The sequence below is a fragment of the Mesorhizobium sp. WSM4817 genome (assembly GCF_055811135.1).
In genome coordinates this window covers 1-57,671 of sequence record NZ_JBVVQQ010000002.1, presented here as the reverse complement: position 1 = coordinate 57,671, position 57,671 = coordinate 1, and the positions used below count along the sequence as shown (strand labels likewise).

General features: G+C 61.6%; 46 protein-coding genes and 2 pseudogenes (1 of these 48 running past the window's edge). 17 read left to right on the top strand and 31 right to left on the bottom strand.

What is annotated here, in order from left to right:
- Nucleotides 1–148, top strand: partial view of a DUF6005 family protein gene (locus AC0L2K_RS02995; protein ID WP_473530579.1) — the final stretch only. Its footprint begins 1,196 nt before the window's first position; only the last 148 of its 1,344 coding nucleotides appear in the window; its start codon lies beyond the left edge, outside the window; its stop codon occupies nt 146–148.
- Nucleotides 145–990: a sugar phosphate isomerase/epimerase family protein gene (locus AC0L2K_RS02990; RefSeq protein WP_287172681.1), complete on the top strand. Its 846-nt coding sequence runs from the start codon at nt 145–147 to the stop codon at nt 988–990. The genes AC0L2K_RS02995 and AC0L2K_RS02990 overlap by 4 nt, the downstream gene beginning before the upstream one ends.
- 141 nt (nt 991–1,131) lie before the next feature.
- On the opposite strand, the gene AC0L2K_RS02985 is transcribed toward AC0L2K_RS02990, so the two are convergent.
- From AC0L2K_RS02985 to AC0L2K_RS02960, 6 genes are all read right to left on the bottom strand, one after another.
- Complete coding sequence (locus AC0L2K_RS02985; protein WP_473530578.1) at nt 1,132–3,219, bottom strand: TonB-dependent receptor domain-containing protein; 2,088 nt, start codon at nt 3,217–3,219, stop codon at nt 1,132–1,134.
- Nucleotides 3,220–3,386: 167 nt separating this feature from the next.
- The gene (locus AC0L2K_RS02980) at nt 3,387–4,145 is read right to left on the bottom strand and encodes an iron ABC transporter ATP-binding protein (RefSeq protein WP_473530577.1); all 759 of its coding nucleotides are present in this window, start codon (nt 4,143–4,145) and stop codon (nt 3,387–3,389) included.
- Nucleotides 4,142–5,116 (bottom strand): iron chelate uptake ABC transporter family permease subunit, encoded by a 975-nt coding sequence (locus tag AC0L2K_RS02975; RefSeq protein WP_287358134.1) that lies wholly within the window; start codon nt 5,114–5,116, stop codon nt 4,142–4,144. Before AC0L2K_RS02975 ends, AC0L2K_RS02980 begins: the two co-directional genes overlap by 4 nt.
- Nucleotides 5,109–6,089, bottom strand: coding sequence for an ABC transporter permease (locus tag AC0L2K_RS02970; protein ID WP_473530576.1), 981 nt, complete (start codon nt 6,087–6,089; stop codon nt 5,109–5,111). The genes AC0L2K_RS02975 and AC0L2K_RS02970 overlap by 8 nt, the downstream gene beginning before the upstream one ends.
- Nucleotides 6,086–6,988, bottom strand: coding sequence for a siderophore ABC transporter substrate-binding protein (locus AC0L2K_RS02965; protein ID WP_473530575.1), 903 nt, complete (start codon nt 6,986–6,988; stop codon nt 6,086–6,088). Before AC0L2K_RS02965 ends, AC0L2K_RS02970 begins: the two co-directional genes overlap by 4 nt.
- A gap of 28 nt (nt 6,989–7,016) precedes the next feature.
- Nucleotides 7,017–7,301 (bottom strand): DUF2218 domain-containing protein, encoded by a 285-nt coding sequence (locus AC0L2K_RS02960; RefSeq protein WP_473530574.1) that lies wholly within the window; start codon nt 7,299–7,301, stop codon nt 7,017–7,019.
- Nucleotides 7,302–7,462: 161 nt separating this feature from the next.
- Between AC0L2K_RS02960 and AC0L2K_RS02955 the strand changes: the two genes are divergently transcribed.
- Nucleotides 7,463–9,172: an ABC transporter ATP-binding protein gene (locus AC0L2K_RS02955; protein WP_473530573.1), complete on the top strand. Its 1,710-nt coding sequence runs from the start codon at nt 7,463–7,465 to the stop codon at nt 9,170–9,172.
- A gap of 196 nt (nt 9,173–9,368) precedes the next feature.
- Here the strand turns inward: AC0L2K_RS02955 and AC0L2K_RS02950 are convergent, their stop codons facing one another.
- Together AC0L2K_RS02950 and AC0L2K_RS02945 are read right to left on the bottom strand one after the other, a co-directional pair.
- On the bottom strand, nt 9,369–9,638 hold the full coding sequence (locus AC0L2K_RS02950; protein WP_023799715.1) for a hypothetical protein: 270 nt from the start codon (nt 9,636–9,638) through the stop codon (nt 9,369–9,371).
- A 712-nt stretch (nt 9,639–10,350) separates the two neighbouring features.
- The gene (locus AC0L2K_RS02945) at nt 10,351–11,733 is read right to left on the bottom strand and encodes an FAD-binding oxidoreductase (protein ID WP_473530572.1); all 1,383 of its coding nucleotides are present in this window, start codon (nt 11,731–11,733) and stop codon (nt 10,351–10,353) included.
- 342 nt (nt 11,734–12,075) lie between these two features.
- Between AC0L2K_RS02945 and AC0L2K_RS02940 the strand changes: the two genes are divergently transcribed.
- Both AC0L2K_RS02940 and AC0L2K_RS02935 read left to right on the top strand, forming a co-directional pair.
- Complete coding sequence (locus tag AC0L2K_RS02940; protein ID WP_473530571.1) at nt 12,076–15,765, top strand: PAS-domain containing protein; 3,690 nt, start codon at nt 12,076–12,078, stop codon at nt 15,763–15,765.
- A 69-nt stretch (nt 15,766–15,834) separates the two neighbouring features.
- Nucleotides 15,835–16,545, top strand: coding sequence for a response regulator (locus AC0L2K_RS02935; protein ID WP_473530570.1), 711 nt, complete (start codon nt 15,835–15,837; stop codon nt 16,543–16,545).
- Between the two features lie 112 nt (nt 16,546–16,657).
- On the opposite strand, the gene AC0L2K_RS02930 is transcribed toward AC0L2K_RS02935, so the two are convergent.
- On the bottom strand, nt 16,658–16,825 hold the full coding sequence (locus AC0L2K_RS02930) for a DUF1127 domain-containing protein (RefSeq protein ID WP_473530760.1): 168 nt from the start codon (nt 16,823–16,825) through the stop codon (nt 16,658–16,660).
- A 315-nt stretch (nt 16,826–17,140) separates the two neighbouring features.
- Between AC0L2K_RS02930 and AC0L2K_RS02925 the strand changes: the two genes are divergently transcribed.
- Nucleotides 17,141–17,590: a dihydrofolate reductase family protein gene (locus tag AC0L2K_RS02925; RefSeq protein WP_473530569.1), complete on the top strand. Its 450-nt coding sequence runs from the start codon at nt 17,141–17,143 to the stop codon at nt 17,588–17,590.
- 59 nt (nt 17,591–17,649) lie between these two features.
- On the opposite strand, the gene AC0L2K_RS02920 is transcribed toward AC0L2K_RS02925, so the two are convergent.
- Nucleotides 17,650–19,119 (bottom strand): DUF6600 domain-containing protein, encoded by a 1,470-nt coding sequence (locus AC0L2K_RS02920; RefSeq protein WP_473530568.1) that lies wholly within the window; start codon nt 19,117–19,119, stop codon nt 17,650–17,652.
- Between the two features lie 412 nt (nt 19,120–19,531).
- Here AC0L2K_RS02920 and rnk point away from each other — a divergent pair, with 412 nt between their 5' ends.
- The 4 genes from rnk to AC0L2K_RS02900 all read left to right on the top strand — a co-directional run bounded on the left by rnk (nt 19,532) and on the right by AC0L2K_RS02900 (nt 21,931).
- Nucleotides 19,532–19,993 (top strand): nucleoside diphosphate kinase regulator, encoded by a 462-nt coding sequence (gene rnk / locus AC0L2K_RS02915; RefSeq protein WP_473530567.1) that lies wholly within the window; start codon nt 19,532–19,534, stop codon nt 19,991–19,993.
- A gap of 472 nt (nt 19,994–20,465) precedes the next feature.
- Nucleotides 20,466–20,945 (top strand): VOC family protein, encoded by a 480-nt coding sequence (locus AC0L2K_RS02910; RefSeq protein WP_287306405.1) that lies wholly within the window; start codon nt 20,466–20,468, stop codon nt 20,943–20,945.
- Nucleotides 20,946–20,995: 50 nt separating this feature from the next.
- Nucleotides 20,996–21,439: an SRPBCC family protein gene (locus AC0L2K_RS02905; protein ID WP_287191723.1), complete on the top strand. Its 444-nt coding sequence runs from the start codon at nt 20,996–20,998 to the stop codon at nt 21,437–21,439.
- A 45-nt stretch (nt 21,440–21,484) separates the two neighbouring features.
- Nucleotides 21,485–21,931, top strand: a complete 447-nt coding sequence (locus AC0L2K_RS02900; protein ID WP_473530566.1) for an SRPBCC family protein — start codon at nt 21,485–21,487, stop codon at nt 21,929–21,931.
- Between the two features lie 178 nt (nt 21,932–22,109).
- Here AC0L2K_RS02900 and AC0L2K_RS02895 read toward each other — a convergent pair whose 3' ends face one another.
- The 6 genes from AC0L2K_RS02895 to AC0L2K_RS02870 form a co-directional block, all read right to left on the bottom strand.
- Entirely contained in the window at nt 22,110–23,729 is a 1,620-nt protein-coding gene (locus AC0L2K_RS02895) for an ABC transporter ATP-binding protein (RefSeq protein ID WP_473530565.1), read from the bottom strand.
- Between the two features lies 1 nt (nt 23,730).
- Nucleotides 23,731–24,852, bottom strand: coding sequence for an ABC transporter permease (locus AC0L2K_RS02890; protein ID WP_473530564.1), 1,122 nt, complete (start codon nt 24,850–24,852; stop codon nt 23,731–23,733).
- Nucleotides 24,845–25,768, bottom strand: a complete 924-nt coding sequence (locus AC0L2K_RS02885; RefSeq protein ID WP_023799733.1) for an ABC transporter permease subunit — start codon at nt 25,766–25,768, stop codon at nt 24,845–24,847. The genes AC0L2K_RS02890 and AC0L2K_RS02885 overlap by 8 nt, the downstream gene beginning before the upstream one ends.
- A gap of 161 nt (nt 25,769–25,929) precedes the next feature.
- Nucleotides 25,930–27,522: a peptide ABC transporter substrate-binding protein gene (locus AC0L2K_RS02880; RefSeq protein ID WP_023799734.1), complete on the bottom strand. Its 1,593-nt coding sequence runs from the start codon at nt 27,520–27,522 to the stop codon at nt 25,930–25,932.
- Nucleotides 27,523–27,818: 296 nt separating this feature from the next.
- Complete coding sequence (locus AC0L2K_RS02875) at nt 27,819–28,301, bottom strand: RES family NAD+ phosphorylase (protein ID WP_287061394.1); 483 nt, start codon at nt 28,299–28,301, stop codon at nt 27,819–27,821.
- Nucleotides 28,298–28,729: an antitoxin Xre-like helix-turn-helix domain-containing protein gene (locus AC0L2K_RS02870; RefSeq protein ID WP_473530563.1), complete on the bottom strand. Its 432-nt coding sequence runs from the start codon at nt 28,727–28,729 to the stop codon at nt 28,298–28,300. The genes AC0L2K_RS02875 and AC0L2K_RS02870 overlap by 4 nt, the downstream gene beginning before the upstream one ends.
- Nucleotides 28,730–29,552: 823 nt before the next feature.
- Between AC0L2K_RS02870 and AC0L2K_RS02865 the strand changes: the two are divergent.
- The 3 genes and pseudogenes from AC0L2K_RS02865 (at nt 29,553) to AC0L2K_RS02855 (ending at nt 31,714) form a co-directional block, all read left to right on the top strand.
- Nucleotides 29,553–29,931: pseudogene (locus AC0L2K_RS02865) on the top strand (TadE family protein).
- A gap of 45 nt (nt 29,932–29,976) precedes the next feature.
- Nucleotides 29,977–30,603: a pilus assembly protein TadG-related protein gene (locus AC0L2K_RS02860; protein ID WP_473530562.1), complete on the top strand. Its 627-nt coding sequence runs from the start codon at nt 29,977–29,979 to the stop codon at nt 30,601–30,603.
- Nucleotides 30,536–31,714 carry a hypothetical protein gene (locus AC0L2K_RS02855; RefSeq protein WP_473530561.1) on the top strand — a complete coding sequence of 393 codons (1,179 nt, stop codon included), beginning with the start codon at nt 30,536–30,538 and terminating at the stop codon, nt 31,712–31,714. Before AC0L2K_RS02860 ends, AC0L2K_RS02855 begins: the two co-directional genes overlap by 68 nt.
- 10 nt (nt 31,715–31,724) lie before the next feature.
- Here the strand turns inward: AC0L2K_RS02855 and bglA are convergent, their stop codons facing one another.
- The 10 genes from bglA to AC0L2K_RS02805 form a co-directional block, all read right to left on the bottom strand.
- Nucleotides 31,725–33,350, bottom strand: a complete 1,626-nt coding sequence (gene bglA / locus AC0L2K_RS02850; RefSeq protein ID WP_473530560.1) for a beta-galactosidase BglA — start codon at nt 33,348–33,350, stop codon at nt 31,725–31,727.
- Nucleotides 33,340–35,397 carry a glycogen debranching protein GlgX gene (glgX, locus tag AC0L2K_RS02845; RefSeq protein ID WP_473530559.1) on the bottom strand — a complete coding sequence of 686 codons (2,058 nt, stop codon included), beginning with the start codon at nt 35,395–35,397 and terminating at the stop codon, nt 33,340–33,342. Before glgX ends, bglA begins: the two co-directional genes overlap by 11 nt.
- A 73-nt stretch (nt 35,398–35,470) precedes the next feature.
- Entirely contained in the window at nt 35,471–37,099 is a 1,629-nt protein-coding gene (locus AC0L2K_RS02840; RefSeq protein ID WP_473530558.1) for an alpha-D-glucose phosphate-specific phosphoglucomutase, read from the bottom strand.
- Nucleotides 37,100–37,102: 3 nt separating this feature from the next.
- A complete protein-coding gene (gene glgA / locus AC0L2K_RS02835; protein WP_473530557.1) occupies nt 37,103–38,545 on the bottom strand; it encodes a glycogen synthase GlgA in 1,443 nt (480 codons plus the stop codon).
- On the bottom strand, nt 38,546–39,814 hold the full coding sequence (glgC, locus tag AC0L2K_RS02830) for a glucose-1-phosphate adenylyltransferase (protein ID WP_077381220.1): 1,269 nt from the start codon (nt 39,812–39,814) through the stop codon (nt 38,546–38,548). It lies immediately after the preceding gene.
- 36 nt (nt 39,815–39,850) lie between these two features.
- Nucleotides 39,851–42,064 carry a 1,4-alpha-glucan branching protein GlgB gene (gene glgB / locus AC0L2K_RS02825; RefSeq protein WP_128245168.1) on the bottom strand — a complete coding sequence of 738 codons (2,214 nt, stop codon included), beginning with the start codon at nt 42,062–42,064 and terminating at the stop codon, nt 39,851–39,853.
- Between the two features lie 58 nt (nt 42,065–42,122).
- Entirely contained in the window at nt 42,123–44,585 is a 2,463-nt protein-coding gene (locus AC0L2K_RS02820) for a glycogen/starch/alpha-glucan phosphorylase (protein ID WP_128245167.1), read from the bottom strand.
- Nucleotides 44,586–44,772: 187 nt separating this feature from the next.
- Nucleotides 44,773–45,555: an ATP-binding cassette domain-containing protein gene (locus tag AC0L2K_RS02815; RefSeq protein ID WP_023802796.1), complete on the bottom strand. Its 783-nt coding sequence runs from the start codon at nt 45,553–45,555 to the stop codon at nt 44,773–44,775.
- Nucleotides 45,556–45,557: 2 nt separating this feature from the next.
- A complete protein-coding gene (locus tag AC0L2K_RS02810) occupies nt 45,558–46,622 on the bottom strand; it encodes an ABC transporter permease (protein WP_128167623.1) in 1,065 nt (354 codons plus the stop codon).
- Nucleotides 46,623–46,779: 157 nt separating this feature from the next.
- Nucleotides 46,780–47,757, bottom strand: coding sequence for a sugar ABC transporter substrate-binding protein (locus AC0L2K_RS02805; RefSeq protein WP_236388945.1), 978 nt, complete (start codon nt 47,755–47,757; stop codon nt 46,780–46,782).
- A gap of 267 nt (nt 47,758–48,024) precedes the next feature.
- On the opposite strand from AC0L2K_RS02805, the gene AC0L2K_RS02800 reads away from it, so the two are divergent.
- The 4 genes from AC0L2K_RS02800 to AC0L2K_RS02785 all read left to right on the top strand — a co-directional run bounded on the left by AC0L2K_RS02800 (nt 48,025) and on the right by AC0L2K_RS02785 (nt 52,019).
- Nucleotides 48,025–49,251 carry an ROK family transcriptional regulator gene (locus tag AC0L2K_RS02800; protein ID WP_128172084.1) on the top strand — a complete coding sequence of 409 codons (1,227 nt, stop codon included), beginning with the start codon at nt 48,025–48,027 and terminating at the stop codon, nt 49,249–49,251.
- 3 nt (nt 49,252–49,254) lie between these two features.
- Complete coding sequence (locus AC0L2K_RS02795) at nt 49,255–49,701, top strand: RbsD/FucU family protein (RefSeq protein ID WP_473530556.1); 447 nt, start codon at nt 49,255–49,257, stop codon at nt 49,699–49,701.
- Nucleotides 49,698–50,621, top strand: a complete 924-nt coding sequence (locus tag AC0L2K_RS02790; RefSeq protein WP_128167626.1) for a carbohydrate kinase family protein — start codon at nt 49,698–49,700, stop codon at nt 50,619–50,621. The genes AC0L2K_RS02795 and AC0L2K_RS02790 overlap by 4 nt, the downstream gene beginning before the upstream one ends.
- A 255-nt stretch (nt 50,622–50,876) precedes the next feature.
- The gene (locus tag AC0L2K_RS02785; RefSeq protein WP_128167627.1) at nt 50,877–52,019 is read left to right on the top strand and encodes a DegT/DnrJ/EryC1/StrS family aminotransferase; all 1,143 of its coding nucleotides are present in this window, start codon (nt 50,877–50,879) and stop codon (nt 52,017–52,019) included.
- A gap of 29 nt (nt 52,020–52,048) precedes the next feature.
- Here AC0L2K_RS02785 and cysQ read toward each other — a convergent pair whose 3' ends face one another.
- The 5 genes and pseudogenes from cysQ to AC0L2K_RS02760 all read right to left on the bottom strand — a co-directional run.
- Nucleotides 52,049–52,834, bottom strand: a complete 786-nt coding sequence (gene cysQ, locus AC0L2K_RS02780; protein ID WP_287172770.1) for a 3'(2'),5'-bisphosphate nucleotidase CysQ — start codon at nt 52,832–52,834, stop codon at nt 52,049–52,051.
- A gap of 10 nt (nt 52,835–52,844) precedes the next feature.
- Nucleotides 52,845–54,782, bottom strand: a complete 1,938-nt coding sequence (gene cysN, locus AC0L2K_RS02775) for a sulfate adenylyltransferase subunit CysN (RefSeq protein ID WP_287172735.1) — start codon at nt 54,780–54,782, stop codon at nt 52,845–52,847.
- A 2-nt stretch (nt 54,783–54,784) separates the two neighbouring features.
- A complete protein-coding gene (cysD, locus tag AC0L2K_RS02770; RefSeq protein ID WP_128172081.1) occupies nt 54,785–55,690 on the bottom strand; it encodes a sulfate adenylyltransferase subunit CysD in 906 nt (301 codons plus the stop codon).
- Nucleotides 55,691–55,926: 236 nt separating this feature from the next.
- The gene (locus AC0L2K_RS02765) at nt 55,927–57,240 is read right to left on the bottom strand and encodes an O-antigen ligase family protein (protein ID WP_128167631.1); all 1,314 of its coding nucleotides are present in this window, start codon (nt 57,238–57,240) and stop codon (nt 55,927–55,929) included.
- Nucleotides 57,237–57,671 (bottom strand): annotated as a pseudogene (locus AC0L2K_RS02760) (tetratricopeptide repeat protein); the annotation flags it as partial. The gene AC0L2K_RS02765 and the pseudogene AC0L2K_RS02760, both read right to left, overlap by 4 nt.

Genomic DNA, 57,671 nt, shown 5'->3' with positions numbered 1-57,671 from the left:
GGCGTCGCGGGTGTTCGAAAAACTCGACATGCTCGACGCGATGGAGCGCTCGCTGAAGCGCCGCCTTGCCCAAATCTATCGGGCGTGGTGCGACACGCGCGGCCTCCTGCACGCGCCGCGCCACGATGTCGAAGACGCCGTCGCATGAGGCTGTCGCTCTGCACGATCACCTTCCGCCATCACCTGCTGTCGCTGGAGGACATCGCGCGATGGGCGGCGGCGAACGATTTCCAGGGTATCGAGCTCTGGGGCGCACACGCGCGCAACATGCAGCATATAACCGAGCGCAACGCCGACTGGATGGCGGCGTTCGGCCTTTCGGTGCCGATGCTCAGCGACTATCTGCCTCTCGATGAGGATCTGGCGTCGCTGCGTCACGCCACGTCGAACCTCTGCCGCCTGGCCGGCCGCTGGGGCGCCCGCAAGGTGCGCACGTTCGCCGGCAAGTCGGCAAGCCGGGACACCTCGCCCGAAGCGCGCTGGCGACTGTCGGCGCGGCTCAAGGACGCCTGCATGATGGCGCAGGACCAGGGCTGCCAGCTACTGGTGGAGACACATCCGGGAACGCTTGCCGATACGCTGTCGTCGACGCAGCGCCTGCTCGAGGAGGTCGACCATCCGGCGCTGGGCATCAATTTCGACACCTTGCACGTCTGGGAAGGCGGCGCCGATCCGGTCGCCGCGCATCGCGCCCTGTTGCCGCATATCCGGCACTATCATCTGAAAAATGTCCGCTCGCGTGCCGACCTCGCCGTCTTCGAGCCGGCAAACGTCTATGCCGCGGCCGGAAAGCGGACGGGCATGACCGCGCTTTTCGACGGCGCGGTGGACTATCTGCAATTCCTCGACGAATTGTTCGAGCGCGAGGAGGTGGACGCCTCACTGGAATGGTTCGGCGGCGACTGCTTCAACATACTCGCCAACGACGCCCGCAACATGCGCCTGCTACGGGCGGACCGCGAAGCACCGGTTCGCGCCGGCGTCGCTTGAGCATCGACAGCGCCGCGCGTCCTTATGGATGCCGAAAGGGCGCTGTAGCACTTTGGCGCACAATCCGTTCCGAAGGCGCCAACGCAGACATCGTTTTTGCAGCCGGCTGGGCGATTGCCGAGGCCGGCGTTTTGCCAGGGATCAGAAGCGCGCGGTGGCGCTCAGCCGGAACGAGCGGCCGGGATCAAAGTGCGGCGCCACCCCGTCGAAATCCTGCCCGTAGGCCGCGCGGTCGGTATAGGCCTCGTCAAAAATGTTGAGCGCGTCGGCGCGCAGCGTGAAGTTCGGCTTCGAAGGCGGCGTCCACTCGACATAGGCATTCACCACCTCATAGCCCGGCAGTTCCTTCTTCTCGCTTGCCGGGTCGGTTGGATGCCGCACCAGGGTCCTGTCGGTCTTCAAGGCGATTTCGATGTCGCCACCGACTTTGACGCCCCAATCGTCGAATGTGTAGCCGGCGCCGATCATCACGATCTGGCCGAGAGGCGTCGTCAAATAGCGGCCGATCTCGGTATCGGCCGGCTTGCCGTCGACGTCGGCATTGATGTCGGCATATTTCACACTGACAAAGCTGGCCTCCCAATCATAGCGGCCGCCGATTTCCCAGCCCTTGGAAACGAGATCGAGCGTTCGAATCGATGTCACCTCCGGGACCGGCGCGCCACGTCCGAACACCGGCAGGCGCGCGTCGTTGATGTCGGTGCGAAACACGTTCGCTTCGAAGGTGAAGCCGTTGTAGCGCGCCTCCAGGCCGGCCGTATAGTTGTTTGACGTCACCGGTTCCGGGCCGTCGCCATAGGTCCACAGCGGGTTCTGCAGATAGTTTTCCGCCAACGGAACGCCGCCCCAAACATGCGAGGTCCCAGCCTTTACCGTCAGGAACTCTGGCATAAGGTCATACTCACCCGAAATGTTGCCGCTGATGCCGGCGTTGTTCCAGTCCGAGTCGTCGACGCCGGTGAACCATTGGTGATCGGCGCGCCCGCCGAACGAAATCCTGGTGCGGTCGAAGGGCTCCAGGCGCGCCTGGGCATAGGCGCCGATATTGGTGGCGCGCTCGTCCGTGAAGAACGGCTCGATCGGGTTGAGATAGTCCAGGTCGGCCCTGTCGTTGTAGAAATCGAAGCCGGCAGTGACGCTGCCGATGTCGAGCGCGAAACGGTTCTCCACTTTGCCGTTGAAGCTGCTGGTCGCGCCTTCCGTCGGCGAAACAACGTCGACGAAATATTCAGGTGCCGCGATCTGCGTTTTGCTATAGGCGAGCACGATCTTGGGGTCCCACCAGCCTTCCGGCGATGTATCCGTATAGGTAAAGACCGTGTTCTGGCGGCGCAGATCGTAGTTCCGCAATTCGGGTTCCCGGCCCGGCCGATTGATATAGACATTGGCGCGATAGGGGCGCAGCGCGTCGTCGCGGACCTGCTCGTGGCTGAGCTCGAAGCGATGGCCATCGACGCTCTCGTAGGCGATCTTGGCCAACCCGCTGATCAGATCGGTGCCAGTCCCCGGCATCTCCTGGCCGTTGCCGGCGGTGAAGTTGCCGCCACGGCCGTAGTTGATGTAGCCGAGATACTCGAACCCGTCCTGCCGGCCGAAGCCGCTCACGCCGGTGGTGAACGTCTCGCTGTTGGTGTCCCATATGCCGGTGACGAAACCGCCAAAATTGCGGCCGGGTTCGAGCAGGTCGACCGCATCCTTGGTCTCGAAACCAAGCGAGCCCGCGAGTGCGCCCGGACCGGCGTCGGCCGGCGCGACGCCAGCCTGTACCGACGCTGCCTTTAGAAGTGCCGGGTCGAGCAGATAGGTGCCGTTGTGGTGGAACACCTTGTTGTTCTGTCGCGACCCGTCGACGGTCACCGCCAGATTGTTCTCATCGACGCCGTTGACGTAGATCTTCTGCGTGCTGGGGATCGCGCCGCCGACGGCGATCTGCGGCTCACCGGAGAACACCTCCCTCAAATCCTGCGGTTTCTTGCGGTCGATCTCCTGCTGGTCGATGGTGATCAGGTTGGCGCCGGCCGTCGCGTTGGCGCCCGCCCCCACGTCGACGACGAGAATGGTGTCGAGCTGCGTGCCCCCGGCGGGAGCCTGGGCTTCTTCATTTTCTTCGGTCGTGCTCGCCCCGGCTTCCGCTTCCGGGGCGGGGGCAGACTGCGCCAGCGCTTCGGGACACAAGAAAATGGACATCGCGGTGCTGACGGACAGCGCTCGCAACAGATCTGATGACATCGGCTAAATCCCCTCGAATACGGTAGCCCCGGCTGGCGCGAACCGCGCCTGTTGGGACTGCCTTAACCCATCGGTTGCGCTGCGGCAATAAACTTGATAGTAAAAATCCAGTTATGCAAGCCATTGTATCTGCTGCGCTCTTCGAGCGGTGCAGCCGCGGAGCTTACTCAAGCGTGGTGCAGGACGGTCAGCCGACCGCCGATGTTTTCGACCTGCATCGAGAAGCCAAAAATGCTCTCCAGTATATCGGGCCGGATGATGTCGCCGGTTTCGCCCGATGCGATAACGGCGCCGTCCTTCATCGCGACGATACGGTCGGCGTACGAGGCTGCATGATTGATGTCGTGGAGCACGATGAGCACCGTCTTGCCGTGCTCGTCGGCGATGCGTCTCAGAGTCCGCATGAGGTTTCTTGCATGAAACATGTCGAGGTTATTCAGCGGCTCGTCGAGAAGGATGTAATCCGTCCCCTGGCAGAAGGTCATGGCGACGAGGGCGCGCTGCCGTTGCCCGCCTGACAAGGTGTCGATAAAGCGCAGCGCCAGGTCGCTGAGATCGAACTGTTCGAGCGACGCCGCGATGATTTCGCGGTCTTTCGCGGTCAGCCGCCCGCGGTTGTGCGGGAAACGACCGAACCCCACCAGTTCGGCGACACGCAGGCGGCTTGCGACGCCGGGATCCTGTCGCAGGATGGCCATGATCCTGGCCAACTGCCGGCTCGGCGTCGTATCGACCGGCAGCCCGTCGACGGTGATGCGGCCGCTTTGCAGGGGCCGCAGGCGGGCGATCAACGACAACAGGCTGGACTTGCCGGCGCCATTCGGTCCGACAAGCGCCGTGACGCCGCCCTTCGGCACGGTCAGGCTGACATTATCGAGAATCCGGCTGCCGCCAAGAGCCAGGGAGACGCCTGCAATCTCGATCATCGCCGCCCCCCGGCAAACAGAATGGCGAGGAACACGATGCCGCCGACAAACTCCACGACGATGCCGAGGCTGCCTTCCCCGCCCAGAGCATGCTGGAGGACCGTCTGGCCGCCGACGAGCACGATTGTCGCCGTGAGCGCGGCTGCCGGCAGAAGGATGGCGTGCCGGTTGGTGCCGACGATGCGCTCAGCGAGCGAAACCACCAGCAGCCCCAGAAACGCCATCGGTCCAACCAGCGCCGTCGACGCCGACACGAGCGCGGCGACAACAACCAGCAGCCCGGCAGCCGTGCCGCGCCACGCCAAGCCGAGCCCAATGGCTGTGTCGGTGCCCAGCGCGAGCACATCGAGAACATGTCGCGCCCGCCAGGCGATGGCGACACCCGCCACGGTGATCACGCCGGCCAACAGCAGCAGATCGGGTTCCACCGCATTGAAGCTGGCGAAGACCGTACCCTGCAGTACGGCGAAATCGTTCGGATCCAGCAGCCGCGCCAGCAACGTCGTCAGCGATCGGAACAGCACGCCCAGCACAACCCCGGTCAGCAGCATCAGCGTCAGGTCGAAACGCCGGCGAAGCATCGGCAGGAACAGCGCCAGCGCGAGGCTGGTCATCGCCGTGAAATTGCCGAAGAAGTGCAGGCGGGGATCGATGCCGGCAAAGCCGAAACCGCTCAGCGCAAAAACCAGCGCGGTCTGGCAAAAGACGTATAGCGCATCCAGGCCCATGATCGATGGCGTGATGATGCGGTTGGCGCAAACGGTCTGAAACACGACCGTCGAAACCGCCACCGCCACGCCGACCAGAACCATCGCCGCCAGCCGCACGGCACGCAGTTCGACCACGAAGGCGAGATTGCCACGCAGGCCGATCGTCATGAAGGCTACGCCGACCAGCACTGCGACCGCCGCCATCATCGCGAGGCGGCCCTCGTGCCGCAGCAGGGCGCGTTGCATCACGACTTCAGTCATTGCTGCTTCGGCCAAGCAGCAGGACTAGGAACAGTACCGCCCCGACGACGCCGAGGATCGTGCCGACCGGAACCTCGTAAGGGAAACGGATGAGCCTGCCCATGATATCGCAGGCAAGCACCAGCGCCGCGCCACCGCCGGCGACCCATGGCAAGGTGTGGCGCAGGTTTTCGCCGGCGAAGCGCGATACGATGTTGGGCGCGACAAGGCCGACGAACGGGATCGTACCGACGACGACCACGGTCAGCGCGGTGATGGCCGAGACGATGACCAGGCCGAGCCGAAGCATAGCGGCATAATTCAGGCCGAGCCCTATGCTGACGTCCCTGCCCAGCGAAAGCATCGTCAGGCGGTCGGCCGTCCACCAGGCCAATACGACCAGTGCGCCCGCAACCCACAACAGTTCATAGCGCCCGCGCAGGATGCCGGAAAACTCCCCCGTCATCCACACTTCGAGATACTGCAGAAGGTCCAGGTGCCAAGCGGCAAAGATCGCGGCGGCGCCAATGACGCCGCCATAGACCAATCCGAACAGCGGAACGAGAAAAGGTTGTGTCGGCGGCAACCTATGCGCGAGCATGAGGAAAACGGATGTCCCGGCGAGAGCGGTCACCGCCGCGCCGGCTGCCTTCCATCCAAGCGATGCATCGGGCCAAACCAGCGTCACCACCAGTATGCCGAGTGCCGCGGATTGCGCGGTTCCAGCCGTCGAAGGCTCGACGAAACGGTTGCGGGCAAGCGTCTGCATCACAAGCCCTGCGATGGCCAGGGCGCTGCCGGCCAGAAGTGCCGCCAACGTCCTCGGCAAGCGGCTGATCATGATCAGCCGCAAGGCTTCCGGATCGGAGGCCAGACTGCCTATGGCAAGCTCTCCGACCCCGACGAACAGACTGGCCACAAACAGCGCCAGCAGGGTTGCGGCGCCGATTGCCTGATAGGCGAAGCCTTGAGAGCCAAGCGATCCGGCGGTCATTGGGTCCGCGAGAAAGCGTCTCGAATGGTCTCAAGCACGCGCTTCGTCGACTGGACGCCGCCTGCAGCGATGTAGAAATCGGCAGCCGGCATGTAGACCACCTGCCCTTTCTTCCAGGCCGTGGTTTCGGCCACCAGTTCGTTGTCGAGCGTCGCTTTGGCGTTCTGCTCCCCCGAGCCGATCGCCGCGGCGCGATCGAGCACGATAAGCCAGTCCGGATTGGCGTCGCGGAGGAACTCGAAGGAGATCGCTTCGCCGTGGGTCGCGGCCTCGACATCCTCGACCGCCGGCGTGAGCTCGAGCGCCGAATGCAGCCAACCGAAGCGGGACTCCTTGCCGTAGGCGGCCACCTTCGGGCCGCTGGTCATCAGGATCAGTGCCGTGCCCTTGCCCTTGACGGCGGCACGTGTGGACGAAAGCGCCTCATCGAGTTCCGAAGCAAGCGCCGCCGCCTCGGCCGGCTTGCCGACGAGAGCGCCGTAGGCCGTCAGGCGCTGCTTCGCCTGCGCGAACAGATCATCGCCATTCATCGTCATATCGATGCTCTGCGCAATCTGGCTGGTCGCCGCCAGTTGCGGCGAGGAGCGCCCGCCGACAATGATCAGGTCCGGCGCCAGCGCGCTCAGCGCCTCCAGATCGGGCTCGAAGATGGTGCCGACGATTTCCGCGCCGTCCTTCAACCCGGCGAGTTCGGGCACATAGAGCTTATCGGGCAAGCCGGCGATCTTCACGCCCAGGCTGTTCAACGTATCGACCGCCGCAATGTCGAACACCGCGAGCGTTTGCGGCGTCTTGCCGACCGTTACCGGGCCGTTCGCGGTCTCGATCTCGGTTGCGAACGCCTGAACGAGGAAAAGCGCCAATGCCGGCAAGGCCAGGACCGACTTGAGCCATCTCATGAGCATGCTCCGTAGCGAAGACGACGCTTCAATCGCGCCAGGCCAGCGGCTGGAGATTTTCGCGGAAGGCGAACCGGACGAGATGCGATTCTATGACCTGCTTGGTCTCGGTCAATGCGGTGGTGTCGGCCGCTTCCACCACTATGTCCAGCCGTTCGAGACCGGCATTCATGGTAGCCGTGCCGCAGGAGAACCGGCACTGCCCATGCCCATCGCCATAGGCGACCTCGACCTTGTGCGCGAAATGCTTGCAAAGCTGCTGGAGATATTTGCCCGCATTCGGCGTTTCGCAGCGCGTGATCGCAGTCAGCATGGAGACCTCATAATATGATGTTTACACTCCACTTATCGTAAGCTATCCGTTCGGACAAGTCGGCGCCGCTGAGCAGTCGCCGCAAGAAATGCCTTTAACGACAGCCCTCGCATAGCCATGCTTCCTGGCAGGCCAGACCTTCGAACAGAAAAAGCGTCCCCATGCTGCGCAGATTTTTCGCCTACTACCGCCCCTGGAGAGGTCTGTTCATCCTGGATTTCTGCTGCGCGGTTCTGTCTGGCCTGCTGGAACTCGGGTTTCCGATGGCCGTCAAGCTGTTTGTCGACGAGCTATTGCCGACTCAGCAGTGGCTGCTGATCCTTGCTGCGTCGGCCGGCCTGCTTGCCATCTACGTCGTGAACACCGGACTGATGGCGGTCGTGGTCTATTGGGGCCATATGCTCGGTATCAACATCGAGACCGAGATGCGCCGGAAGAGCTTCGATCACCTGCAGAAGCTCTCGTTCCGCTTCTATGACAATCACAAGACCGGTCACCTCATCGCCCGGGTCACCAAGGACCTGGAGGAAATCGGCGAGGTTGCCCATCATGGCCCGGAAGACCTGTTCATCGCGATCATGACGTTCATCGGCGCCTTCGCGCTGATGTTCCTGGTCAATCCGCAGCTTGCGCTGATTACGGCGGCAATTGTGCCGCTGGTCGCCTGGGTGACAAGCCGCTATGGCGCGCGCATGACGCGCAACTGGCAGGCGCTTTACGGGCGGGTCGGCGATTTCAACGTTCGCATCGAGGAGAATGTCGGCGGCATGCGGGTGGTGCAGGCTTTCGCCAACGAAGACCACGAGCGCAACCTGTTCGCGCGCGACAACGCCAGCTACCGCAAAACCAAGCTCGATGCCTATCGCATCATGGCCGCAAGCACGTCGCTGAGCTACATGAGCATGCGGTTGATCCAACTGGTGGTGATGATCGCCGGAAGCTACCTCGTGCTGCGTGGCGAACTTTCCAGTGGCGGCTTCGTTGGCTTCCTGCTCCTGGTCAATGTGTTCTTCCGGCCGATCGACAAGATCAATTCGGTGATTGAAACCTATCCGAAAGGCATCGCCGGATTTCGCCGCTATGCAGCCCTCCTCGACACTGAACCGGACATCGCGGATCGGCCGGGCGCAATTGACGCACCGACGCTCCGGGGTGACATCAGCTACCGGGACGTCAGCTTCGGCTATAGCGGCGAACGGCCGGTTTTGAAGAACATCAATCTCGACATCGCAGCAGGACAGACCATCGCCTTCGTCGGGCCATCCGGCGCCGGCAAGACGACCCTGTGCTCGCTGCTGCCGCGTTTTTACGAGGTCGACAGCGGGTCCATCACCATCGACGGTCTGGATATTCGCGATATGACGCTGGCTTCGTTGCGCGGCCAGATCGGTATCGTCCAGCAGGACGTGTTCCTGTTCGGCGGCACGATCCGCGAGAACATCGCCTATGGCCGGCTGGACGCGGTCGAGAGCGAGATCGTCGAGGCAGCGCGCCGCGCGCGCCTCGACGAACTCATCGCCTCGCTGCCGGAAGGCCTCGATACGATCATCGGCGAGCGCGGCGTAAAACTTTCGGGCGGTCAGAAGCAGCGCCTGGCAATCGCGCGCATGTTCCTGAAGAACCCGACCATCCTCATCCTGGACGAGGCGACGTCGGCACTCGACACGCAGACCGAGCGGGAGATCCAGCAGTCGCTGGCAGAGCTTGCGCAGGGCCGAACGACGCTGGTGATCGCGCACCGGCTGGCGACGATCCGCAATGCCGATCGCATCGTGGTGGTCGCCGATACAGGCATCGTCGAACAAGGTCCGCATGATGAACTGGTGGCGCGTGGCGGTGCTTACTCACGACTGGGCGCGGCTTCAGATTAAATGAGATGCCGCTCGCAAAGCTCGGGCCGAGGAGAGTTCTCCTGAAACGCACCCGATCGGGCTGCGCAACCAAGGCCGCTCCAGCCTACGCTACGAGATCGAAAAGGATCTTCCCTCCGCTGGGCGTGAGGTGATTCCAAGCGGCGGGCGAGCCCGCCGCATGGAACTCGAATCCCGACCGTGTGGCCGAACGCTGTTATCGGCTCCCCCACATCCCCTGTCCGTAACCCGGTGCGGGCTTATCGAAGATCGATTTTCCTGCCGAGGTCGGTGCGCTGTCGGTCGTGTCGACACTCGCTGTGCCGCTCGGGTCGAGCGCGTAGCCGTTGTCGGACACCATCGAATGGTCACCGGTCTTCGGATAGAAGGAGCCATGGCTGTAGTCGGAGCCATAGTGGTCGCTGCCGGCAAAAGCCATGCCGGAGGCAAACAGCAAGGTGGCAGTGGCAAGAACGATCTTGAGCATTTCAATTCTCCATTTTTGAGGGTTAGCGTTTGGCCTCAACGCGCCGTGCCCCGCACCGCATCGATGAGGCCGTCTTTTCATGCCCTTTGGGCAAACCGACCAACCACTATCCTCCTGGATGTGCGGCGGCAGGTTGTTCAGCGCACGGTCTCTTGTTGCGTTCGTGCGCTGTTCGGTGGGCTGCTCAATGGCAGCCGAGATCATCACCAATCGGCAGTGTCAGCGCGGCCGTACGAATGGCGGCTGTTGCCGATCAGCCGTCGCGTAGCGGGGTTGACGTCTGCCCCTTGTCGATCATGGCGTTGCAAGAGCCGGCGAGCCGCTTCATGGCCCGGGTGGTTTTTGCCAACAAGGCTCGCGCGGAGCCGGTCGGGGAAATCGTATGAAGCAACTGGCCTATGCATTTTGAACCTCAGGTTTCGGAGCAAAAAACGTCGACCCTCGCCAAGACTAGATGTTCTGTCTTAGGCTCTGGATATTTTCGTTTCATCCATTTATTCTTCCGCGTCTTCGGATCTTATTGTCATACACCGCTTTCGTTTCAGGCGTTTTTCTGCAGCGCGGTGGGAGTGTTTCGTTTGTTTCAGAGGCACGCGCGACGGGGCGGGACGCATTGTGTGGATGGTCGTCCTCGATGGCGCACACCGGCTTGCGCATGCCACAGGCCTGTCCGCCTCGGCGCGACCCAAGGACGGACAGGCTCAGCCTCGGCTTACCGCCGGATGTTGTGGTTGACGCGGAAGAGGTTTGCCGGATCGTATTGGCGCTTGACCGTGACGAGCCGCTCATAGTTGGCGCCGTAGGCGGCGCGTACACGCGCCTCGCCTTCATCATCCATCATGAAGTTGATATAGGCGCCACCGTGCGGGTTGTGCTTGTGCACCGCGGCCCAATACTCGCTTGCCCAGCGCCTCAGTTCCGGCGCCTTCGTCGGGTCGGGGTCGATGCCGGCGATAACCATGGACCAACGCGCTCGCCGCGCTCCCCAGGCGGTAGCGCCCGGAGCCACTTCCTGGGCCGCTCCGTCGATGGGGTAGAGATGCATCAGCGACAGTTCGCTCGGGGTCTTCGAGCCGTGCTCGGCATGGGCTGCGATGGCCGCATCGGACAGCTCGTCGACATAATCGCCCTTCCAGTACCACTGCAAGCCCTTCGGCAGCAGCGGATCAAACAGCGCCTGCAGATCGACGAAGGGCATCTGCATCATACCGTCCATCAGTGGCCCGGGAAGCGCGTCGCGCACGGGCTGCATCGCCCGGATGCCGTCCTCCTCCGCGCCGTTGTAGCAGCTGATCAGCGCGCAGACGCGCCTTCCCCAGATCTCGCGCGGGAAAGGGTCGCAGGCGGGCACCGTCTTGATGCCGAAGAACATCCCGAGCTCTCGCTGCGCTCCGGGCAGGAAGCCGCGGTACCAGCGCATGATCTCTGCGGCATGTGCGATGTCGAAGAAGATCGGCCCGGCATAGACATCCTTCGCCGGATGCGCCTGAAATGTGAAGCGCGTCACGACGCCGAAGTTGCCGCCGCCGCCGCGCAGCGCCCAGAACAGCTCCGGGTGTTCGTTCTCACTTGCCGTCACGACGCTGCCGTCGGCCAGCACGACCTCGGCCGCAAGCAGATTGTCGATGGTGAGGCCGTGTTTGCGCGTTAGATGGCCAGTGCCGCCGCCCAGCGTCAGTCCGGCGATGCCTGTGGACGAGACGAGGCCAGCTGGCACCGCCAGCCCATGAGCGCTGGTGGCGCGGTCGACATCGCCTTGGGTGCAGCCGGCCTCGACGCGGACCGTGCTGGTCCCGAGATCAATATCGACCCGATTCATCGGCGACATGTCGATGACCATTCCGCCGTCGCAACTGCCGAAGCCCGGACCGCTGTGGCCGCCGCCGCGAATGGCAAGAAGCAACTGCTTCTCTCGGGCATGATTGACTGCCGCGACGACATCGGCGACCTCGGCGCAGGGCATGATCCAGCGCGGCCGCTTGTCGATCATGGCGTTGTAGAGCCCGCGAGCCTCTTCATAGGCCGGATGGTTTTGGTCAATAAGGCTCGCGAGGAGCCGGCCGGGGAAATCGTGCGAAGAAACTGGCTTATCCATATTGAACCCTCAGGTTTCAGAGCAAGACGCGTCGACACTCGCCAAGACTAGATTGTTCATCCTGGGCGCTGGACATTTGCGCTTCGCCGGTTGAATCTGCCGCATCTGCGGCTCTTCTTGTCCTACACCGCCTTCGTTTCAGGCGTTTTTCTGTGGTGTCGTGGGAGTGTTTCGTTTGTTTCAGCGCGCGCCCCACGGGGATGACAGGCGACACGTCAGCGCCGGCGATGTCTCCCACGCGCCGAAACAGTTGAAACAAATCACGCGTCGCCCGAACGCGTGCTGAAACAAAAAGGGGCTATTATCCACCCTCGCGGGATCACGCGAACAAAGGGAACGACCATGCGGCCTGATAATCCGGTGCCATCCACACACACAGGCTATGCCCTTTTTGACGCCAACCATGTTCTCGTCGACAGCAATCCGCAGATATTTGGAAGCCGGCGGCTCGACCGCGGCGAGATGCAGCCGACGGACGCCATTGCCGCAGTCGCCGAAGCCCTCTCACGTCTAAAGAGTTTCGACGGCCGCCCTATCGAGCCGGGCAACTCATTTGTTGAAAGCGCCGCGGCGCGATGGACACAAATCGACGACGCTCCAGTTGAAGCCGAGACATTGGATGGCCGGTGGAAGTTGCTCACCGCACATCCTCGGCCGGATGGCGGCATGGCCCTGGTAAGCGTCGACATTACCGAGATGAAGCGAGCGCAGATCGCGCACCAGGAGAACGCCGAGATATTCCGCTGCATCACGGACAGTCACCCGCTGCCGGTTTGGGTGGTGGACGCGGGAAGCGGGCAGATCCTCTACGAAAGCCTCGATGCGTCGAACCTGCTTGGCCGAAAATGGACGCCGAACGAGCCGCAATTCCTGACGGATCATTTCGTGAATTCTGGCGAATTCGATGAAATCAGTTCTCTCGCCAGCAACAGCGAGATCGTCCGGGATCACGAAATCCAGCTCAGAAACACAAGCGGATCGGCCGTCTGGTGTTCGACCAACTGCCGTCGCGGCGTCTATGGCGGGCGCCCCTCGCTCATCATCGGCGTATTGGACATCACGGAACGCAAGCAGCGCGAGGATCTGTTCGGTTTCCTAATCAAGCATCACCCGTTGCCGGTATGGATGAACGATGCAAGTTCGGGGGAACTCATCTACCAGAGCAATGCTGCCGAACGGCTGCTTGGATGGAGCAAAAAGGCGCAACGCGAGACGGTGCGGCTCGGCGACTACTTTGTCGACCCCGAGAAACACCGGGAAATCAATCGCGAGCTCATGCAAAAAGGCGTCGTCGAAAATTGCGAAGTGCTTCTTAAAAGACCCGACGGCCAGGAGTTCTGGGCCACGGGCAATCTCAGGATCGTCGAATTCCAGGGCCGGCGAGTGGTTCTCGCCGGCATCGCCGATGTGACCAAGCAGAAGAAGCGTGATGGCGAAGTCGCCGCGGCGCGGGAGATGCTCGCGGACGCCGTTGAATCACTCTCCGAAGGATTCGCACTGTACGACGAAGACCACCGCCTGGTCATGTGCAACAGCCTTTACCGCGAGCTGAACCACCCGGTGCGGGATCTCGTCGAACCGGGTGTGGAATGGGACGAACTCCTTCGCGAATCCGCCAAGCGCGGCGTGTTCCGCAATGCGGTTGGGCGCGAGGATGAGTGGCTCGACGAGCGGATCCAAAGCCGGATCGAGTTCCATTCCCATTTCGAGGTGCCCCTCTCCGACGGCAGATGGCACTCGGTATCGATACATCCCACCGATCTTGGCGGCTTCGTCGTAACGCGCGCCGACATCAGCGAGCGCAAGAAGGCCGAGGCATTCGAGCGCGACGCCACGACACTGCTGCAAAAGGTGCTCGATGCCTGCCCTTCGCCGATACGCATGACCACGTTCGAGGGAGAAACGCTCTACCGCAATCCTGCCACCAGAGATCTCTACGCCGACCGTCCTCGGATAACCGACCATTATGTCGATCCAGACTATAGCGCAATGTTGGAGCGCACCCTGGTCGAAAAGGGCAGGATCGATGATTTTCGGGTCCAGCAGTACGACACCGAGGACAAGGCCTTCTGGGCTTCGATTTCCGCTCGCCTGATCGATTTCCAGGGAAGGCAGGTGATAGTGTCGAACACGACTGATATCACCGACATGATCACCGCCCAGCAAGAAACGCGCAAGGCCAACGAGCGGCTGATCGACGCGATCGAATCTCTGGCCGAAGGGTTTGCCCTCTACGACAGGAACGATTGCCTGGTGCTGGCCAATAGCAGGTACCGCCAGATGCACGCGATAAGCGCGGATGTGCTCGTTCCCGGGGTGAACTGGTTCGATTTCCTCCGCGTGACGGCAGAGCGCAACCAGTTTCCGGTTCCACGCGACAAGATCGACGACTGGCTTGCCGAGAGGGCAAGGGACCGCCGCGAATTCCGGCAACAGGAATTCCGTCATACGGACGGGCGTTGGTTTTTCGTCTCGAACTGTCCGACCCGCGAAGGCGGGTTCGTGGTCACCCGTGTCGACATTACAGAGCGCAAGCGGGCCGAGGAGGCCGCCAAGGAAGCGGACGAACTGGTCCGTAAAGTCCTCGAAGCCTGCCCCGTCAACATCCAGATGACCCGCGCGCATGACGGGAAGCTGCTTTACCGCAGCCCCGCCACCGTTGAGCTGCTCGGCGACGTCACCAGCGCCGTCGACTATTATGTCGATCCTTCAGAGCGGAGGCGATACGTCGAGCGGCTGCTCGCGACGGGATTGGTCGACGATTTCGAAACCCAGCTCAAGCGCAAGGACGGTGGAACCTGCTGGTGCTCGATTTCGTCTCGACTGATCGATTACCACGGTGAGAAGGTGATCGTTTCCCACGCCTACGATCTCACCGACCGTATCGACATGCAGCAGGAATTGGAGCGGCAGCGCGAGACGCTGCACCAGAACGAAAAAATGTCGGCGCTCGGTGGATTGCTGGCCGGGGTGGCGCATGAGCTCAACAATCCGCTCTCGGTGGTGCTTGGCCTGTCATCGCTGTTGAAGGAGACCGCTGCCGACGCCAAGGTCGTGGAACGTGCTGACAAGATAAGCAAGGCAGCCGAACGCTGCGCCAGGATCGTCAAGACTTTCCTGGCTATGGCCAGACAGCAGCCGACGCGAACCTCAAACGTTGCGATCGATGACATCATTTCCGAAGCGGTCGAAGTGGCGAGCTATTCGATTCGATCGTCGGACATCGGGCTTTCAGTTCATCTTGAACCTGGTCTTCCCCCGATCTGGGCGGATCCCGATCAGCTTGGCCAGGTGCTGATCAACTTGCTTGTCAATGCAGAACAGGCGTTGCACGGCTGGGAAGCACGACGGACAATCACGGTTTCAACGCGGCTTCATCCCACAACCGGCAACATAGTCGTCAGCGTTGCCGACACGGGTCCGGGAATTCCCAAAGAGATACGCCCCCGCATTTTCGAGCCGTTCTTCACGACCAAGGAGATTGGAGCAGGGACTGGGATCGGGCTATCCTTCTGTCATCGGATCGTTCATTCCCATGGCGGAACCATCGAGGTCGAATCCCCCGAGGGGGGTGGCTCGACCTTCATACTTTCGCTGCCTGCTTCGGACCATCTCGACGAAGGAACGGAAACGGCCGAAGACGAGCTCCCGAATTCAACCGGCATTGCCTGCCTAGTGGTGGACGACGAAGAGGAAGTGGGTGAACTGGTTGCTGAGGTGCTCAGGCGAGATGGTTTCAACGTCACCATTGCCAGATCCGGCGAAGAAGCGCTGCTGCACCTCAAGAACCGCAGTTTCGCGGTGATCCTGAGCGATCTGAAAATGCCTGATATGGACGGACGGGGATTGTTCAACCAGATTGCCAAGCTCCATCCGGCTGAACTCGACAGGTTAGCCTTCCTGACGGGGGACACGATCAGTCCGGACGCGCAGATGTTCCTGCGCGCCGCGAAACGGCCCTATCTTGAGAAACCGATCAAACCGAACGAGCTCCGTTCGTTTGTCTCTAATCTGGTCAACAACAATGCTTGACAGACCCGTTGATTTGCACGTCACTTTAGAGGCAACTTATCCATCAGGCTGGTTGCTCGGTGGTCGATCTTGACGACGCACGCACATGTAGTGGTCTGCGATGACGAACCGGATATCCGCTACACGGTAGCGGAATATCTGGAGCACCATGGCTATGCCGTGACGCCGGTCAATGCGGGGCCTGCCCTGCGTGAACTTATTGATAGCCAGCACGTCGACGTGGTCATATTGGATATCCGAATGCCAGGTGAGGATGGCCTCTCCCTAGCGCGATATCTACGAGAGCACTCAGACGTTGCCATTATCATGCTGACCGGATCGGCGGAAATCGTCGACCGCGTTGTCGGATTGGAGATTGGCGCCGACGACTATGTCGCGAAGCCCGTCGACCTGCGGGAGCTGCTGGCGCGGGTCAAGGCGGTGCTGCGCAGGACATCGGCGACCGAACGCGCTGCGGGGAAAGCGAGTACTCCGGGCCCTCACCAGCTCCAGTTCGGCAAGTGCCGCTTCGACCCGGACGCACACAAATTATACAACGCCGAGGGAATCGAAATAGCGATCACCCCGATGGAGTTCCGGCTTCTGAAAGTATTCAGCGAACATCGCGGACGCGTACTCAACCGCGATCAACTGCTCGAACTCGCCCATGACCGCGGGTGGGATCCCTTCGATCGCAGCATCGACATTCGCGTTTCGCGCCTGCGGAAGAAAATCGAGGTCGATCCCTCCAAGCCCGAGGTGATCAGGACGATCCGCGGCATGGGTTACCTCTACTCCTGAGCGCGCTGCCGCCTTGGCCTGACAATGCGGATCGCCCGTCTCATGGGCATTTGCGGCGGAGGCCGCCAGATGGGGCATTGGCGGCGGACGCCGCCAGAAGGCGGCCATGGTTTTAGCCCGCCTTGTCTTCTTGCCCGCGCTGCAAGCCACGGACCACCAAGCCAATCTCGGACCGGCTGATCCCGATGTCCTTCAGGAGGGCATCGTCCATTGCCGCAAGGGTCCGTTCCGCCATGCGGTGAATCCGGTAATTCCGAAATGAGCGGTAAGCTGCTCGCATTCTCGACATCGCAATACTCCAATGATTGGCGCCGCGGGATGCAGCGGTGCCATTGGATTTAGACCATCGCTGTTTCAGGCGTTTTTCCGCGCCGAACTCAAAGTGTTTCGTTTGTTTCAGTGCCGGGATGGACTTGTGAGAAGGAGTTCCATAGTCCGGCCGACGACATTTAAAACCACCTCCTCAATGAGGCGGTGGACCAGCCAGCCGCAGCGGAGTAAGTCAGCGAGTTGGGTCATCTTGCCAAAGCGCGGTGGCGCAGCATGACGTGCAAGCGTTGCGAATGCGATCAGACCGGCTATCGGTGGAGTACGCATGAAGAAGTCTGTCGTTAGAGTAGTCTGTGCCATCGGCCAAGCGGGGCAGCTCGGCCTTAAAGGGGGCCTTCCCTGGGAAGGCAACCGGTTGCCGGAGTTCGTCGCCGACGTTGCACGATTTTTCGACCTGACCAGAGGACATGTCTTGCTCGCCGGTCCCAAGACGATCGCGAGCATTCCGGATTTTGCGCGCGCGGATCGGGACCTTGTCGTCGTTCGCTCCAGCATGGATCCCGAGGACACACTCCAGCGCTTCGTCGGCCGCGTCGTCTTCATCGGCGGGGGTCCACCAGTATGGGACGCCTACGCGCGCTTCGTCAGCCATTGGGATATCACGCGGCTGCCCTATGACGGACCGGCGGACCGCTGGTTCGATGCAAGATGGCTTACGGCGGGTGGCGGGGCTGCCAAAAATCACCGCGACCCCAGCAATCACCGCGACCAATGAAGCTCACGGCGGGCACCGCGGTGGAACGATCGCGGTGCCCGTAGTCTGTCGCCGCACACCTAGCAGTTCGCCCCAGTCTGCGGATCGCACGCCTTGTTTTCTTGCTGCTGTGGTTTGGGCTCGGCCTGTTCCGGCTCGGTCTGCTGTCGCTCGGCGGCGGGCTGCTCCTCGGCCTTCGGCTTCTCAGGCTTGGCCGCCTGTTCGGGCTCGGCCTGCTGCTGCTCGGCGGCGGGCTGCTCCTCGGCCTTCTGCTTCTCAGGCTTGGCCGCCTGTTCGGGCTCCGCCTGCTGCTGCTCGGCGGCGGGCTGGTCCTCGGCCTTTTGCTTCCCAGGCTTGGCCGCCTTTTCCGGCTCCGCCTGCTGCTGCTCGGCGGCGGGCTGCTCCTCGGCCTTTTGCTTCTCAGGCTTGGCCGCCTTTTCCGGCTCCGCCTGCTGCTGCTGCTCGGCGGCGGGCTGCTCCTCGGCCTTTTGCTTCTCAGGCTTGGCTGCCTTTTCCGGCTCGGCCTGCTGCTGCTCGGCGGCCGGTTGCTCCTCGGCCTTCTGCTTATCAGGCTTGCCCGTCTCTTCCGGCTCGGCCTGCTCCTGCTCGGCGGCCGGTTGTTCCTCGGTCGTCGGCTTCTCAGGCTTGGCGGTCTCTTCCGGCTTGACCTCTTCATCCGGCGCCTGTTCGGTCGTTGCTGCGTCTTCCGTCGGCTTCGATTTCCGGCCTGCCTGAACCTGCTTCACCTCCTCGATGTCTTTGAGCTCAGCTGGTTTGGCCTCGGGATCGGCTTTCACTTCACCCTCAAAGACCGTGACGGTATTGTTTTCCACTTTGCCGGCCTGCTCGGGCGTCTCGGTCTCGCTGACCTCGACGACAGTCACCTGCTGGTTTGTCTCCTTCTCGATCACATCAACATCAACGACTTTGTTGATCACCACGTTGTTCTGGATGGTCACGTCGCCGGCCGGCTCGGCCGCCTCGACAATGCGCACAAACTCCGGCTCATCACGGATAACGACGACAGAAATGTCGTCAGCAAGGAATTCGCGGGTGGGGACCACGACCCAGTAAAAATCCGGCGTGGTGTCGATGGTCACCTCGATCGAAATCAAATCGGGATCGCGGCGCGGCGGCAGCGGAGCCCAGATGACGTGCTCCCTTTCGCGCCGCCAACTCACCCATGCTGGCGCCCAACGAGTGCCGGGAACCCAGTACCAGCCGATGTCGTCGGCATAGCCCCAGCGGCCATAATGGTAGGTCGCCCACCCGAACGGCTCGTCGGACACCCAGAGCCAGCCATACTGCTCGGTATAGACCCAATGTCCAATGGTATACGGACGCCAATCGTCAGGTACATCAACCGGGACGAAAACGGTCGCTCCCCGGTACGAAACCCAATCACCATGGGAAGACAGTTCATCGTAAAATGTGCTGATCGAAACGGAAACGTCGGTGGCAGCCCTCGCCTCGGACACAAGCGACAATGGCGCCACCGGGCTGGGAATCTCGACGACCGTGAGCAAGCCGGCGGTTACGCCGCCCAGCATCAGCCGTACAACTTTTTGGGCAAGGACGCGTTTCATCGCAGTTTCCTCCGAAACAGATCGCCCTTCATCGTGGAAACTCACCGGCTGTCGAATTGTTCCGGCTTGGCACCACCGCGCCTTGCTACAGGGTCGTCTTGACTTCCCCGATCTCGGCACCAACTACGGTTATATGAACGCCACAAAAAAGATCCGTCGCGATTTTCTTTTCCGGGTTTGCCCCATCGCGGGATCGTAACCCCCGGCTCGGCTGCCATGTGCCCCGGGCCGCGGGGCAAGCACATAAAATCGACATCGAACGTACGCAGGCCAGCACCGGCTCTGGGGCATCGGTTTTGGGCAAGATCTGCCTCGAATTGGCCAGTTAAACCATGCTTGAGGCAGCCCGCTCAACTGAGAATACGAGTATTCGAAAATGCAAAATAACATCAAGGCGCGGCGCAAGCCGACCATCCGCATCTCGAAATCGGACCATGCGCGTTTATCGGCGCTTGCGAGCACCGTGGCCGCACGAAATCCGCAGGCTTCCGATGACCTGCTCGCCGAACTCGAGCGAGCGCGCATCGTTTCCGATGGTTTGATCTCCGCGGGCGCCGTCCAGATGGGTTCGACGGTGACGTTCAAGCCCGATACCGGTGATGCGAAAACGGTGACGCTGGTTTTTCCTGGCGATGCGGACATCTCCGAAGGCAAGGTTTCAATCCTTACGCCGATCGGCACGGCCCTGATCGGCCTCTCGGCCGGACAGTCGATCATGTGGACCGCGCGAGATGGACGCCGGCATGAATTGTCGGTGCTTGCCGTGAACCGGCCTGCTCGGGAAGGCGATGCAGCCGATCAGCGTGCACCAGCACCTTCGACGACGGCGGGCGACTAAAGCGCGTCGCGTTTGACCGGCCTCATGCGGCGCGCTTTAGGTTGTTGTTTGTTTCCGCGAAAACTGCGGCATCAACCAGGACCTCAAGCGCCTTCTCCATGAACGCCTCGTGATGTGGACAACCGGTGCTGAAGCAAACGGCCCGGCCCTACGCCGACCCGCTCTTACCAGCCGGCGGTTGGATGGATCGACTCGGGTTACGTGGGCCTTGCCGCGTGGCAAAAAAATAACAGGTTGGCTGTCGGGAGGCGCACCACTTGTTCGTCCTGTGGACACGAAGCAACGAAACCAGGTGAAAGACCCGTGAGCGAGTTTAGATCATCGAACACATATGCGGTCGATGTAATCCAGGCCGACCTTATGATTGCGTTCATCGGTCCCGTTCAGGCCGGCGAGCCGCCCAAGGGCTGGTTCGACTGAGGTCTGACAGTCGCGGCACGAACAAATACCACCCAAGAACCGAGGAGATTAAATGACGAAACTCGTGACCTGCCTGTGGTTCGACCACGGCGAAGCGCGCAAGGCGGCAGAGTTCTATGCCGCCACCTTTCCCGACAGCCATGTGGATCGGCTGAATGCGGCCGCGTCGGACTATCCCGGCGGCAAGGAAGGCAATGAACTGACGGTCGAGTTCACAGTGCTCGGCCAGTCTTTTCTAGGCCTGAACGGCGGCCCGAATTTCAAGGCGAACGAATCCGTCAGCCTGATGGTGCTGACCGAAGATCAGGAAGAGACCGACCGCTACTGGAAGGCGATCACAGGAAACGGCGGCAGCGAGAGCGCCTGCGGATGGTGCAAGGACCGGTGGGGCTTCTCCTGGCAGATCACGCCGAAGCGGCTGATGGAACTGACGACCAGTCCCGACCGCGCCAAGGCCAAGCGCGCGATGGAGGCGATGATGACGATGAAGAAAATCGATATCGCGGCGCTGGAAGCCGCAGCAGCAGGCTAACCCGATCCAAAGCAACGACGCCCTGGTGAACTCAACGAATGGAGATGATCATGCCCAACACCGTTAAACTGCACCGGGTTCTCGCCACCAAGCCCGAAAAGGTCTACCGCGCATTTCTGGAACCTGACGCGGTCGCGAGTTGGCTCCCGCCCTTCGGTTTTACCTGTACTGTGCATGAGCTTGAGGCGAAGGAAGGCGGCAAGCACAGAATGTCGTTTCGAAACTTCACGACCGGGCAAAGCCATTCCTTCGGCGGCACCTATCTGAAACTCGTCCCCGGCGAAACGCTCGTCTACAGCGACGTGTTCGATGATCCGAACCTTCCGGGCGAGATGAAAGTGACCGTCACGCTGACGGCCGTTTCAGTCGGAACGGAGATGACGGTGGTTCAGGAGAACGTGCCCGATCTGATCCCGGTCGAGGCATGTTATCTCGGTTGGCAAGAGTCGCTGCGCAAGCTTGCTCACCTCGTCGAGCCCGAAATCACGCAATAAACCGTCTGCGTGATCTCATCCGGCTGCGACAACAAGGAAACCAAAATGACCAACCAGCAGATCACCATTGCCACCACGATCGCCGCGCCGATCGAACGCGTCTGGGAGGCCTACACGACGCCCGGCGATATCACGCAGTGGAACTTCGCTTCCGACGACTGGTGCTGCCCAAGCGCGGAAGCCGACCTAAAGGTGGGCGGCGGCTACAAGGCGCACATGGAAGCCAAGGACGGCAGCTTCGGCTTCGATTTCGAGGCGGTGTACGAAGAGGTCGAGCCGTACAAGGCGATCGCATTCGCCATGAGCGACGGGCGCAAGGCGCGTACGACCTTCGAAGCTGCAGGCAACGGTACGAAGGTGACGACCATATTCGATGCCGAGACGCAGAACTCCATCGACATGCAGCGTGACGGCTGGCAGGCGATCCTGGACAACTTCGGGCGTTACGTTGAATCCAGCGCAGGGCATGAGCAAGTTCAACGAGGTCGCTGAACTCCGCCGGAAGCAGTTTTTTCAAGCCCTGTCGGCGGAGACGATCGTCGAGATGATAGCGCTCTAAGCGCCCGAGGCGATGATCGAGATCGAAGCCATAGCAGCCGTGGCTGCAGACGACGGTCTATTCGCCTCGGGACCTTTCAATCACTATCCGCTGCAGTCCTGACCGGCCGCGCTATGCGCTCAAGCGAAACCGTGTGACGTCGATGGCCGCGGCCATCAGTGTCTGCGTGTAGGATGCCTGCGGATTGCTGAAGATCGCCTCGGTCGGCCCTTCCTCGACGATCTTGCCCTGCTTCATGACGATGATGTAGTCGGCCATGGCACGCACGACGGCGAGATCGTGGCTGATGAACAGGTAGGACAGTTCATGGTCGGCCTGCAGCTTGCGCAGCAATTCGACGATCTGCTTCTGGACGGAGCGATCGAGCGCCGACGTCGGCTCGTCGAGGACGACCACCTTGGGCTTGAGGATCATCGCCCGCGCGATGGCGATGCGTTGGCGCTGGCCGCCGGAGAATTCGTGCGGGTAGCGATTGCGCGCATTCGGGTCGAGCCCGACCTCACGCAAGGCCTCGACGGCGCGGACGTCGCGTTGCCTGCCCGACAGGGTCGGCTCATGCACCAGAAGCCCTTCGGTGATGACCTGGCCGACGGTCATGCGCGGCGACAGCGAACCGAACGGGTCCTGAAAGACCAGCTGCAATTCGCGCCGCAGCGGCCGCATGGCCTGGCGGTCGGCGGCAGAAATATCGCGATCGCCAAAGCGGATGAGCCCATCGCTTGGCAGGAGCCGCAGCAGGGCTCGGCCGAGCGTCGATTTTCCTGAACCGGATTCGCCTACGATGCCGATGGTCTGGTTGCGTTTCAGCCGTATCGAAATGTGGTCGACCGCGCGCAGGATCAGCGGCTCTCCGGCGAGAAACCCGCCGCCGATCTTGAAGGTCACTTCGACATTCCTGCCTTCGAGCAGGACAGGCGCATTTGGCGGTGGCGGCGCCTTGGTTCCGGTCGGCTCGGCGGCCAACAGCATCTTGGTATAGGCATGCTGCGGATTGACGAAGATCGCTTCCGCCTCGCCCTCCTCGACGACTTCGCCGTAGCGCATGACATAGACGCGGTCGGCAAAGCGCCGGACAATGCCGAGATCGTGGGTGATGAAGACGATCGCCATGCCAAGCTTGCGCTGCAGCTCGGCAAGCAGCATGAGAATCTGCGCCTGGATGGTCACGTCGAGCGCGGTCGTCGGTTCGTCTGCAATCAGTATGTCGGGGTCGTTGGCCAGCGCCATGGCGATCATGACCCGCTGTCGCTGGCCACCCGACAATTCGTGCGGATAGGATTTCATCCGCCGCTCGGGATCGGGAATATGGACCAGCCGCAAGAGCTTGAGCGCCTCTTCGCGTGCTTGCGCCGCGCCAAGGCCACGATGCCGGCGGATCGGTTCGATCAGCTGGTTGCCGATCGAATAGAGCGGATCGAGCGAGGTCATCGGCTCCTGGAAGATCATGCTGATCTTGCGGCCACGGACTTGGTTGAGCTCGGACTTGCTCAGGGTCAAAAGATTGCGGCCGCGATAGTCGACGACGCCGGTCGCCTCGCCGTTCGAGGACAGCAGGCTCATCGCCGCCATCATCGTCTGGCTTTTGCCGGAACCGGATTCGCCGACCACGGCAACGGTTTCGCCTGCATTGACGTGGATGTTGATGCCCTTGACCGCCTGGATCACGCCGTCAAGCGTGCGGAAGCGGACGCGAAGGTCCTTGACGCTGAGGATCGTTTCGGAGGTGTCCATCTCAACGATCCCTAGGATCGAGCGCGTCGCGCAGGCCGTCGCCGACGAAATTCAGCGCGAACAGCGTCGAGACAAGGAAAAATGCTGGGAACAAAAGCAGCCAGTTGGCGGTGCCGATGTTCTTGGCGCCGGTCGAGATCAGCACGCCCCAGCTGGTCATCGGTTCCTGCACGCCGAGCCCGAGGAACGACAGGAAACTCTCCAGGATAATGACTTGCGGCACCAGCAGCGTCATATAGATGACCACTGGGCCAAGCAGGTTGGGAATGACGTGGCGGATCAGAATGCCGCCCTGGCCTATGCCCATCGCCTCCGCCGCCTGGACATATTCCTGCCGCCGGATCGACAGCGCCTGGCCGCGCACGATGCGCGCCATGTCGAGCCACAGCACGGCGCCGACCGCCAGGAACATCAGCACGAAGTTCCGACCAAAGAACACCACCAGCATAATGACGAAGAAAATGAACGGCAGCGAATAGAGCACATCGACAATGCGCATCATCACCTCGTCTATCCTGCCGCCGGCAAGGCCGGCCGCAGCGCCGTAGAGCACGCCGATGACGCCCGCAACGACCCCGGCGAGCAGGCCGATGGCCAGCGAGATGCGCCCGGCCATGAGCGTCCGCGACAGGAGATCGCGGCCGGTATTGTCGGTGCCGAACAGGAAATACTGCTGCCTGATTGAAGCGCTCATCACCGCTTCAAGGCCGTCAGCCGCTTTGCTCTCTATCTTGGTGTTGTCGAAGGCATCGGAACGATCGAGGTAGCGGACATTGCGGTCGTCGATCGGCTTGCGCGATGTGACGGTGACGAAGATGCGATTGTCTTCCTGCCGCCACTGCTTGATGTCGACACGCATGCGCTTGATCGCCTCGTTGAGCGCGGTTTCTATCTTGTCGGGCTTCGGATAGGCCGACAAGCTCGGCGGCATGCGCACATAGTCGGCGTAGATGGTGGTGTATCGATGCGGCACCAAAGAGGGTCCGAGCACGCTGAGGATCGCGATGAAGGCAAGATAATACAGGCTGAACATGGCGGCGCGGTTGGCCTTGAGGCGCGCCCAGGCATCGCCCCACAGAGAACGGCCGACGATGGCCGGAGCGGTGGCTGCGATGTCAGTCATAGCGCACCCTCGGATCGACGAAGGCATACATGACGTCGACGATCAGGTTGAAGACGATGGTGAACAGCGCGATGACCACCACGGTGCCCATGACCAGCGTGTAGTCACGGTTGAGCGCGGCCTCGACGAAATAGCGGCCGATGCCGGGAATGGAAAAGATCGTCTCGACGATGATCGAGCCGGTGAGCAGTGCCGCCGCCGCCGGGCCGGTGAAGGAGACGATCGGCAATATGGCACCGCGCAGCGCATGTTTGACGACCACCGACCAGTCCGACAGGCCGAGTGCACGTGCGGTGCGAATGTGGTGCGAGCGCAACGATTCGATCATCGAGCCGCGCATCAGGCGGGCGACGATGGCGATCTGCGGCAGGGCGAGGGTCAGCACAGGGCCGATCTTGTTGAGCAGGGCGCCATCGCCCCAGCCGCCGATCGGCAGCAGTTTCCAGGTCAGACCGAACAGAAGCTGGATAACCGGCGCGATGACGAAGGTCGGAATGGTGCTGCCGGCGGTCGCCAGAGCGATCACCGAATAGTCGGCAAGCTTGTTCTGGTTGAGCGCGGCAATGGTGCCGAGGAGGCCGCCGAGCAGCAGCGCCAGGATCAGGGCCGAGGCGCCGATCTGGATCGAAACGGGCAGGCCCCTGGCAAACAATTCGCCGACAGTGAAATCCGGCATGTTGTAGCTCGGACCGAAATTGCCGCGCAGCAGATTGCCGAGATAGTGGACATATTGCAGCCAGAGCGGGTCGTTGAGACCGAACTGCGCTTCGAGATTGGCCTTGATCTCGGGGCTCAGGCCCCGCTCCTGATTGAACGGGCCGCCAGGCGCGACGCGTATCAGGAAGAACGCCATGGTCACGATGACCAACAGCGTCGGAATGGCGGTCAGAAGCCGCCGGAATACGTAACGCAGCATCGGTTCCCCGCTTTGCTAGCAAACCGGGACCGCCGCCCCTAACGCATGACCCGAGCCGAAGGTCCGGAGAGGATCACGTGCAAAATCAAGGCGTTACAGCGCCTGTGCGGGCCCCAAAGGACGCGCGGCGCTGTAAAGGAGCGGTAGCCCGGCCAAGGAGATCAGTCCTTGGAGATGAAGCGGGACGGATGCACATCCATGACGTTGTCCTCGAAGCCATGAAGCTTCGGAGAAACGATATCCTTGTAGCTATAGTAGAGAAGCGGGATGTTGCCGACGTCATCGACGAGGATGCGCTCAGCCTCGGCGAGTTCTTTCATGCGCTCTTCGGGCTTGCCGCCGGCGGCGGCCGCCTCGTCCATGGCCTTCTCGAATTCCGGGCTGTTGTAGCCCGAATAGTTGTTGCCGCTTGCCTTGCGGGAGATGCCGAGGAAGGTTTCCGGATCCTTGTAGTCCGCAATCCAGCCGGCACGCGCCACGTCGTAGTCGCCCTTCTGCTCAAGGAAGGAGTAGTGGGTCTTAGTGTCGGTGTTGAGCAGCGTGATTTCGACGCCGAGCGGCTTCAACTGCTCCTGGATGGCGACTGCAGTGTTCTTGTGGTTTTCCGACGTGTTGTAGCGGATTTCCATCTTCAGCGGTTTCTCGGGCGTATAGCCAAGCTTCTCGAGTACCTTCTTGGCCTCATCCTCGCGGTCGATCTGCGACATGTCCGCGTATTTGGCCATTGCCGGCGTATAGCCCTCAATGCCCGGAGGCACCATCGAATAGCCGGGCAGCATTGAGTTCTGCCATACCTTTTCGGCAAGGAAATCGCGGTCGACTGCCATGGAGATGGCATTGCGCAGTTCGACGTTGTCCCACGGAGCCTTGTCGGTCTTGATCGAAAAATAGTAGGTGCCGAGGTAAGGTCCAACGCGAATCTGATCGCCAAACTTGGCCTTGAGATCGGCGAGCTGCTCGGTCGGGAGGTCGTCGTAGCTGTCGAGTTCGCCAGCCTCGAAGCGCTTTATCGCCGACGAACGATCTTCGGTCGGGATGTAGTTGACGACGTCGAGCTTGACGCTCGCAGCATCCCAGAATTTCGGATTCTTGACCAGTTTGATGTGGTCGTTGGGAACCCACTCCGCCAGGGTAAAGGGGCCGTTGGAGACCAGATTGCCCGGCTTGATCCAATCGGCGCCGAGCTTGTCAATGGACGCCTTGCTGACCGGATAAGTCGCCTGGTGGGTCAGCATTTCAAGGAAATAGGGCGTGGGCGCCTTCAGCGTCACTTCCAGAGTATTTGCGTCGATTGCCTTGACGCCCATCTCCTCCGGCTTCGCCTTCTTGGTGTTCACCTCCTCGGCGTTCTTCACGGGATAGAGCATCGAAGCATATTCGGCGCCGGTGGCCGGATCTTCCAGCCGATGAAACGCGTAGACGAAGTCATCTGCCGTGACCGGGCTACCATCCGACCAGACACCGTCCTTGCGCAGCTTGAAGGTGTAGACGGTGCCGTCGTCCGATACAGTCCAGCTTTCGGCGGCGCCCGGAATGACGTTCGCCTTCTGGTCTTGCATGACCAGCCCCTGGAACAGGTCGCGCAATACAGCGGCTTCGTATATTGTCGAGGTCTTGTGCGGGTCGAGCGACTCCGATTCGGCGGCGGTGCCGCGGTTGTAGACGACCTCGGCGAAGGCTGGCGTGTAGAACGTGCCGGCGGCCAAAGCCATGGTTGTGGCGAACACCGTCGCCTTCAGCATGTTTTTCAGCATGAAGTTCTCCCTGTCGAGGCGGCCGTTCAGCTGCGCCTCTTGAGTGTTGACGCCCCGAAGCCGATTAGCTGGCCGCTTTGAGCGCGCCGCCGGTTCCCTTTCCGGCAGCTGGTGGGCAAACAGTAACGTGGTGATTTTTTATTTCAACAGACTCGTGAGGTCACCCTAAGTAAGGCGCAGCGACAGCCACTGCGCGATCGGCAAAATAGCAGTCGAGCCCGTGGACCGAGCCTCAGCGCCGACGTGACCGGTTCCGCGTCAATCTCACCAAGGCCTCTTGAGAAAGCCCCTCCCGGTTACGCGCCAAACAGCCGTCGGTCCCAGTAGACCGGCTGGTGCAGGCTCGTGTGGATCTTTGAAAACTCCGGATGCGCCGGATTGATCAGCACATTGCAATCGAGACGCGCGACGACACTCGGCACCAGCAGGATGGCGCTGCGCCGTTCTAAACACCAGGTTTCGCCGAATCCCTGGCTCACCATCGCCGGCATCGTGTCCCAGCCGGGCAGTGACGGGTGGGAAAAGACCTCGTAACTCAGTCCGCGCGAGATTGTGATTTCGATGTAGTGCTGGTTGGGCGGCAGTCGGCCGCTGCCATGCACCAGCTTTTCCAACAGGGCCGTCGAATAGTGCTCGCTGGTGTAGATGATAGGACTTCCGGGCGTGTTCCACCGCCCTGGCGCGATTGTCGAGCCGGTCGCATCGAAGATCGGGTAGGTGCCGGCCGGATCGCCGATACGAAAGGACGATAGAGTGCGATCGAGAGTCTGCGCCGTCACGCAGCACTGCCGTACTTCAGACCTGCGAGAATATCGACCACCATTTCGGCACCGAACTCGCTCACGATAACGACGTCGATCGGTCGCTTGTCCTCAATCATCGGGTGCGGCCGAAACAGGAAATCGCGCGCTTCCTCCTCGTTCTGCCAGACATCGACAGCAAGGCCCCAGACGCGCGCGACGCGGGCCAATCGCGTGCCCTCGTACGACGAGAGGCGATGTACCGCCTTGCGCCGCTCGTAGGTCGCCTTGGGGATCAGCCGGTATTTGAACTGAGCATCGCCAGGCGCCAGAAGATGCGCAACGCGCTCAAGTGCGCCAATGGGAAGTCCATCCTCGATCCGGGAGATCAGCCCGAAAGGCGACCGCGCCGCCACCTCTTTAACGGGCAGCCCCAACACGTCCGCGACATTTCCGAGCGCTAGCATATCACTTTCCATTCCATGTGAGGCAATAGTTAACCTCACATGATGCGTCATGCAAGCCACCCGTTCAATCTGCGGCCTGTCTGCGAATACGAGAGCGTAACCGCAGGCGCAGAGAACGTCGATGCGTTCATCCTCTCTCTAATCTTAATCTCGATCCGGGTTTGGATAGGTAGAGCCATCGTGCCAGTCACGATCATGCGAATACCGGTCCGAACCCGGTGGTTGCGACAATACAGTCGCGCCCCCTGTTCTTTGCCACATAGAGATTCTGATCAGCGCAGCAAGATGTCATCCAAGGATTGGCCGCGGCAGCAATTTGACACAACCCGCACGTCAGATCCTACACATTGCGCGAAAACCCTTGCACCTCGTGGGAAGTTTGGACTGGGGACTGGGCAATAGCCTTCAGCGGATCGCATGATATTGATGCAAGTCAATGGGGTCCCTTACTAACTAAATCCTAGGTTGTGGTCGATGGGATCGACGGCGCTTTCTCTGCAACGAGCAGGTTGCGCCGCTTTTGTTGAAGAAGTCGGGCGTCGAAGCGGGGCGCTGCGTCGGCTGATGAATTCCACGACTTGGCGGAAGAACCGCTTCAAGCATTCGCCTCCGGCAGGAAATCTGTCGTCGATTCCACTTTGCCACAATGTCTTAAGCCGCCTTTAAGCAACCACGGGTTACATCTTTTGCGGGCTTCGGTATGTCTTGATGGGCAACGGACATGAACAGCGCGGAAACTGGGACAATAGCTAAAAAGCGGCGCAATACGCGTCAGGTAAAACGCAAATTACACCAGTTTCGAGAACCGTCCGGAACGTCCGCGATCGAATTCGCACTGCTTGCGCCCTTTTTCATCTTGCTCCTGCTCGGTATGGTTGCATATGGCATCTATTTTGGCGCCAGTCACTCCGTGCAGCAGATTGCAGCGGACGCCGCACGCACGGCGATTGCCGGGCTGAACGAAGTTGAGCGCCAGGCGCTGGTGACCAGTTTCGTCACCACCAATGCCGCGGGATATCCATTCGTCGATTCCGACAAGCTGACTTACCAGGCCAAGGACAGCACGGCCGACGGAAACCAGTTCGTCGTGTCCATCCAATATGATGCCCGCAACCTGCCGGTCTGGAATCTGTTCCCGGCACTGCCAATGCCTTGGCACCACGATCTCACGCCAGTCGACAATCCGGGTTGGGGGCATCTGAATGTCGCAAACTTTGGCGGGCAGGATCGGCCGGGTCGCCCGCTCGATGCTTAGCGACCTGACGGCGAACTTCGCCGTCATGACGGCGCTGTGCGCACCGTTCGCGCTCGCGCTGGCCGCCTTCGCCATCGATGAAGGCTCGATCTATGCGGAGCGCCGGGAGGCTCAGTCGCTGGTCGATCTGGCGGCAATCACCGCCGCCTCCAACATCAACAACATTGACGCCGCGGTGGTGACCACGCTCGGCGACAACGGAATGCCGGGTATCGTTGTTCAGAAGGCAGGGCAGACGATCACCCCTGCCCTCGGAAAGACTGTCGTGTCGGTCACCCCCGGCCGATATTCAGCAGAGTCGTCGCTCGGCGTCGACAAGCGCTTCGAGGCCGGCAAAACGCCCTACAACGCCGTCCATGTCACGCTGAAAAAGGTTCCTGCCCGCTATTTCGCGAGTTCGCTTATCCCTACGCCGGTGATCGGCACCCAAGCCGTGGCCAGCATAGCGCCGCAGGCGATGTTCTCGGTCGGGTCAAGGCTTCTCAGCGTCAGGCGGCATCCTCAACGCTCTTCTCAGCAAGTTCCTGGGCGGCAACATCACGCTCAGCGTCATGGACTACAACGCTCTGATCGCTGCCGACGTGAACCTGCTTTCGTTCATCGATGCCCTTGCCGTTGAGATGCAGCTGACAGGTGTCAGCTATTCGGAGGTGCTGGCTTCGAAAGCGACTGTGGGCCAGATTGCGACCGCCATGGCCAATGTTTCACCCGTTGGCAGCACCAGCAAGCTTGCTTTGCAGACAATCGCGTCAAGGACCACCAGAACGGTCAAGATACCGCTCAATCATCTTGTCGATCTTGGATCAATGGGCCAGTTGGGCCTCGGGCAAAAATCGCCCGGTTTTTCGGTCGACGCCAGCGCCATGGGCATGCTGACCACCGCTGCTGCACTGGCCAACGGCTCGAAGCAGGTCGAGCTCAATCTCGGAGCCACCATTCCGGGGCTTGCCTCCACCACGCTTGCCATTGCGATCGGCGAACCTGCACAATTCTCGCCATGGCTGACAATCGGCGAGAAGGGTGCTGTGGTGCGTACGGCGCAGACGCGGATCAAGCTGGTGGCGTCCGTCGGCGGCAGCAATGCGACTCTCGGTGGCGGCATCAGCTTGCTTGCCGTCAAACTGCCGCTGCATGTCGAGGTGGCCTCTGCCGAGGCCAAGCTGACCGACATCAGCTGCCCGACGGGGCACCCCGACAGTTTGAAAGTTACCATTGCCGCACGTCCGGGCCTTGCCTCGCTGCACCTTGGCGCCAGCGATGCCGATAACAGCCCCTCAGCCTTCGCCGATTTCAGCAACCCACAGTCGTTTCAAAATGCCGAAATCGCGCAGGTCAGCGTGAAACTTCTGTTTCTCACCCTCAATCTGATCGGCGTGAATGGTTCTGCAGCCGTTGAGATCGCCAACAACCATCCGACGATCTTGACCTTCAACAGCACCGACATCGCAAGCAAGACGATAAAGAACGCCTCGACGAAGAACCTGACGCAATCTCTCACCACGTCGCTGGTCAACAATTTGTCGCTTTCGGTCAGTGCGCTGGGCCTCGGGCTTGATGTAACCGCCTTGCTCGGAACCGTGAAGCCGGCAGTGGTGGCGCTGCTGAACGGCGTGACGGAGCCGGTCGACGAATTGGTTCACAACGTGCTTGGGGCGCTGGGCGTGCGCGTCGGCGAGGCCGATGTCCGGGTCATGGGCGCGACTTGCGGGCGCTCTGTGCTTGTTCAGTGAGCTGGAGAGATCAGCCGGCTCGTCCGAGAAAGCAGCCCAACGGCGGCAGCGACAGAATCTTTTCCTTCAAGGCGGCACCAGCGCCAAGGTCGATCGTCTCTGCGACATCGATACCCTGCGGCAACGGCCAGTTGGCCGGCTCCTCGGCGAAGTTGAAAACGCACAGCAGCTTCTCGCCGCCGCCTTCGCGAATGAAGGCAAGCACTTCGCCCTCGGCATCGAGAAAACGGATCGAACCTTGTACCAGCGCCGCATGCCGCTTGCGCAACGCCAGCATCGCCCGATAGCTGGCCAGAACTGACTTTTCCTCGCCGTTCTGGATATCGACCGCGCGGGCGCGATGGCTTTCCGGGATTGGAAGCCACGGCCTGCCGATTGAAAAACCGGCATTGTCTGCGCCTTTCTCCCACACCATCGGCGTGCGGCAGCCATCCCTGCCCTTGAACCCCGGCCAGAAGCGGATGCCATAAGGATCGCGCAGATCCTCGAACGCCAATTCCGCCTCCTCCAGCCCGAGTTCCTCACCCTGATAAAGGCAGATCGATCCACGCAGACATGACAGCAGCGCGATGGAGAACTTCGCCGTCCTTTCCGGATCGCCGCCGGGCCTTGTCCATCGTGTCACATGGCGAACGACATCGTGGTTGGAAAACGCCCAGCAGACCCAGCCGTCGGAGACAGCACTCTCGAACGCTTCGACGCATCCACGCACGTGTGCTGCCGAGAATTGCGGACCGAGCAGGTCGAAAGTGTAGCACATGTCGAGCTTGTCGCCGCCGCCGGTGTAGGCGGCGAGCGTCTGCAACGAACGGGCTTCGTCGCCGACCTCGCCGACAGCGGCGCGGCCCTCATATTCGTCGAGCAGCGCCCGAAACCGCTTGAGGAAAGCCAGGTTTTCGGGCTGCGTCTTGTCAAACAAATGCTCCTGATAGAGGTACGGATTGGTTTCGGTGTTGGTGCCTGCGACGCTTGACGCCAGGGGCGGGTTGCTGCGCAGCCAGCGGTCATGGACATAGTAGTTGACCGTATCGAGGCGAAACCCGTTCACGCCGCGCTCCAGCCAAAACCGCACCGTTTCCAGCAGGGCGTCCTGAACCTCCGGATTGTGGAAATTGAGGTCCGGCTGCGAGGCGAGGAAATTGTGCATGTAATATTGCCTGCGGGTCGCGTCCCAGTCCCAGGCTGGGCCGCCGAAGACCGACAGCCAATTGTTGGGCGCGGTGCCGTCGGGCCTCGGATCGGCCCAGACATACCAATCCGCCCTGGGGTTATCGCGGCTCGTACGGCTTTCGATGAACCATTCGTGCCGGTCGGACGAATGCGACAGAACCTGGTCGACAATGACTTTCAGACCCAGACGGTGCGCCTCGGCGACCACTGCGTCGAAATCCTCTGCTGTGCCGAACATCGGATCGACGGCTGTATAGTCGGATACGTCGTAGCCCATATCGGCCATCGGCGACTTGAAGAACGGCGACAGCCAGACGGCGTCAGCGCCAAGCGATGCGACATGCGCCAGCCTTGAGGCAACGCCGCGCAGATCACCGCTGCCGTCCCCCGTCGTGTCCTGGAAGGAGCGCGGGTAGATCTGGTAGATGACGCAGCCGCGCCACCACTCGGCGTGGTCACTTGCCACTCGGGTCCTCCTTTATCTGAGCCTGCGCGGCTTCGTGTTCGATCATGAAGGTCACCGTTCGCCCCGGCACCGGCCGTGAAATTCCGGCTGCGCCGTCCGGTGTTTCGATGGCTGGCTGCCAGCGAAATCCGTCGCGCCCCGGCAGCGTGAACATACACGCCCGGCGATCGCCATTGATGACCGCGGCAAGGCGGCAATCATCGCTGCCGAGCATCATGACCAGGCGGTGCCGCGCCGGATCGCGCCAGCCTGCCTCGTCGAGCGGCGTGGCGGTTTCAGTGAGCCAGACCGCGTCCGGTTGCTCTGATCCGGGCGGCGGCTCTCCAGTCAGGAAGCGCGTGTCGGAAAGCGCCGGCACGGAACGACGCGTCGCGGCGAGCAAAACGGCGTATTGTTCCAGCGCCCGATCGCGTCCGGACCAGTCGAGCCAGGTGATCTCGTTGTCCTGCGCATAGGCGTTGTTGTTGCCCTTCTGGGTGCGGCCGAATTCGTCTCCGGCGGTCAGCATGATCGTGCCACGTGAGGCAAACAGCGTGGCCAGCAGCGCACATCGGTCATCGAAACGGGCCGTAACGATCGCCCGGTCGCCGGCCTCACCCTCGACGCCATTGTTCCAGGACAGGTTGTCGTCGTGGCCATCGCGGTTCTGCTCGCCATTGGCCTCATTGTGCTTGTGCTCGTAGGCAACAATGTCGGCCAGCGTCATGCCGTCATGCGCGGCGACGAAGTTGACGCTGCGGCTCGTCTGCTGGCCTGGCTTGGCAAACACGTCGGACGAGCCGGCAAGCCGGGTGGCGAGCGCGCCGACCATGCCGCTGTCGCCGCGCCAGAACCGGCGGATGTCGTCGCGATATCTGTCGTTCCATTCGAGGAAGGGCGGCGGAAAATTGCCAAGCTGATAGCCGTCCGTGCTGATGTCCCATGGCTCGGCGATGAGCACCCGGTCGCCAAGGAGCGGATCATCCCGAATAGCCATGAGCAGTGGCGCAGCGGCGTCGAACGCGCCATCGACCCGCCCCAGAATGGGCGCCAGATCGAAGCGGAAACCATCGACGCCGGCATGGCGGACAAAGTGATGAAGCGTGTCGAGGACCATTTCCCTGACGACCGGATGATCACAAGCGACGGTGTTGCCGGTGCCGGTGTCGTTGATCAAGCTGCCGTCCGGCCGATGCCGGTAGTAGGCGCGGCTGTCGAGACCGCGCAGCGACAGCGTCGGCCCAAGCCTGTCGCTTTCGCCGGTGTGGTTGAAGACAAGATCTAGGATGACGCCGATGCCGGCCTCACGCAGCGTGGCGATCGTCTGCCGCAATTCCGCGAGACCGCCCGGCGCGAGGCGCGGATCGAGCGCCATGAAGGTCACCGGGTTGTAGCCCCAGGCATTGCGCAGCCCGAGCGCCGGCAGATGCCGCTCATCGATCGACGCCGTCACGGGCATCAGTTCGATCGCCCCGACCCCGAGCTTTTTCAGGTGCTCGACGATAGCCGGATGGGCAAGGGCTGCAATCGTCCCGCGCTGGTGCTTCGGGATGGCCGGATGCAGCATGGTGAAGGCACGCACCGGCACTTCATAGATCAGGCCGCCGGGCTGGAACAGCGGCGGCAAGGCAGGCACCGGCTGCGGCAGGGTGGCGGCAATCGCCTTCGGCAGCAGCGGCGCGGTATCGGTGCCCTCGCCCCGGCGCGCGGCGAGCCTGATGTCATAGATATAGGGCCTGTCGATTTCGACCGCATAGGGGTCGACCAGCAGCTTGTCGGGATCGAACCAAAGCCCATTCTCGGGCGTATAATCGCCATCGGCGCGAAGCCCGTATCGGGTGCCGGCGTCGAGGCCGGCAACGAAAAGCGCGTGAACGCCCTCGCCTTCCGGCTGGAGTTCGAGCCGGTCGATCTCCCTCTCTCCCTGCTCATCGAAGATCGAGACCCAGAGCCGGCTGGCTGCAGAGGACCATGCGGCAAAGCGGATGCCGTCGTTTCCGACAAGTCCGCCAAATCGCGGCCGATTCCGCCGCTTTCCGGCCGGTATCCTGTCTTCCTGTTTGACCATCATCCTTTCCGAAAACCGGCTCCCACTTTTGGCTGACGCGGACCGTCGGTTCGGGATCATGATCTGGATGGCATCAGGTGATGACGCTCGGCTTAGCGCGGCCGGTATGGCTGCGAATCCCGGCGATATCATCGGCTGCCGCAATCAAGTCGGCAAGCGCCTCCTGCGTGTCGAGATCGTGCCTGGACTTGTCCGGCTCGTAGCGCTCGATATAGACGCGCAGCGTCGCTCCTGAGGTACCGGTGCCGGAGAGACGGAAGACGACGCGCGATCCGCCTTCGAAAAGCACCCTGATGCCCTGGTTCTCGGCTATCGAGCCGTCGACCGGGTCGTGGTAGGCGAAATCGTCGGCGCTGGCGATCTTCATGCCGCGCACGCTGGTGCCGGGCAAGGAAGCGAGCTTGGCCCGCAATTCGTCGACCAGCGCATTGGCGCGGTCGGTCTCGACCTCCTCGTAGTCATGGCGTGAGTAGTAATTGCGGCCGTAGGCGGCCCAGTGCTCGGTGACGATCTGCTTGGCGCTTTCGCCCCGGGCAGCGAGGATATTGAGCCACAAAAGCACGGCCCACAGCCCGTCCTTTTCGCGCACATGATTGGAGCCGGTTCCCGCACTTTCCTCGCCGCAGATCGTCGCGATGTCGGCATCGAGCAGATTGCCAAAGAATTTCCAGCCGGTCGGCGTTTCATAGATGCCGATGCCGAGCTTTTCGGCGACGCGGTCGGCTGCACCGCTGGTCGGCATCGAGCGGGCGATGCCTTTCAGCCCGGCCTTGTAGCCCGGCGCCAGATGAGCATTGGCGGCGAGCATAGCCACCGAATCCGACGGGGTGACGAAAATGCCCTTGCCGATGATCAGGTTGCGGTCGCCGTCGCCGTCGGAAGCGGCGCCGAAATCCGGCGCATCCGGTCCCATCATCTCGTCATAGAGGTGCTTTGCGTGGACCAGGTTCGGGTCTGGGTGGTGGCCGCCGAAATCCGGCAGGGGAACGAAGTTGCGGGCGGTGCCTTTCGGCGCGCCGAGCCGGTTCTCCAGGATCTCCTTGGCATAGGGACCGGTCACGGCATGCATGGCGTCGAAGCGCATGCGGAAGCCTGACTTGAACAGCCCACGCAACGCATCGAAATCGAACAGATTTTCCATCAGCTCGGCATAGTCGGCGACCGGGTCGATCACCTCGACGGTCATGCCGCCCGCCTCGACGGTACCGATCGTGTCGAGGTCGACCGTGCCTATATCGGCGGTCTTGAAGCTCGAAATCGTCTTGGTCTTGGCGAAGATCGCGTCGGTTAGCTTTTCCGGTGCCGGGCCGCCATTGCCGGCATTGTATTTGATGCCGAAATCCTCGTGCGGGCCGCCCGGATTGTGGCTGGCCGACAGGATGATGCCGCCGAAGGTGTTGTATTTGCGAATGATGTTGGAAGCGGCCGGCGTCGACAGGATGCCGCCCTGCCCGACCATCACCTTGCCGAAACCGTTTGCCGCGGCCATGGCGATGGCCTTCTGGATGACCTCGCGGTTGTAAAAGCGGCCGTCGCCGCCGATCACCAGCGTCTTGCCCTCGAACCCGTCCAGCGCATCGAAAATCGACTGGATGAAGTTCTCGGCATAGTGCTCCTGCTGGAACACCGGCACTTTCTTGCGCAGCCCGGACGTGCCGGGCTTCTGGTCGAGATAAGGTTTGGTGGCGACGGTGCGTATCATGCGTCAAGCCCTTTTCGAAAGCAGCAAGCGATAGAGTTCGAGGTATTTTTCTGCGCTTTTATCCCACGACACATCCGCCTTCATGCCTTGCCGCTGCATCGACGTCCAGATTGCAGGGTTGGCGTGCGCCGCGACCAGCCGACGGATGGCGTGCAGCAAGGCGCCGGCATCGGCGGGTGCGAACTGGAAGCCGGTCGCCACACCTGCCGAAATCGCCGCTTCATTGGCGTCGATGACGGTGTCGGCAAGACCGCCGGTGCGGGCGACGACCGGCACGCAGCCATAGCGCAGGCCGTAAAGCTGCGTCAGTCCGCAAGGCTCGAAGCGCGACGGGATGATGATTGCGTCACAGCCGCCCTGCATGGTGTGGGAAAGCGCCTCGTCATAACCGACGACGACGCCGATGCGACCGCGATGGCGGGCGGCGGCGGCCAGCAGCGCGCCTTCGAGGCCGGCGTCGCCCGACCCCAGGATCGCCAGGCGGGCACCCCTCGCAACAATCCCGTCGACGACCGTTGCCAGTATGTCAATTCCCTTCTGCCAGGTGAGCCGGCTGATCACGCAGACGATCGGACTGTCGTCGCGGTCAAGGTTGAAACGATCCTCGACGGCGGTCCGGTTGGGGTGCCGCGCCTTCAACGTCTTGGCCGTGTAGTTGGAGACCAGATGCTTGTCGGTTTCAGGGTTCCATATCGCGGTGTCGATGCCGTTGACGATGCCATAGAGATCAACGGACCGCATGTTGATGAGGCCATCGAGCCCCATGCCGAATTCCGGCGAGCGGATCTCCTGCGCATAGGTCGGGCTGACTGTGGTGATGGCCCAGGCGGCCTGCAGGCCAGCCTTGAGGAAACCGACGCCGCCATAATATTCGACGCCGTCGAGCGCCATGGCCGCCGCCGGCAGGCCGAGTTCGCCAAAGATGCCGGCGCCGAACTGGCCCTGGAAAGCGAGATTGTGGACGGTGATCATTGACGGCGTGCCGACCGCCTTGCCGTAGCGCATATAGGCCAGCGTCATCGCCGATTGCCAGTCATGGGCATGGACGATGTCAGGCTGGTAACCCGAGACGGCGCCGCCAGCTATGTCGCCGCCAACCTGGCTCAGGGCCGCGAAACGCCGCCAATTGTCCGGCCAGTCGGCGCCGGTGGCATTGCCATAGGGGCCGCCGGGGCGATCGAACAGATGCGGCGCGTCGAGCACGAACAGGTCGAGCCCCGCGATCTGGACGGCATGGACCGAAGCCTTGCCGCCTTGCAGCAGCGGATAGTGGTGAATGGGTTTTTTCTTTTTGAAGGCATCGATGATCTGGGGATAGCCGGGAACAAGCGTGCGCATCGCCACGCCCTTGCCGGCGAGCGCGATGGGCAACGCGCCGGTCACGTCGGCAAGCCCGCCAGTCTTGATCAGAGGGAATATTTCGGGCGTGACCGACAGGACCTGCATTCACGACAATCCCAGTTTGTCGATCATGGCCTGCGTGACGAGGCAGATGCCCTTTTCGGAAACGCGGAAGCGCTTGGCGTCGAGGACGGGATCCTCGCCGACCACGAGCCCTTCGGGAATCCTGACGCCATGATCGATCACCACGCGCTTCAATCTAGCGCTGCGGCCGACCTGGCAGTCGGGCAGCATGACGACGTCCTCGAGCGTCGAATAGGAGTTGATGCGCGCGCCGGTGAAGATCAGGCTTCGCTTCAGCGACGCGCCTGAAACGATGCAATCCCCCGAGACCAGCGAGGATACCGCCGAGCCACGGCGACCATCCTCGTCATGCACGAACTTCGCCGGCGGCTTCAGCTCGGCATAGGTCCAGATCGGCCAGTCGCGGTCGTAGAGATCGAGTTCGGGCGTGATGTCGGTGAGGTCGATATTGGCTTCCCAATAGGCGTCGACGGTCCCGACATCGCGCCAGTAGGCTTCGTTCTCGGCGGTCGAGCGCACGCAGGATTTGGCGAAGCGATGGGCGATCGCCTTGCCGTGCTCAACGACATAGGGGATGATGTCCTTGCCGAAGTCACGGCTTGAGCCCGGTTCGGCCGCGTCGCGGCGCAGCTGCTCCATCAGGAACTTGGTCTTGAACACGTAGATGCCCATCGAGGCCAGGGCAAAATCCGGCTTGTCGGGAATGCCGGGCGGATCGGCGGGCTTCTCGATGAAGGAGATGATGGTGTCCTTCTTGTCGACATGCATGACGCCGAAGCCGGTCGCCTCCATGCGCGGCACTTCGAGGCAGCCGACGGTGACGTCGGCGCCGGCGTCGACATGCTGGCGAAGCATCAGCTCATAGTCCATCTTGTAGACGTGATCGCCGGCCAGGATGACCATGTATTCGGGCCCGTAGGCCTCGATGATGTCGATGTTCTGGTAGACGGCATCGGCCGTGCCCTCATACCATTGCGTTTCCGATACGCGCTGACTGGCCGGCAGGATGTCGAAGCTCTCGTTGCGCTCGGGCCGAAGGAAGTTCCAGCCGCGCTGCAGGTGGCGGATCAGCGAGTGCGCCTTGTACTGGGTGGCCACGCCGAGGCGGCGAATACCGGAATTGAGCGCATTGGAGAGCGCAAAATCGATGATGCGCGTCTTGCCGCCGAAATAGACCGCCGGTTTGGCGCGCCGGTCGGTCAATTCCTTGAGGCGGCTGCCACGGCCGCCGGCCAGAACATAGGCCATGGCATCGCGCGCCAGCGGCTGGGTCCGTTTTATCTCTGCCATTCTTATCCTCCCAAGTTACGCGCTGCGAGACATCGCCTAGTCCGGAGCAAATTCGAGCATGATCGTCGACAGCGGCGGCAACAGCATCGTCGCCGAGATGCCTCCTGCTTCCTTCCGAGCCTCGACGGCACCGTCATTGCCCTTGCCGGAACCGCCATAGTCGGAGGCGTCCGTGTTGATGATCTCGCGCCATCTTCCAGCCATTGGCAACGGCACGCGGTAATTGTCGCGCGGCACCGGCGTAAAATTGGAGATGACGGCGACCGGGTTTCCGCCCGGCGCGCTGCGCAGCCAGGCAAAGACCGAGTTGGCGCTGTCGTCGACGATCAGCCAGGAAAAGCCCTCCGGTTCGCAATCGCGCGCATGCAACGCCGGCCGTGAGCGGTAGAGATAGTTGAGATCGCGCACCGTCTGCCAGACGCCGCGGTGGGCCCGGAAATCGAGCAGGTTCCAGTCGAGTGCGCGCGCCTCGCTCCACTCGCGGCGCTGGGCGAATTCCTGCCCCATGAACAACAGCTTCTTGCCGGGGTAGCCCCACATGAAGGCGTAGTAGGCGCGCAGCGTCGCGAATTTCTGCCAGTCGTCGCCGGCCATCTTGCCAAGCAGCGTCCCCTTGCCGTGCACGACCTCGTCATGGGAGAGCGGCAGCACGAAATTCTCTGAGAAGGCGTAGACCAGGCCGAAGGTGATGTCGCCGTGGTGATGCTTGCGAAAAATCGGCTCCTTGGAGAAATACTCCAGCGTGTCGTGCATGAAGCCCATGTTCCACTTGAAGCCGAAACCCAGCCCGCCCTCATGCACCGGCTGCGAAACTTTTGGCCATGAGGTCGATTCCTCGGCGATCGTCATCACACCCGGATGATGGCCGTAGACTTCCTTGTTCATCCTCTGGAGGAAGCTGACCGCCTCGAGGTTTTCGCGCCCGCCTTTTTCGTTGGGAATCCATTCGCCGGCCTTGCGCGAATAGTCGAGGTAGAGCATCGAGGCGACGGCATCGACGCGCAAACCGTCGACATGGTATTTTTCGGCCCAGAACAGCGCATTGTTGACCAGGAACGAGACCACCTCGCGCCGGCCGAAATTGTAGATCGCGGTGTTCCAGTCGGGATGGAAGCCCTTGCGCGGGTCGGCATGCTCATAGAGCGCGGTGCCGTCGAAATTGGCCAGGCCATGCGCGTCCACCGGAAAATGCGCCGGCACCCAGTCCAGGATGACGCCGATGCCGGCGCGGTGGGCGCCGTCGACGAACCGGGCAAAACCGTCCGGATCGCCGAAGCGGGCCGACGGCGCGTAGAGCCCCGTCGTCTGGTAGCCCCAGGACGGATCATAGGGATGTTCCGAGATCGGCATGAATTCGATATGGGTGAAGCCCGTGTCGACGACATACGGGATCAGCCGGTCGGCAAGCTCGTCCCATGACAGGAAGCTGCCGTCGTCGTGAAGCTGCCAGGAGCCGGCATGGACCTCATAGATCGACACCGCCTCGCGGCGGGCGTCGGCGTTGCGCCAGAAATTGCGGTGCGCCTCGTCACCCCATTGATGCGCCGGCGGAAGCGCCGTCACCGAAGCGGTGGCCGGGCGCAGTTCGGACTTGAAAGCGAACGGATCGGCCTTCAGCGGCAGCCTCACGCCATCGGGCCCGATGATCTCGTATTTGTATGGCCGTCCGGCGCCGATGTCGGGGATGAACAACTCCCAGATGCCGGTGTCGCGGCGGACGCGCATCGTATGCCTGCGGCCGTCCCATTCGTTGAAGTCGCCGACCACCGAAACGCGCCTTGCATTGGGCGCCCAGACGGCGAAATGCACGCCGGATGCACCCTCGTGATCGATGAGATGCGCCCCGAGCTTGTCGAACAGCCTGAGGTGCGAACCTTCGGCGATGTAATAGTCGTCCAGCGGACCCAGTACCGGACCGAACGAATAGGGATCGGTCAGCCACCAGTCACCGCCGGCATTGCGCGCGTGATAGCGCAGCGGCTGACGCTTTCTGAGCGACAGGCTGCCCTCGAAGAAGCCGCCTTCGTCGCGCCTGGAGAGTTCGCCGGCGTTCTTGCCGGTCAGCGTATAGGCAGTGACGAACTCGGCATGAGGGACGAAGCAGCGGGCGACAAAGCCCTTGTCGACCTCGTGCACACCGAGGACAGCGAAAGGATCACCATGCGTGCCGGCGACAATTGCCGCGACATCACCGGCTGACGCCAGTCCATCCGGCCCGCTTGTCGCAGCGGTCGCGCGCGGCTTCCTCATCAGGCAGTGACCCTCCCCGGCACCCGGACCACGTTGTTCGTGGCCTCATGCAATCATATCAAACGGGCACGTTCCAGATTTCTTTCGCATATTGGCGGATCGTGCGATCGGACGAGAACCAGCCGACGCGGGCGACATTGCGAATTGCCCTGGCGTACCAATCCGGGCTGTCGCGCCAGACGGCGTCGACATCGCGCTGGGTTGAGGCGTAGGCATCGAAATCCGCGGCGACCATGAACCAGTCGCTCTGATAGAGGCCGTTCATCAGGTCGCGATAGCGTTCCGGATCGTCAGGCGAAAAGACGCCCGTCGAAACGGCAGCCACGGCCTGCGCCAGTTCGGGAGAGGCTTCGATCACCGATCGCGGATCGTAGCCGTTGCTGCGCCGCTCGGCGACCTCTTCGGTGGTCAGGCCGAAAATGAAGATGTTGTCGTCGCCGACGCATTCCTTGATCTCGACATTGGCGCCGTCGAGCGTGCCGATGGTCAGCGCACCGTTCAGCGCGAATTTCATGTTGCCGGTGCCGGAGGCTTCCATCCCGGCGGTCGATATCTGCTCCGAAAGATCGGCGGCCGGCATCATGATCTCGGCCAGGCTGACATTGTAGTTCGGCACGAACACCACTTTGAGCAAGCCGCGAACGGCGGGGTCGCGGTTGATGACTTTGGCGACGTCGTTGGCGAGTTTGATGATCAGCTTGGCATTGTGATAGCTGGGCGCCGCCTTGCCGCCGAAGAACTTGACGCGTGGCATCCAGTTGCGCTCGGGATGGGAGCGGATCTGGTCGTAGAGGGCGACTGTTTCGAGGATGTTCAGGAGCTGGCGCTTGTATTCGTGGATGCGCTTGATCTGGATGTCGAACAGCGCCGAGGGATCGATCCTGATGCCGAGGCGGTCGGCGACGAGATTGGCGAGCTTGGCCTTGTTCGCCCGCTTGACTGCCGCGAACTTGTCGCGGAATGCGGCGTCGTCGGCAAAGGCATCGAGCTCCTTGATCGCGTCTATATCGTCGAGGAAGCGGTCGCCGATCGCCTCGCGGGTGAGCGCGGTGAGGTCGGGATTGCACTGGATCAGCCAGCGCCGCGGCGTGATGCCGTTGGTCTTGTTGTTGATGCGGTCGGGGTAGAGCCGGTGGAGCTCGGCAAACACCGTTTCCTTCATCAGCTCGGTGTGAAGGGCAGAGACGCCGTTGATCGAGTGCGAGCCGACAAACGCCAGATTGCCCATGCGCACCCGGCGCTCGCCGTTTTCCTGTATCAGCGAGATCCGGCTGATCTGCTCGTCAGAAAACTGATCGGAGGCGCGCGCCTCCAGCAGCACTTCGGCGTTGATGGCGTAGACGATCTGCATATGGCGCGGCAACAGCCGCTCGAACAGCGGCACCGGCCAGCTTTCGAGCGCCTCTGGAAGCAGCGTGTGGTTGGTGTAGCCGAAAGTGCGCTTGGTGATGCTCCAGGCCTGATCGAAATCCATGCCGTGGACATCCATCAACAGGCGCATCAGCTCGGGCACGGCGATGGCCGGATGGGTGTCGTTCAGATGGATCGCCGCCTTGTCGGGCAGCGACTGCAGGTCGCCATACTGGCTGAGATGACGCTGAATGATATCCTGCAACGATGCGGTGGAAAAAAAATACTCTTGCCTGAGCCGCAGCTCCTGACCGGCCTTGTGGGAATCGGCAGGGTAAAGGACACGCGACAAGGCATCGGCCTTGTTGCTTTCGGCGAGCGCACCGATGTGGTCGCCGGCGTTGAACTTGTCGAGCAGGATCGGATCGATCGGCATGCCGGACCAGAGCCGCAGCGTGTTGACGCGGTTGGCCCGCCAGCCAACCACCGGCGTATCGTAGGCAACCGCCAGAACATGTTCGATCGGCTTCCAGACGTGGCGCTCAAGCCCGCCGTCCTTGGAGGTGATCGATTCCACCGAGCCGCCGAAACCGACCTCGAATGAGCGTTCGCGCCGCTCGAACTCCCAGGGGTTGCCGTGATCGAGCCAGGTCTCGGGCAGCTCAACCTGCCAGCCGCCATGGATTTCCTGCCGGAACATGCCATTGGCGTAGCGAATGCCATAGCCATGCGCGGGAATGTCGACGGTTGCCATGCTTTCCATGAAGCAGGCGGCGAGCCGGCCGAGACCGCCATTGCCAAGCGCTGCATCTGGTTCGAGGGCCGCGATGAGGTCGAGGTCGACGCCGAGAGACCGCAGCGCTTCGCGCATATTGTCCATCAGGCCGAGATTGGAGAAGGCGTCGCGCATCAGGCGGCCGATGAGGAATTCCAGTGACAGGTAATAGACGCGCTTTTCCTGATGGGCGTAGGCCTCTTGCGTGGCCTGCATCCAATGATCGACGATATGGTCGCGCACGACCTTTATTGAGGCGGTGAGCCAATCGTATTGCGTCGCGACGCTGGTCCCCTTGCCGAGCCTGTATTTGAGGGCCTTCAAGACTTCGTCGGCAAGCGCGCTGGGATCGGAGTTTTCGAGAATGGGAGCTTTGGATGTCATCGCGCGCGTCATGCTGCCTCTCGTGCGGTTGCCATGATCATACCGGCTTTCACCATTCCTCCCAGTCCATGCTAGCGCATATTGTTAAGCGTTCAATCGAGTTAGATTGCCGCGGGGAAGCTTACCCTGCGGCAGTTTAGCAACTTAAAGTGCGTCGCGTTTGGGCCTCTGCGAGGCACCTTGCTTTGGGCGACATGCATCAGGCCGCCAGTGCCGCCTCCGGCGGAAGCTTCGCTCCGGTCATGAAGGCGACGGCGTCAGACATCGTATATTGCTTGGGATCGATGACACAGAGGCGACGGCCCAGCCGATGGATGTGAATGCGGTCGGCCACCTCGAAGACATGCGGCATGTTGTGGGAGATCAGCACGATCGGCAGGCCGCGCTTCTTCACGTCGAGGATCAGTTCGAGCACGCGGCGGCTCTCCTTGACGCCTAACGCCGCCGTCGGCTCATCCATGATGACCATCTTCGAGCCGAAGGCGGCGGCGCGCGCCACCGCCACGCCCTGGCGTTGGCCGCCCGAGAGCGTTTCCACGGCCTGGCTGATGTTCTGGATGGTCATCAGGCCAAGTTCGGTGAGCTTGTCGCGGGCGCGCTTTTCCATTGCCGGGCGGTCGAGCATGCGCAGCCAGTCGCCCAGAAAACCCGGTTTGCGGATCTCGCGACCGAGGAACATGTTGTCGGCGATCGACAGCGCCGGCGACAGCGCCAGGTTCTGGTAGACGGTTTCGATGCCGGCTTCGCGGGCTTCGATGGGCGACTTGAAGAGCACCTGCTTGCCGTCCAACTCGATGATCCCCTCGTCCGGGACAACGGCGCCCGAGATCGCCTTGATCAGCGTCGACTTGCCGGCTCCATTGTCGCCGATCACGGCCAGGATCTCTCCCGGATAGAGATCGAAGTCGCAGCTGTTCAGTGCGGTGACGCGGCCGTAGCGCTTGACGAGGCCGCGCGCGGTGAGGATGGGCTCCTGGGTCATGGTTACACCGAAACCTTTCTGATCCACTGGTCGATCGCCACGGCGCCGATGATCAGCACACCGGTGAGCAGCACTTTCCATTGCGGATCGGCGCCCAGCATGTTGAGGCCCATCGAAACGACGCCGACGATCATCGCGCCGAACAGCGTGCCCAGAATAGAGCCGCGCCCGCCGAAGAGGGAAATGCCGCCGATCACCGTCGCGGTGATCGCCTGCAAATTGTAGTCGGTGACGGCAGCGGACGGCGAGATCGAGCCGTTGCGGCCGATGGAGACCCAGGCAGCGAAAGCGGCGATCAGCCCGGCAAGCGTGTAGACCGAGATCAGCACCTTCTTGGTCTGGATGCCCGACAGCTTCGCTGCCTCCGGATCGTCGCCGACAGCGTAGACATGACGGCCCCATGCCGTGTGATTGAGCACGTACCACAAGAACAGCACCAGCACGACCATGGCAATGACGCCGAACGTCAGCACCGCCGTGCCGACCTTGAAGTTCAGGCCAAACAGATGCAGCAGCGGGGCCTGGGCGTCGACGTCGGCGTCACGGATCGTCTCATTGGCCGAATAGATGAAGTTCGTGGCCATGACGATGTTCCAGGTGCCGAGCGTGACGATGAAGGGCGGCAGCTTCATGTAGGCGACCAGCAGCCCGTTGAGCAGCCCGCAGGCCGCGCCGGCGGCAAGCCCGATCACCACGGCAAGCAAGGTCGGCAGGCCATAGGTGACCGCGCAATTGCCCATGATCACGGCCGAAATCACCATGATCACGCCGATTGAAAGGTCGATGCCGGCTGTCAGGATGACCAGCGTCTGCGCGGCGCCGAGAATACCGACGATGGCGATCTGCTGCAGGATCAGCGTCAGCGTGTAGGACGAAAAGAACCGTCCTCCGATCGTGACGCCAAAGACAGCGATCGACAGGACCAGCACGATCAGCGGCACCGCAGCCGGAGTGGAATGCAGGAAATGCTGGATGCGCTTGACGAGCGACGTGCCATGCTCGTCAAAAGCAGCAACGCTTGTCTCGCTGTTCGCGAGAGCCTTTTCGAATTCCTGAACCTGAGACATGTTTCCTCCCATGAGGCTTCAGCTACGCGCCGACGCCCGTCCAACCGTTCCCGATCTGCCGCCGGAATTGTTCGCGCTTGCGATTTCCGCATCGTCCACCCGAAGCGGCCGGGGATCAAGCCCTGGCCGCTTCGGTCTGTTGCCTGTCAGACCGGCATCAGCCCCAGCACTTGGCGAGGCCTTCCTTGGTGTCGATGGACTTCACGCCCTCCGCGGGCTTGTCGGTCACGAGGTTGACGCCGGTGTCGAAGAAATCCTTGCCTTCGGTCGGCTTGGGCTTCGTCCCGTCCTTGGCGTAAGCGGCGATCGCTTCGATGCCGAGTGCCGCCATCTGCAGCGGATATTGCTGTGATGTCGCACCGATCACGCCCTCGGCGACCGACTTCACGCCGGGGCAGCCGCCATCGACCGACACGATCAGCACATTGCCTTCGAGACCCACGGCCTTGAGCGCCTGGTAGGCGCCGACGGCTGCCGGCTCGTTGATGGTGTGGATGACGTTGATGCCAGGATCCTTCTGGAGGAGGTTCTCCATCGCCTTGCGGCCGCCTTCCTCGTTGCCGTTGGTGACGTCGTGGCCGACGATACGCGGATCATCCTCATCGCCGATCTTGTTGGGGTCCTTCACGTCGATACCGTAGCCCATCATGAAGCCCTGGTCGCGCAGGACGTCGACCGTCGGCTGCGAGGGCGTCAGGTCGAGGAAGCCGATCCTGGCATCCTTCGCCTTGTCGCCGAGCGTCGCTGCGGCCCAGGCACCAATCAGCTTGCCGGCCTCCAGATTGTCGGTCGCAAAGGTCGCGTCGGCGGCGTCGAGCGGATCAAGCGGCGTGTCCAGCGCGATCACCAGCAGACCGGCGTCACGTGCCTTCTTCACCGCCGGAACGATGCCCTTGGTATCCGACGCGGTGATCAGGATGCCCTTGGCGCCGTCGGCGATGCAGCTTTCGATCGCCGCCACCTGGCTCTCGCTGTCGCCATCGATCTTGCCGGCGTAGGCTTTGAGTTCGACGCCGAGTTCCTTGGCCTTGGCGCTCGCGCCTTCCTTCATCTTGACGAAGAACGGGTTGGTGTCGGTCTTGGTGATCAGGCAGGCGCCGACATCGGCGGCGGACGCAGCCGAGGTGAATGCCATCAGACCCAGTCCGGCCGCGGCAAAAACGGTGGATCTTAACAGTGCTGTCTTGGTCACGATTTTCCTCCCAGTGGGACCAGTTCGGATGCCGGCCAACCGGCATCGCATGAGCATCCAGCGACTTCTCCCAGCGTGGACGCTTGCCTCAAGAGAATACCAGACTGAGGGTCCTGTCAATAATTAAATCACTCTTATTTATTATTGACAGCGTGGCGTCGGTCACTCATTCTGGCCAAAAGCATTAAGGGAAACGACGGAGGAGAAGGGGTGGAGACCGGCATACCAAGGCACGGTTCGCCCGAGGCAGCCAAAAGCCGCATTCACCGCGGCACCAACCAGAGCGGCATGCGGGACCACAATGAGCGGCTGGTGCTGTCGCTGGTGCGTCAGCACGGCAGCCTGGCGAAGTCCGACATTGCGCGCATGACCGGACTTTCGGCCCAGACCGTTTCGGTCATCATGCGCGAGCTCGAGGAGGACAACCTTCTTGTCCGCCAGGCGCCGCTGCGCGGCAAGATCGGCCAACCTTCCATTCCGATGGCGCTCAATCCCGATGGCGCCTATTTCATCGGCCTGAAGATCGGCCGTCGTAGCGCCGAACTCGTTCTGATCGATTTTCTCGGCAATGTGCGTTCGATGCTGCAGCATTCCTACCGCTATCCGGCACCGCGCGAGACGGTCGAGTTCGTCACCTCCGGCATGAAGACGATGCGCGGCGAACTCACCCCGGCGCAGGACAAGCGCATTGCGGGACTTGGCATTGCCATGCCGTTCGAATTGTGGAGCTGGGCCGATACGGCAGGTGCGCCGCGCGACGTCATGGACGAATGGCGCCACCGAGACATCCGCGCCGACATCCAGGCACAGTGCGAATTCCCCGTCTACCTGCAAAATGACGCCACCTCTGCCTGCGGCGCCGAACTGGTGTTCGGCAAAGCGGGCACGGCACGCGACTTCGTCTATTTCTATATCGGTGCCTTTGCCGGCGGCGGCATCGTGCTGAACGGTCACCTTTTCGGCGGACCGACCGGCAATGCCGGCGCGCTGGGTTCGATGCCGGTGCCTGGACCGGACGGCAAGCCGACCCAATTGATTGACGTGGCGTCGATCGCCATGCTGGAAAAGGCACTCAACGCGCGCGGCGTCGAAGCCTCACATCTGTGGACGTCACCGGAGGATTGGGGCGAAATCGGCGTCGAGCTCGACGATTGGATCGCCTGCGCCTCGCAGGCGCTCGCCTATGCCATTGTGGCGGCGTCATCGGTTATCGATTTCGAGGCGGCGGTGATCGACGGATGGATGCCGAAGGCCGTGCGGCGCCGGCTCGTCGATGCCGTTATCGATGCTATCGGCAAGATCGACGGTGAAGGCCTGAAACTTCCGGCTGTGCGCGAGGGGACTGTCGGCATTCATGCACGTGCCCTGGGCGGTGCCAGCCTGCCGCTTTCCGAGCGCTTCCTCATCGGCTCGACCACGATTTCCAGGAGTGCCTGAGCGATGCTGATCGGAATCCCGGTGCTGCTCGGTCCACGGCTGCTGGCGACGCTGCGTGCCATGGGTCATGGCGACGAGATCGCCCTTGTCGACGGAAACTACCCGGCGAAAGAGCAGGCACACCGGCTCATCCGCGCCGACGGTCATCATCTTGCTCCGATGCTCGACGCCATCCTCAGCGTATTGCCTGTCGATGACGCGGTGCCGGAGGCGCTGTTTCGCGCCTCGGTCAAAGGTGATCCCCTGCTTGCCGATCCCGTTCATCACGAGATGGAGGCGATCTGCGCCGAGCGTGCTCCGGGCCGCAAGGTGGTTGCGCTTGCCGGCGCCGACTTCTATCAACGGGTCAGGTCCGCACACGCGATCGTCGCGACAAGCGAGCCGCGGCTCTACGCCAACATCATCATCCGCAAGGGTGTGATCTATCCGCCGGAGACCAGGAAATCATGATCCTCTGTTGCGGCGAAGCCCTGATCGACATGCTGCCACGCACCACGACTGAGGGCGAGCCGGCCTTTGCCCCTTATGTCGGCGGCGCGGTGTTCAACACGGCAATAGCGCTCGGCCGGCTGGGAGCGCCCGCCGGTTTCTTTTCCGGCCTGTCGACGGATCTGTTCGGCAGCCAGTTCAAGGACGCGCTGAGGGCAAGCCAAGTCAGTTCCACCTATGCGCACACATCGCCCCGGCCGACCACGCTCGCCTTCGTGCGGCTGGACAACGGCCAGGCGACCTACACGTTCTACGATGAAAACACAGCCGGACGGATGCTGACCATCGACGATCTGCCGAAACTCGGCAGCGAGATCGAAGCCATGCTGTTCGGTGCCATCAGCCTGATCTCGGAGCCGGCCGGATCCGCCTACGAGGAATTCATGCGGCGCGAGCGCAGCCGCCGCGTCATGATGCTCGACCCCAACATCCGGCCGAATTTCATAGCGGACAAGGCCAGGCATCTCAGGCGCATCCGCTCGATGATGGCCATGGCCGACATCGTGAAACTGTCGGACGAGGACCTCAACTGGTTCGGCGAAGCCGGCTCGCACGAGGACGTCGTCCGCAACTGGCTGGAGCGCGGCCCGACGCTGATCGTCGTCACCCATGGCAGCGAAGGCGCCATCGGCTACACCAGGGATCACAAGGTCACGGTCGTGCCGGACAAGGTCGAGGTGGTCGATACGGTAGGCGCCGGCGACACGTTCAACGCCGGCATCCTGGCCTCGCTGCACGAGCAAGGCCTGCTGTCGAAGGAGGCGATCGCCAATCTGTCGGACGATGCCATCCACAAGGCGCTGGCGCTTGGCGCCAAGGCTGCGGCGGTAACCGTGTCGCGGGCCGGCGCCAATCCGCCCTGGCGGCATGAAATCGCCTGATTGGACGGCGATGCGCTGAGGATGCGCTAAAACATCATCACTTTATGTTTCGCCCAGCCGAGCGCATGCGACACCAAGGCCGTGTCGTGCGCAACAAAGCCCCGGATTTCCGGCGTCTGATGGGAACGTGTCGGACTGAGAGGTAACAGGCTGCGACATTTCAGCAATTCGTCGATTGGTCCGTGCAGCTTTCTCGGCCGCGCCAACTCTGATACCAGCGGCCGGTTACCTGGCTAGTCCCGTTTTGAGGCCGACATGCAGTTCATCGATCTTGGCGCGCAGCGCGAACGAATCCGCGACAGACTGAAAGCTGCCATCGACCGCGTCGTCGACGAGGGTCGCTATATTCTCGGACCTGAGGTCACCGAATTCGAAAACAAGCTCGCTGCCTATGTAGGCACCAAGCATGTCGTAGCCTGCGCCAACGGGACCGACGCACTGCTGCTGCCGCTGTTTGCGGCCGGCATCGGTCCAGGTGACGCGGTGTTCGTGCCGAGCTTCACCTTCGCCGCCACAGCGGAAGTGGTGGCGCTGGCCAAGGCCGAGCCGGTTTTTGTCGATGTCGATCCGCAGACCTACAATATCGACATCGCCAGTCTCGAGGCGGCCATTGTCATGATCAAGGCGGAAGGCCGGCTGAAGCCAAGGGCGATCATACCCGTCGACCTGTTCGGGCTCGCCGCCGATTACGAGGCGATCATGGCCATCGCCAACCGCGAAGGGCTGATGGTGATCGAAGATGCCGCCCAGGCGATCGGCGGTTCGAGCGACGGCAAGATGCTGGGTTCGTTCGGCGCGGTCGGCTCGACCAGCTTCTACCCGGCAAAACCGCTCGGCTGTTATGGCGACGGCGGCGCGATGTTCACCAATGACGATGCGCTGGCCGAACAGCTCCGCTCGTTCGCCTTCCACGGCAAGGGCGAAACCCAATACGACAATGTCCGCGTCGGCATCAATTCGCGGCTCGACACTCTGCAGGCGGCGATCCTGATCGAGAAGCTGGCCATTCTTGAAGACGAGATGGTTGCCCGGCAAGCAGTCGCCAAACGGTATGCCGAAGGCCTCGGCGACATCGTCAAGGCAGCGCGCAACCTGGACGGCGGCCGTTCGGCCTGGGCGCAATATGCCATCGAGACGCCGAAGCGCGACGGGCTGAAGGCGCATCTCGGGGAAAAAGGCATCCCGTCGGTGATCTATTATGTGAAGCCGCTGCACAGCCAGATCGCCTACCGCGACTATCCGCGCACGCCGACAGGTCTTGCCGTTTCTGAGGAGTTGCCGAAGCGTATCCTGTGCCTGCCCATGCATCCCTATCTGAGCGAGGCCGACCAGGACCGGATCATCGAGACGATCCGCAATTATATCGGCTCGAATTCGGCGCAAATCGCCGCCGCGTAGGCGCGCGATCTCCCCCCTTGAGGGGGAGATTACTGGCCCGCGCTCTTCCCGCTGGCGATGAAATGCGGATTGGCAAAATCCACGTCATCGCTCTGGTTGCGCTTGCCGTAGGCCAGCGGCTGACCATCGAGCGAGCGCGTCATCCCGCCTGCGGCGCGCAGCACCGCGTCACCCGCCGCGGTGTCCCATTCCATGGTGCGGCCGAAGCGCGGATAGACGTCGGCCTCGGCGCTGGCGACAAGACAGAATTTCAGCGACGAGCCGACCGAGACGATCTCGGCAGCGCCCACCGTGCGGATATAGGCTTCGGTCTCTGGCGTATTGTGGGACCGGCTGGCGACGACGGTCAGTGGCGCCACGCCCGTTCTGGCCGAAATCGGCCGACGGCCGATGATCTGGTAATCGCCATTGACATCGATTGCTTCCGCCCTGCCCGGCCGGCCGGAAAAGAAGCGTCCGGTGCATGGCGCAAAGACCACACCGATCTCCGGCACGCCGTGGCGAACGAGCGCGATGTTGACGGTGAAGTCGGTCCTGCGGTTGACGAATTCCTTGGTGCCGTCCAGTGGGTCCACCAGGAAGAAGGCGTCGTCGAGGTCCGGCGGCACGATGCCGGCCGATGCCTCTTCCTCAGCCACGCAAGGGATGTCGGGTAAGGCGGCGCGCAGCCCGGCGAGAATGATCTTTTCGCTCTCGCGATCGGCTTCGGTCACGGGCGAGGCGTCTGATTTCTGGTCGACCGCGCAGCCGGCATCAAAAACACGCATCACCTCTCGCCCCGCCGCCAGGGCAAGGCGCTCGAACACCCCGAGCATCGATTCGTCGTCAGATGCCGCCGCCGCTATCGTATTGGTTTTCGGCAATGTCGCGCTCGTTCAGCCAGAGTTCCAGGGCCTCTACCATCTCCTCGGCCGACTTGCCGAGTGTCTTGAGATGGATTTCGGGATTTTCCGGGGCTTCATACGGTGAATCGACGCCGGTGAAATTCTTGATTTCGCCGTTCAACGCCCGCGCATAGAGGCCCTTCGGATCGCGTCTGGCGCATTCCTCAAAGGGTGTGTCGACAAACACCTCGACGAATTCACCGCTGGCCATCAATTCCCTCGCCATGCGCCTTTCGGCGCTGAATGGCGAAATGAAGGAAACAATGACGATCAGCCCGGCATCGGCCATCAGGCGCGCCACTTCGGCCACGCGGCGAATGTTTTCGACGCGGTCGGCGTCGGTGAAGCCAAGATCACGATTGAGCCCGTGGCGGACATTGTCGCCATCCAGGATGTAGGTGTGGCGGCCGGTGGCGAACAGCTTCTTCTCGAAAAGGTTGGCGATGGTCGACTTGCCCGACCCAGAGAGCCCGGTGAACCAGAACACGGCGGGCCGCTGGTTCTTCAGGTCGGCGCGGCCGTGCTTGCCGACATCGAGCGATTGCCAGTGGATGTTCTCGGCGCGGCGCAGCGAATGCAGGATCATGCCGGCGCCGACCGTGGCGTTGGTGATGCGGTCGATCAGGATGAAGGCGCCGGTCGTGCGGTTCTCGGCGAACGTATCAAAGGCGATCGGCGCCCGCGTCGAGATGTTGCAAATGCCGACCTCGTTCATTTCGAGCGACTTGGCCGCCTCATGGGCAAAATCGTTGACGTTGACGCGGTATTTCAGGTCGGTGACGGTAGCGCTGGTCTGATCGGTCTCGGTCCGCAGGATATAGGAGCGGCCCGGCAGCAGCGCGTGCTCGTCGAACCAGACGATGTTGGCGGCGAACTGGTCGGCGACCTGCGGCCGCGCCGCCGGCGACACCAGCATGTTACCGCGCGAGACCTCGACCTCGTCGTCGAGAACTAGGGTGATGGCCTGGCCGGCCACCGCCTGGCTCAGATCGCCGCCATGCGAGACAATGCGCCTGACATGAGCGGACTTGCCGGATTTGGCGACAACGACCTCGTCGCCTGGTGAGATGGAGCCGGACGCAATCGTGCCGGCAAAACCGCGAAAATCGAGATTGGGGCGGTTCACATACTGCACCGGAAAACGGAACGGCAGTTCGACAACGGCTTCATCGACTGACACGGCTTCCAGATGTTCGATCAGCGTCGGCCCGGAATACCACATCGTCTTATCCGAGCGGCTGGTGACGTTGTCGCCGTAACGGGCTGACATCGGGATGGGCACAATCGTCTCGAAGCCAAGCTTGTGCGAAAATTGCCGATAGTCCTCGATGATCCGTTCGAACACCGCCTTGTCGAAGCCGACGAGATCGATCTTGTTGACGGCGAGCACAATGTGCCGGATACCGAGCAGCGAGGCGATGATCGAGTGGCGCCTTGTCTGGCGCAGCACGCCCTGCCGGGCGTCGATCAGAACGATGGCCAGATCGGCGGTCGACGCGCCCGTCGCCATGTTGCGCGTGTATTGTTCGTGGCCGGGTGTGTCGGCAACGATGAATTTGCGTTTTGGCGTGGCGAAAAAGCGATAGGCGACATCAATGGTGATGCCCTGCTCGCGCTCGGCCTCGAGGCCATCTACCAGCAGCGCGAAGTCGACGTCGTCGCCCGTCGTCCCGTGCTTGCGCGAATCACGCTCGAGCGCGGCAAGCTGGTCCTCGAAAATCTGCTTGGTGTCCGAAAGCAGGCGCCCGATCAACGTCGACTTGCCGTCGTCCACGGAACCGCAGGTCAGGAAGCGCAGCAGCGATTTTTGTTCCTGCACCGCCAGATAGTCGCGAATGCCGTCGGTGGGGGCGAGGCTCTTGGCCGTGATGTGGCGCATGCTCAGAAATACCCCTCGCGCTTCTTCTTTTCCATCGAGCCTGCTTCATCACGGTCGATCAGGCGGCCCTGCCGTTCCGAGGTGCGCGCCGTGAGCATTTCGCCGACAATGGCCTCCAGCGTGTCGGCGGCCGATTCGATCGCGCCGGTCAGCGGATAGCAGCCGAGCGTGCGGAACCGCACCAGCCGGTTCTCCACCGTCTCGCCGGGACGCAACTGCATGCGGTCGTCATCCCTCAGAATGAGCATGCCGTCACGTTCTACGACCGGCCGCTGCTTGGCAAAATAGAGCGGCACGATCGGGATGTCTTCCTGGAGGATGTACTGCCAGATGTCGAGTTCGGTCCAGTTCGACAACGGAAAGACCCGGATCGATTCACCGGTCGCGATGCGGGTGTTGAATATCTTCCACATCTCCGGCCGCTGGTTCTTCGGATCCCAGACGTGCTGGGCATTGCGGAAAGAGAAGATCCGCTCCTTGGCGCGCGATTTCTCCTCGTCGCGTCGCGCCCCGCCGAAGGCTGCATCGAAGCCGTATTTGTCGAGCGCCTGGCGCAGCGCCACGGTCTTCATCACATGCGTATGGGTGTTGGAGCCATGGTCGAAGGGATTGATATTATCGCGCACACCATCGCCGTTGACATGGACCAGGAGATCGAAGCCGAGCTTTTGCGCCATCTGATCGCGAAAGGCGATCATCTCGCGGAATTTCCAGGTCGTGTCGACGTGGAGAAAGGGAAAGGGCGGCTTGGCCGGATAAAACGCCTTCATCGCAAGATGCATCAGCACGGAGGAATCCTTGCCGACCGAATAGAGCATGACCGGCTTGGCGAAGGTCGCCGCAACCTCGCGAAAGATATGGATGGATTCGGCTTCAAGCCGCTGCAGATGCGTAAGCGCGATGTTCATGGACTTTAAGCGTTCTCTCGTGCCGGCCGGATCTTGCATCGATGCATCAGGCGCAATTTTTCAGCGGCCCGGATCAAGCTTCACTTCTGGTTTTCGTGCAGGCGTTCTAGCAGATCGCCATTATCTATAACAATGCAAGACAGACCTGCGCTGGAGTGGTTCGAGAATGAATTTTCCACGCAGGGACCAGAACCCGGAAATTCCTGCCCAGATCGCAGGGCCGTCGCCAAGAGGCGCTAGGACGGCGTTCCGATGGGAACAAGTAATTTTTCACCGTTGTGGTCGATCTCGATCAATTCACTCTTCTGGCGGGCTGCAAATCCTTTGTGGAAGATAATAGCGTTCATAAAGGCAAACGTCATTGCAAGCGCCTCGGTCCGCAACGGATAATCGACGAGTGAATGAATGAGAAGAAAAAACACGGAGAGAAACGCCGCCTTTTGAAGGGGATCGCGACGAACTCTAGCAAGCGCCATGAAAAGAATCACGAAATAAAGCGCCATCAATAGAACAGCAAGAACTCCGCCTTCGAATGCGATTTCAAGATACTCGTTGTGAGCATGATTTACATATTGCCTGAAAATCATCCCTTCCTTTTCATATATCTGGTAGGCCTTTTGAAAATTTCCAAACCCAACGCCGGTTGCCCAATTCTCTTTGATCCCCTCAATGGTGGTGCGAGCAATCTCTCCTCGCCCGAAATCCGGGTCAATCGCTTCGGCCTCGATCTTCGTCCATGCGCCTATCGTAAACACTGAAAGTGCTATGAAAACGGCAACGATGCTGAGTCCACTCACCCTGGAACGCGTTGAAAGAAAGACTATGGACAGCACGGTGATCGCTAATCCGATCAGAACGCCGGCACGCGAACCGACAGCCAAAAGGAGCAGCAAAAGCGTGGCCAGCCCGAGCGATCCCGACAAAAGATGTCCTCGGAACAGACCATAATAAACGACGATGGGGATAGACACGAAAAGCAATGCTGCAAAATGATTCTCGTTGGCAAAAAGCCCGGCATTTATCGTGAACGGCAACAATCCCTTTATGGCAATGTCGTCCGAGAGCGAATATTGAATCGCGCCCGCTAAGCCGTTGCAGATAACACCCATAAAAAAGAACGGCAGAAGCGCAGGGACTTGCTCGGCACGCAAACGCAAAACGCTCAAAAAAAACGCCGCCAACGCTACCAGAAACAACAGACATTCGATCGTCCGTCCAACGCCGACACTGACGAAACGAAATTGGGATTCCCCTACAAGCTCGGAGTCTGCGAGCAGCAGTTCCGGTCGCAATCCGCTGAATATCGCCGCAGGCAACGGAATGATCTGCAGAACTGCCAGCGCCACAGCGAAGATAAGCAGCCACAGAACAGAATGGGGGGTCCTTTGGCCAGAGGCCTGTGAAAAGACCGCCGCTGCCGAGACAATTGCCGCAACCTCGATCAGCGTGTCCGTGTAAAGCCCGCTTGCAGTGCCGCCGCCGATCAGCAGCGCTATAAACAGAACCGATCCGAGGAGATATTTATCCCATTCCGATGGCCGGTCGCTCAAGATGAAAGTCTCTCGATGCTCAATTTGTGCATTACCAATGTGCCGACATAGCGAAAGCGCCAGCTCTCGGCAATGGCGGCAGTTTCCAGCTTCAATAATTGCATGGGGCACCCAGTCGGCCCAACCGAAAACTCCTGACTGAGCGCCTGGCGATTGTATGTACCGTCCGGTATATGGAACCGCGCTATTTCGCCAGCAGGCCCCACACACCTGATCGACCAGAACAACTCCTTTGGAAGCTTCAGGTTTCTTGCAGACGCAGCCAGAGAAACCTTGTAGGAGCCAGGAGGCAGTTGGATATACTGCTGAAGCGCTGCGTTCTTGACCGGCGTATTCAGGAAGCGGACCGTCGCCCCCCCCTCACCTTCAACCGCATTTTGAGCCGTTGCAAGCGTAACTTCGAGACCCGACTGATCGCCGACCTGCCAATC

What these genes read in the sequence shown, in the direction of transcription:
- AC0L2K_RS02990 (WP_287172681.1), top strand. Translation starts at nt 145, where the DNA reads ATGAGGCTGTCGCTCTGCACGATCACCTTCCGCCATCACCTGCTGTCG.
- AC0L2K_RS02985 (WP_473530578.1), bottom strand. Translation starts at nt 3,219, where the DNA reads ATGTCATCAGATCTGTTGCGAGCGCTGTCCGTCAGCACCGCGATGTCC.
- AC0L2K_RS02980 (WP_473530577.1), bottom strand. Translation starts at nt 4,145, where the DNA reads ATGATCGAGATTGCAGGCGTCTCCCTGGCTCTTGGCGGCAGCCGGATT.
- AC0L2K_RS02975 (WP_287358134.1), bottom strand. Translation starts at nt 5,116, where the DNA reads ATGACTGAAGTCGTGATGCAACGCGCCCTGCTGCGGCACGAGGGCCGC.
- AC0L2K_RS02970 (WP_473530576.1), bottom strand. Translation starts at nt 6,089, where the DNA reads ATGACCGCCGGATCGCTTGGCTCTCAAGGCTTCGCCTATCAGGCAATC.
- AC0L2K_RS02965 (WP_473530575.1), bottom strand. Translation starts at nt 6,988, where the DNA reads ATGAGATGGCTCAAGTCGGTCCTGGCCTTGCCGGCATTGGCGCTTTTC.
- AC0L2K_RS02960 (WP_473530574.1), bottom strand. Translation starts at nt 7,301, where the DNA reads ATGCTGACTGCGATCACGCGCTGCGAAACGCCGAATGCGGGCAAATAT.
- AC0L2K_RS02955 (WP_473530573.1), top strand. Translation starts at nt 7,463, where the DNA reads ATGCTGCGCAGATTTTTCGCCTACTACCGCCCCTGGAGAGGTCTGTTC.
- AC0L2K_RS02950 (WP_023799715.1), bottom strand. Translation starts at nt 9,638, where the DNA reads ATGCTCAAGATCGTTCTTGCCACTGCCACCTTGCTGTTTGCCTCCGGC.
- AC0L2K_RS02945 (WP_473530572.1), bottom strand. Translation starts at nt 11,733, where the DNA reads ATGGATAAGCCAGTTTCTTCGCACGATTTCCCCGGCCGGCTCCTCGCG.
- AC0L2K_RS02940 (WP_473530571.1), top strand. Translation starts at nt 12,076, where the DNA reads ATGCGGCCTGATAATCCGGTGCCATCCACACACACAGGCTATGCCCTT.
- AC0L2K_RS02930 (WP_473530760.1), bottom strand. Translation starts at nt 16,825, where the DNA reads ATGCGAGCAGCTTACCGCTCATTTCGGAATTACCGGATTCACCGCATG.
- AC0L2K_RS02925 (WP_473530569.1), top strand. Translation starts at nt 17,141, where the DNA reads ATGAAGAAGTCTGTCGTTAGAGTAGTCTGTGCCATCGGCCAAGCGGGG.
- AC0L2K_RS02920 (WP_473530568.1), bottom strand. Translation starts at nt 19,119, where the DNA reads ATGCTGGGCGGCGTAACCGCCGGCTTGCTCACGGTCGTCGAGATTCCC.
- rnk (WP_473530567.1), top strand. Translation starts at nt 19,532, where the DNA reads ATGCAAAATAACATCAAGGCGCGGCGCAAGCCGACCATCCGCATCTCG.
- AC0L2K_RS02910 (WP_287306405.1), top strand. Translation starts at nt 20,466, where the DNA reads ATGACGAAACTCGTGACCTGCCTGTGGTTCGACCACGGCGAAGCGCGC.
- AC0L2K_RS02905 (WP_287191723.1), top strand. Translation starts at nt 20,996, where the DNA reads ATGCCCAACACCGTTAAACTGCACCGGGTTCTCGCCACCAAGCCCGAA.
- AC0L2K_RS02900 (WP_473530566.1), top strand. Translation starts at nt 21,485, where the DNA reads ATGACCAACCAGCAGATCACCATTGCCACCACGATCGCCGCGCCGATC.
- AC0L2K_RS02895 (WP_473530565.1), bottom strand. Translation starts at nt 23,729, where the DNA reads ATGGACACCTCCGAAACGATCCTCAGCGTCAAGGACCTTCGCGTCCGC.
- AC0L2K_RS02890 (WP_473530564.1), bottom strand. Translation starts at nt 24,852, where the DNA reads ATGACTGACATCGCAGCCACCGCTCCGGCCATCGTCGGCCGTTCTCTG.
- AC0L2K_RS02885 (WP_023799733.1), bottom strand. Translation starts at nt 25,768, where the DNA reads ATGCTGCGTTACGTATTCCGGCGGCTTCTGACCGCCATTCCGACGCTG.
- AC0L2K_RS02880 (WP_023799734.1), bottom strand. Translation starts at nt 27,522, where the DNA reads ATGCTGAAAAACATGCTGAAGGCGACGGTGTTCGCCACAACCATGGCT.
- AC0L2K_RS02870 (WP_473530563.1), bottom strand. Translation starts at nt 28,729, where the DNA reads ATGCTAGCGCTCGGAAATGTCGCGGACGTGTTGGGGCTGCCCGTTAAA.
- AC0L2K_RS02860 (WP_473530562.1), top strand. Translation starts at nt 29,977, where the DNA reads ATGCTTAGCGACCTGACGGCGAACTTCGCCGTCATGACGGCGCTGTGC.
- AC0L2K_RS02855 (WP_473530561.1), top strand. Translation starts at nt 30,536, where the DNA reads ATGGACTACAACGCTCTGATCGCTGCCGACGTGAACCTGCTTTCGTTC.
- glgX (WP_473530559.1), bottom strand. Translation starts at nt 35,397, where the DNA reads ATGGTCAAACAGGAAGACAGGATACCGGCCGGAAAGCGGCGGAATCGG.
- AC0L2K_RS02840 (WP_473530558.1), bottom strand. Translation starts at nt 37,099, where the DNA reads ATGATACGCACCGTCGCCACCAAACCTTATCTCGACCAGAAGCCCGGC.
- glgA (WP_473530557.1), bottom strand. Translation starts at nt 38,545, where the DNA reads ATGCAGGTCCTGTCGGTCACGCCCGAAATATTCCCTCTGATCAAGACT.
- glgC (WP_077381220.1), bottom strand. Translation starts at nt 39,814, where the DNA reads ATGGCAGAGATAAAACGGACCCAGCCGCTGGCGCGCGATGCCATGGCC.
- glgB (WP_128245168.1), bottom strand. Translation starts at nt 42,064, where the DNA reads ATGAGGAAGCCGCGCGCGACCGCTGCGACAAGCGGGCCGGATGGACTG.
- AC0L2K_RS02820 (WP_128245167.1), bottom strand. Translation starts at nt 44,585, where the DNA reads ATGACGCGCGCGATGACATCCAAAGCTCCCATTCTCGAAAACTCCGAT.
- AC0L2K_RS02815 (WP_023802796.1), bottom strand. Translation starts at nt 45,555, where the DNA reads ATGACCCAGGAGCCCATCCTCACCGCGCGCGGCCTCGTCAAGCGCTAC.
- AC0L2K_RS02810 (WP_128167623.1), bottom strand. Translation starts at nt 46,622, where the DNA reads ATGTCTCAGGTTCAGGAATTCGAAAAGGCTCTCGCGAACAGCGAGACA.
- AC0L2K_RS02805 (WP_236388945.1), bottom strand. Translation starts at nt 47,757, where the DNA reads ATGGCATTCACCTCGGCTGCGTCCGCCGCCGATGTCGGCGCCTGCCTG.
- AC0L2K_RS02795 (WP_473530556.1), top strand. Translation starts at nt 49,255, where the DNA reads ATGCTGATCGGAATCCCGGTGCTGCTCGGTCCACGGCTGCTGGCGACG.
- AC0L2K_RS02790 (WP_128167626.1), top strand. Translation starts at nt 49,698, where the DNA reads ATGATCCTCTGTTGCGGCGAAGCCCTGATCGACATGCTGCCACGCACC.
- AC0L2K_RS02785 (WP_128167627.1), top strand. Translation starts at nt 50,877, where the DNA reads ATGCAGTTCATCGATCTTGGCGCGCAGCGCGAACGAATCCGCGACAGA.
- cysQ (WP_287172770.1), bottom strand. Translation starts at nt 52,834, where the DNA reads ATGCTCGGGGTGTTCGAGCGCCTTGCCCTGGCGGCGGGGCGAGAGGTG.
- cysN (WP_287172735.1), bottom strand. Translation starts at nt 54,782, where the DNA reads ATGCGCCACATCACGGCCAAGAGCCTCGCCCCCACCGACGGCATTCGC.
- cysD (WP_128172081.1), bottom strand. Translation starts at nt 55,690, where the DNA reads ATGAACATCGCGCTTACGCATCTGCAGCGGCTTGAAGCCGAATCCATC.